Annotated in this window: 52 protein-coding genes and 5 tRNA genes (1 of these 57 only partly in view); 15 read left to right on the forward strand and 42 right to left on the reverse strand. The window is 72.8% G+C overall.

Annotated elements, in window-relative coordinates; translation table 11 throughout:
• Positions 1-91: 91 nt before the first annotated feature.
• The 3 genes from ACIPXC_RS28785 to ACIPXC_RS28795 are packed head-to-tail and all read right to left on the reverse strand — an operon-like array spanning position 92 to position 2,878.
• Complete coding sequence (locus tag ACIPXC_RS28785) at positions 92-934, reverse strand: GNAT family N-acetyltransferase (protein ID WP_401623930.1); 843 nt, start codon at positions 932-934, stop codon at positions 92-94.
• A 43-nt stretch (positions 935-977) separates the two neighbouring features.
• The gene (locus tag ACIPXC_RS28790) at positions 978-1,799 is read right to left on the reverse strand and encodes an aminotransferase class IV (protein ID WP_401623932.1); all 822 of its coding nucleotides are present in this window, start codon (positions 1,797-1,799) and stop codon (positions 978-980) included.
• Positions 1,796-2,878, reverse strand: a complete 1,083-nt coding sequence (locus ACIPXC_RS28795; protein WP_401623934.1) for a chorismate-binding protein — start codon at positions 2,876-2,878, stop codon at positions 1,796-1,798. Before ACIPXC_RS28795 ends, ACIPXC_RS28790 begins: the two co-directional genes overlap by 4 nt.
• A gap of 180 nt (positions 2,879-3,058) precedes the next feature.
• Here ACIPXC_RS28795 and ACIPXC_RS28800 point away from each other — a divergent pair.
• The 5 genes from ACIPXC_RS28800 (at position 3,059) to ACIPXC_RS28820 (ending at position 3,523) form a co-directional block, all read left to right on the forward strand.
• A tRNA-Gly gene (locus ACIPXC_RS28800) sits at positions 3,059-3,131 on the forward strand.
• A 39-nt stretch (positions 3,132-3,170) separates the two neighbouring features.
• Positions 3,171-3,244 (forward strand) — tRNA-Cys (locus ACIPXC_RS28805).
• 1 nt (position 3,245) lies between these two features.
• Positions 3,246-3,317, forward strand: a tRNA-Val gene (locus ACIPXC_RS28810).
• A gap of 19 nt (positions 3,318-3,336) precedes the next feature.
• A tRNA-Val gene (locus ACIPXC_RS28815) sits at positions 3,337-3,408 on the forward strand.
• Between the two features lie 40 nt (positions 3,409-3,448).
• Positions 3,449-3,523 (forward strand) — tRNA-Val (locus ACIPXC_RS28820).
• A 255-nt stretch (positions 3,524-3,778) separates the two neighbouring features.
• Here ACIPXC_RS28820 and ACIPXC_RS28825 read toward each other — a convergent pair.
• On the reverse strand, positions 3,779-3,964 hold the full coding sequence (locus ACIPXC_RS28825) for a hypothetical protein (protein WP_030032802.1): 186 nt from the start codon (positions 3,962-3,964) through the stop codon (positions 3,779-3,781).
• Between the two features lie 551 nt (positions 3,965-4,515).
• Between ACIPXC_RS28825 and ACIPXC_RS28830 the strand changes: the two genes are divergently transcribed.
• Positions 4,516-5,712 carry a protein kinase gene (locus tag ACIPXC_RS28830; protein ID WP_401623937.1) on the forward strand — a complete coding sequence of 399 codons (1,197 nt, stop codon included), beginning with the start codon at positions 4,516-4,518 and terminating at the stop codon, positions 5,710-5,712.
• 232 nt (positions 5,713-5,944) lie between these two features.
• Here the strand turns inward: ACIPXC_RS28830 and ACIPXC_RS28835 are convergent, their stop codons facing one another.
• The 8 genes from ACIPXC_RS28835 to ACIPXC_RS28870 form a co-directional block, all read right to left on the reverse strand.
• Positions 5,945-6,757, reverse strand: a complete 813-nt coding sequence (locus ACIPXC_RS28835; RefSeq protein ID WP_401623939.1) for a TrmH family RNA methyltransferase — start codon at positions 6,755-6,757, stop codon at positions 5,945-5,947.
• Between the two features lie 44 nt (positions 6,758-6,801).
• A complete protein-coding gene (gene cobA, locus ACIPXC_RS28840) occupies positions 6,802-8,037 on the reverse strand; it encodes a uroporphyrinogen-III C-methyltransferase (protein ID WP_401623941.1) in 1,236 nt (411 codons plus the stop codon).
• A gap of 522 nt (positions 8,038-8,559) precedes the next feature.
• Complete coding sequence (cobT, locus tag ACIPXC_RS28845; RefSeq protein WP_401623943.1) at positions 8,560-11,871, reverse strand: nicotinate-nucleotide--dimethylbenzimidazole phosphoribosyltransferase; 3,312 nt, start codon at positions 11,869-11,871, stop codon at positions 8,560-8,562.
• Positions 11,872-12,146: 275 nt separating this feature from the next.
• Positions 12,147-13,349: a precorrin-6y C5,15-methyltransferase (decarboxylating) subunit CbiE gene (gene cbiE, locus ACIPXC_RS28850; RefSeq protein WP_401623945.1), complete on the reverse strand. Its 1,203-nt coding sequence runs from the start codon at positions 13,347-13,349 to the stop codon at positions 12,147-12,149.
• A gap of 71 nt (positions 13,350-13,420) precedes the next feature.
• A complete protein-coding gene (locus tag ACIPXC_RS28855; RefSeq protein WP_401623947.1) occupies positions 13,421-14,176 on the reverse strand; it encodes a GNAT family N-acetyltransferase in 756 nt (251 codons plus the stop codon).
• 235 nt (positions 14,177-14,411) lie between these two features.
• The gene (locus tag ACIPXC_RS28860) at positions 14,412-15,275 is read right to left on the reverse strand and encodes a MetQ/NlpA family ABC transporter substrate-binding protein (protein ID WP_401623949.1); all 864 of its coding nucleotides are present in this window, start codon (positions 15,273-15,275) and stop codon (positions 14,412-14,414) included.
• Positions 15,276-15,391: 116 nt separating this feature from the next.
• Positions 15,392-16,060, reverse strand: a complete 669-nt coding sequence (locus ACIPXC_RS28865) for a methionine ABC transporter permease (protein ID WP_046780412.1) — start codon at positions 16,058-16,060, stop codon at positions 15,392-15,394.
• Complete coding sequence (locus tag ACIPXC_RS28870; RefSeq protein ID WP_401623952.1) at positions 16,057-17,130, reverse strand: methionine ABC transporter ATP-binding protein; 1,074 nt, start codon at positions 17,128-17,130, stop codon at positions 16,057-16,059. The genes ACIPXC_RS28865 and ACIPXC_RS28870 overlap by 4 nt, the downstream gene beginning before the upstream one ends.
• A 617-nt stretch (positions 17,131-17,747) precedes the next feature.
• On the opposite strand from ACIPXC_RS28870, the gene ACIPXC_RS28875 reads away from it, so the two are divergent.
• Positions 17,748-18,116 carry a hypothetical protein gene (locus tag ACIPXC_RS28875; protein ID WP_046780414.1) on the forward strand — a complete coding sequence of 123 codons (369 nt, stop codon included), beginning with the start codon at positions 17,748-17,750 and terminating at the stop codon, positions 18,114-18,116.
• Entirely contained in the window at positions 18,109-18,528 is a 420-nt protein-coding gene (locus tag ACIPXC_RS28880; protein WP_401623954.1) for a hypothetical protein, read from the forward strand. Before ACIPXC_RS28875 ends, ACIPXC_RS28880 begins: the two co-directional genes overlap by 8 nt.
• Positions 18,529-18,550: 22 nt before the next feature.
• On the opposite strand, the gene ACIPXC_RS28885 is transcribed toward ACIPXC_RS28880, so the two are convergent.
• The 3 genes from ACIPXC_RS28885 to ACIPXC_RS28895 all read right to left on the reverse strand — a co-directional run bounded on the left by ACIPXC_RS28885 (position 18,551) and on the right by ACIPXC_RS28895 (position 20,940).
• Complete coding sequence (locus tag ACIPXC_RS28885) at positions 18,551-19,057, reverse strand: GNAT family N-acetyltransferase (RefSeq protein ID WP_401623956.1); 507 nt, start codon at positions 19,055-19,057, stop codon at positions 18,551-18,553.
• Between the two features lie 37 nt (positions 19,058-19,094).
• On the reverse strand, positions 19,095-19,682 hold the full coding sequence (locus ACIPXC_RS28890; protein WP_401623958.1) for an RNA polymerase sigma factor: 588 nt from the start codon (positions 19,680-19,682) through the stop codon (positions 19,095-19,097).
• A 73-nt stretch (positions 19,683-19,755) separates the two neighbouring features.
• On the reverse strand, positions 19,756-20,940 hold the full coding sequence (locus ACIPXC_RS28895) for a glycerophosphodiester phosphodiesterase (RefSeq protein ID WP_401623960.1): 1,185 nt from the start codon (positions 20,938-20,940) through the stop codon (positions 19,756-19,758).
• Between the two features lie 261 nt (positions 20,941-21,201).
• Between ACIPXC_RS28895 and ACIPXC_RS28900 the strand changes: the two genes are divergently transcribed.
• Entirely contained in the window at positions 21,202-21,891 is a 690-nt protein-coding gene (locus tag ACIPXC_RS28900; RefSeq protein WP_030963287.1) for a 1-acyl-sn-glycerol-3-phosphate acyltransferase, read from the forward strand.
• 30 nt (positions 21,892-21,921) lie between these two features.
• Here the strand turns inward: ACIPXC_RS28900 and ACIPXC_RS28905 are convergent, their stop codons facing one another.
• From ACIPXC_RS28905 to argH, 4 genes are all read right to left on the reverse strand, one after another.
• The gene (locus ACIPXC_RS28905) at positions 21,922-23,397 is read right to left on the reverse strand and encodes a membrane-associated oxidoreductase (RefSeq protein WP_401623963.1); all 1,476 of its coding nucleotides are present in this window, start codon (positions 23,395-23,397) and stop codon (positions 21,922-21,924) included.
• Positions 23,398-23,475: 78 nt separating this feature from the next.
• Complete coding sequence (locus ACIPXC_RS28910) at positions 23,476-25,020, reverse strand: MFS transporter (protein WP_401623965.1); 1,545 nt, start codon at positions 25,018-25,020, stop codon at positions 23,476-23,478.
• Positions 25,017-25,568: a TetR/AcrR family transcriptional regulator gene (locus ACIPXC_RS28915; RefSeq protein WP_392575930.1), complete on the reverse strand. Its 552-nt coding sequence runs from the start codon at positions 25,566-25,568 to the stop codon at positions 25,017-25,019. Before ACIPXC_RS28915 ends, ACIPXC_RS28910 begins: the two co-directional genes overlap by 4 nt.
• A 314-nt stretch (positions 25,569-25,882) precedes the next feature.
• Positions 25,883-27,313: an argininosuccinate lyase gene (gene argH / locus ACIPXC_RS28920; protein WP_386461195.1), complete on the reverse strand. Its 1,431-nt coding sequence runs from the start codon at positions 27,311-27,313 to the stop codon at positions 25,883-25,885.
• A gap of 226 nt (positions 27,314-27,539) precedes the next feature.
• Between argH and ACIPXC_RS28925 the strand changes: the two genes are divergently transcribed.
• A complete protein-coding gene (locus ACIPXC_RS28925; RefSeq protein ID WP_401624031.1) occupies positions 27,540-28,238 on the forward strand; it encodes a L,D-transpeptidase in 699 nt (232 codons plus the stop codon).
• A 230-nt stretch (positions 28,239-28,468) separates the two neighbouring features.
• Here the strand turns inward: ACIPXC_RS28925 and ACIPXC_RS28930 are convergent, their stop codons facing one another.
• The 8 genes from ACIPXC_RS28930 to ACIPXC_RS28965 all read right to left on the reverse strand — a co-directional run bounded on the left by ACIPXC_RS28930 (position 28,469) and on the right by ACIPXC_RS28965 (position 35,324).
• A complete protein-coding gene (locus tag ACIPXC_RS28930) occupies positions 28,469-28,867 on the reverse strand; it encodes a hypothetical protein (protein ID WP_401623967.1) in 399 nt (132 codons plus the stop codon).
• Positions 28,867-29,133, reverse strand: a complete 267-nt coding sequence (locus tag ACIPXC_RS28935) for a hypothetical protein (RefSeq protein ID WP_362635008.1) — start codon at positions 29,131-29,133, stop codon at positions 28,867-28,869. The genes ACIPXC_RS28930 and ACIPXC_RS28935 overlap by 1 nt, the downstream gene beginning before the upstream one ends.
• 161 nt (positions 29,134-29,294) lie before the next feature.
• Complete coding sequence (locus ACIPXC_RS28940; RefSeq protein WP_037925941.1) at positions 29,295-29,831, reverse strand: arginine repressor; 537 nt, start codon at positions 29,829-29,831, stop codon at positions 29,295-29,297.
• Between the two features lie 7 nt (positions 29,832-29,838).
• On the reverse strand, positions 29,839-31,044 hold the full coding sequence (locus ACIPXC_RS28945) for an acetylornithine transaminase (RefSeq protein WP_401623970.1): 1,206 nt from the start codon (positions 31,042-31,044) through the stop codon (positions 29,839-29,841).
• A complete protein-coding gene (gene argB, locus ACIPXC_RS28950) occupies positions 31,041-31,985 on the reverse strand; it encodes an acetylglutamate kinase (protein WP_401623972.1) in 945 nt (314 codons plus the stop codon). Before argB ends, ACIPXC_RS28945 begins: the two co-directional genes overlap by 4 nt.
• On the reverse strand, positions 31,982-33,154 hold the full coding sequence (argJ, locus tag ACIPXC_RS28955) for a bifunctional glutamate N-acetyltransferase/amino-acid acetyltransferase ArgJ (protein WP_401623974.1): 1,173 nt from the start codon (positions 33,152-33,154) through the stop codon (positions 31,982-31,984). Before argJ ends, argB begins: the two co-directional genes overlap by 4 nt.
• On the reverse strand, positions 33,151-34,179 hold the full coding sequence (gene argC, locus ACIPXC_RS28960) for an N-acetyl-gamma-glutamyl-phosphate reductase (RefSeq protein ID WP_401623976.1): 1,029 nt from the start codon (positions 34,177-34,179) through the stop codon (positions 33,151-33,153). Before argC ends, argJ begins: the two co-directional genes overlap by 4 nt.
• A 152-nt stretch (positions 34,180-34,331) precedes the next feature.
• Complete coding sequence (locus ACIPXC_RS28965; protein ID WP_401623978.1) at positions 34,332-35,324, reverse strand: GlxA family transcriptional regulator; 993 nt, start codon at positions 35,322-35,324, stop codon at positions 34,332-34,334.
• Positions 35,325-35,398: 74 nt separating this feature from the next.
• On the opposite strand from ACIPXC_RS28965, the gene ACIPXC_RS28970 reads away from it, so the two are divergent.
• Entirely contained in the window at positions 35,399-35,986 is a 588-nt protein-coding gene (locus ACIPXC_RS28970; RefSeq protein WP_401623980.1) for a cysteine hydrolase family protein, read from the forward strand.
• A 364-nt stretch (positions 35,987-36,350) separates the two neighbouring features.
• On the opposite strand, the gene ACIPXC_RS28975 is transcribed toward ACIPXC_RS28970, so the two are convergent.
• On the reverse strand, positions 36,351-36,926 hold the full coding sequence (locus ACIPXC_RS28975; RefSeq protein WP_401623982.1) for a histidine phosphatase family protein: 576 nt from the start codon (positions 36,924-36,926) through the stop codon (positions 36,351-36,353).
• 32 nt (positions 36,927-36,958) lie between these two features.
• Positions 36,959-38,416: a PLP-dependent aminotransferase family protein gene (locus tag ACIPXC_RS28980; protein ID WP_401623984.1), complete on the reverse strand. Its 1,458-nt coding sequence runs from the start codon at positions 38,414-38,416 to the stop codon at positions 36,959-36,961.
• Between ACIPXC_RS28980 and ACIPXC_RS28985 the strand changes: the two genes are divergently transcribed.
• Entirely contained in the window at positions 38,415-39,344 is a 930-nt protein-coding gene (locus ACIPXC_RS28985; RefSeq protein ID WP_401623986.1) for a DMT family transporter, read from the forward strand. The genes ACIPXC_RS28980 and ACIPXC_RS28985 overlap by 2 nt on opposite strands.
• A 33-nt stretch (positions 39,345-39,377) precedes the next feature.
• Positions 39,378-39,575 (forward strand): DUF1918 domain-containing protein, encoded by a 198-nt coding sequence (locus ACIPXC_RS28990; RefSeq protein ID WP_030656039.1) that lies wholly within the window; start codon positions 39,378-39,380, stop codon positions 39,573-39,575.
• Positions 39,576-39,596: 21 nt separating this feature from the next.
• Here the strand turns inward: ACIPXC_RS28990 and ACIPXC_RS28995 are convergent, their stop codons facing one another.
• Positions 39,597-40,838: a glycoside hydrolase family 10 protein gene (locus tag ACIPXC_RS28995; protein ID WP_401623988.1), complete on the reverse strand. Its 1,242-nt coding sequence runs from the start codon at positions 40,836-40,838 to the stop codon at positions 39,597-39,599.
• A gap of 139 nt (positions 40,839-40,977) precedes the next feature.
• On the opposite strand from ACIPXC_RS28995, the gene ACIPXC_RS29000 reads away from it, so the two are divergent.
• On the forward strand, positions 40,978-41,871 hold the full coding sequence (locus ACIPXC_RS29000; RefSeq protein ID WP_401623990.1) for a 3-hydroxybutyryl-CoA dehydrogenase: 894 nt from the start codon (positions 40,978-40,980) through the stop codon (positions 41,869-41,871).
• A 19-nt stretch (positions 41,872-41,890) separates the two neighbouring features.
• On the opposite strand, the gene ACIPXC_RS29005 is transcribed toward ACIPXC_RS29000, so the two are convergent.
• The 10 genes from ACIPXC_RS29005 to infC form a co-directional block, all read right to left on the reverse strand.
• Complete coding sequence (locus tag ACIPXC_RS29005) at positions 41,891-42,424, reverse strand: NUDIX hydrolase (RefSeq protein WP_401623992.1); 534 nt, start codon at positions 42,422-42,424, stop codon at positions 41,891-41,893.
• A 53-nt stretch (positions 42,425-42,477) separates the two neighbouring features.
• Entirely contained in the window at positions 42,478-43,818 is a 1,341-nt protein-coding gene (locus ACIPXC_RS29010; protein ID WP_401623994.1) for a transcriptional regulator, read from the reverse strand.
• A 411-nt stretch (positions 43,819-44,229) separates the two neighbouring features.
• A complete protein-coding gene (locus ACIPXC_RS29015; protein ID WP_401623996.1) occupies positions 44,230-44,526 on the reverse strand; it encodes a hypothetical protein in 297 nt (98 codons plus the stop codon).
• A 152-nt stretch (positions 44,527-44,678) separates the two neighbouring features.
• Positions 44,679-47,207, reverse strand: a complete 2,529-nt coding sequence (gene pheT, locus ACIPXC_RS29020; protein WP_401623998.1) for a phenylalanine--tRNA ligase subunit beta — start codon at positions 47,205-47,207, stop codon at positions 44,679-44,681.
• On the reverse strand, positions 47,207-48,334 hold the full coding sequence (gene pheS / locus ACIPXC_RS29025) for a phenylalanine--tRNA ligase subunit alpha (protein WP_183067647.1): 1,128 nt from the start codon (positions 48,332-48,334) through the stop codon (positions 47,207-47,209). The genes pheT and pheS overlap by 1 nt, the downstream gene beginning before the upstream one ends.
• A 151-nt stretch (positions 48,335-48,485) precedes the next feature.
• Positions 48,486-49,745 carry an ATP-binding protein gene (locus ACIPXC_RS29030; RefSeq protein ID WP_401624000.1) on the reverse strand — a complete coding sequence of 420 codons (1,260 nt, stop codon included), beginning with the start codon at positions 49,743-49,745 and terminating at the stop codon, positions 48,486-48,488.
• Between the two features lie 57 nt (positions 49,746-49,802).
• Positions 49,803-50,663, reverse strand: a complete 861-nt coding sequence (locus ACIPXC_RS29035) for a TrmH family RNA methyltransferase (protein WP_401624002.1) — start codon at positions 50,661-50,663, stop codon at positions 49,803-49,805.
• 328 nt (positions 50,664-50,991) lie between these two features.
• On the reverse strand, positions 50,992-51,378 hold the full coding sequence (rplT, locus tag ACIPXC_RS29040) for a 50S ribosomal protein L20 (RefSeq protein WP_007263143.1): 387 nt from the start codon (positions 51,376-51,378) through the stop codon (positions 50,992-50,994).
• Between the two features lie 106 nt (positions 51,379-51,484).
• Positions 51,485-51,679, reverse strand: a complete 195-nt coding sequence (gene rpmI / locus ACIPXC_RS29045; protein WP_030012385.1) for a 50S ribosomal protein L35 — start codon at positions 51,677-51,679, stop codon at positions 51,485-51,487.
• 104 nt (positions 51,680-51,783) lie between these two features.
• The gene (gene infC, locus ACIPXC_RS29050) at positions 51,784-52,497 is read right to left on the reverse strand and encodes a translation initiation factor IF-3 (protein ID WP_401624004.1); all 714 of its coding nucleotides are present in this window, start codon (positions 52,495-52,497) and stop codon (positions 51,784-51,786) included.
• Positions 52,498-52,822: 325 nt separating this feature from the next.
• Here infC and ACIPXC_RS29055 point away from each other — a divergent pair, with 325 nt between their 5' ends.
• Positions 52,823-53,206, forward strand: a complete 384-nt coding sequence (locus ACIPXC_RS29055) for a DUF1844 domain-containing protein (RefSeq protein WP_030963249.1) — start codon at positions 52,823-52,825, stop codon at positions 53,204-53,206.
• A 77-nt stretch (positions 53,207-53,283) separates the two neighbouring features.
• Here the strand turns inward: ACIPXC_RS29055 and ACIPXC_RS29060 are convergent, their stop codons facing one another.
• Both ACIPXC_RS29060 and mycP read right to left on the reverse strand, forming a co-directional pair.
• On the reverse strand, positions 53,284-54,024 hold the full coding sequence (locus ACIPXC_RS29060; protein ID WP_401624007.1) for an SseB family protein: 741 nt from the start codon (positions 54,022-54,024) through the stop codon (positions 53,284-53,286).
• Between the two features lie 21 nt (positions 54,025-54,045).
• On the reverse strand, positions 54,046-54,867 hold the 3' portion of the coding sequence (gene mycP, locus ACIPXC_RS29065; protein ID WP_401624009.1) for a type VII secretion-associated serine protease mycosin. It continues 387 nt past the right edge of the window; 822 of the gene's 1,209 nt are visible here — the last part of the coding sequence; its start codon lies off the right edge, out of view; the stop codon is at positions 54,046-54,048.

A 54,867-nucleotide genomic window follows, 5' to 3' on the forward strand; every position in this document is an offset into this window, starting at 1 on the left:
GAGCTACAGACCCTCCTCGCGACATGGACCGGCGCCTGCCCCACGTGCCACCGCGGCACACCCACACCAGCCCCAACCTGACCAAGCCCTACTAGATCAGCTCCTTCGCGGCGTTCACGGCGATGTCCCGGTACCCGAGCGACTCGTAGAGCCGACGGGCCGGGGTGTTGCCCTCGACGACGTGCAGGCCCAGCCGGCTCCCTCCGGCGGCCAGGACGGTCCGCTCGGCGAGGAGCATGAGACTGCGCCCGTGGCCCCGGCCGCGGTGTTCGGGCGCGACCTTCACGTCGTACACGTACGGGACCGTGCCGAGGCCCGGCAGCTCGCACTCGCCCACCCACAGCGTGCCCAGGGCCTGCCCCGCCGGGGTCTCCAGCAGCAGGACGTGCGTCCCGGGGGTGTCCGGGCCGTCGGGCAGCATCCTGGCGTGCTCGGCGCGGGAGGCCGCCACGCCCTGCTCGTCGGTCACGCCCGGGGCGACGAGCCGGCGGCCGTACTCCACGATGCCCGGCTCCAGCCAGGCGTCGTACTCGGCGCGGGTCATCGGCCGCCCGACGCTGCCCGCGTCAAGGACCGGCGGCTGCGCCGGCAGGTCCTTGACCATGACCCGGCCGGTCTCCCGGTAGCCGAGGGCCGAGGCCATCCGCAGCGCCGGCCCGGCGTCGGCCGGCACCGACACGGCGACCACGGTGCAGCGCCAGGAGCGCAGCACCTCCTCGGCGGCGAGCGCGGCCACCGTGCCGCGTCCTCGCCGCCGGTCGCCCTCGTCGATCCACAGCCCCCGGATCACGCCGATGCCCGGTTGGGCCGCGGAGCGGGTGGCCAGTTCGAGCGTGCCGACCCGACGGCTGTTGACGCGGACCTCGTAGGTCCGCCGCCTGGTGCCGTCGCTGTTTCGCTGAAGCGGCTGCGCGGGCCGCAGGGTGGTGGTCATCACTTGGAGTTCTACCTGCCCCGCGGCTCCGCGTCACCGGTGCTCACGGATCGATGTCGGCTCCGGCCTTCATCCCGAAGATCCGCATGACCTCGGCCGTGACCGGTCCGGGCCCCGTCGCGATGTCCCGGCCGTCGAGGCGGACGACCGCCTGGGCGTCGCGCAGCGAGGACGTCAGGAAGACCTCCTCGGCCTGTTCGAGCGCTTCGAGGGGCAGGTCGGTCTCCTTGGCGCCGGCCCAGTCGACGACGAGGGCCCGGGTGATGCCGGGGAGGCAGCCGGATTCCAGGGGCGGGGTGTGCAGTTCCCCGTCGAGCACGACGAAGACGTTGGACCCGGTGCCCTCGCAGAGCCGTCCGACCGTGTTGGCCAGGAGCGCCTCGGAGGCGCCCGCCCGGTGGGCCGCGGCGAGCGCGACGACGTTCTCCGCGTACGAGGTGGTCTTCAGGCCGGCCACGGCGGAGCGCTCGTTGCGGACGAAGGGGACGGTGATCACGGCGGTGGTGTCCGGGCGGCGGGGGGATGCGGCGACGGCGGCGATCAGGGTGGTGCCGGCGTCGCCGCGGTCGGAGCCGAGCGGGGCGACGCCGCCGGTGTAGGTGATGCGCAGGCGGCCGTGTTCGACCGGTTCGGCCTCCAGGACGGCGGCGCAGGCCCGGCGCACCGCGTCGAGGTCGGGGTCCGGGAGGCCGAGGCCGCGGGCCGAGCGGGTCAGCCGCTCCAGGTGGCGGGTGAGTGCGAAGGCCCGGCCGCGTTCGGCCTTGAGCGTCTCGAAGACGCCGTCGCCCACGGTGAGCCCGTGGTCGAGGACGGACACCGTGGCGTCGTCGACGTCCCTGAGGGCTCCGTCGAGCCAGATTCTCATCGTGCGGTCCTTCCGGTGGTGTGGTTCGCCCCCTGGGGGCCGACGGGCTCCCGGCCCGCCGCGACCCGCAGCAGGCGGGCGGCCTTGAGTTCGGTCTCCGCCCATTCGCGGTCGGGGTCGGACCCCCAGGTGATGCCGGCTCCGGTGCCGAAGAGCAGCCGGGGGCCGCCGGGGGCCTCCCGGTCGATCCAGAAGGTACGGATCCCGACGGCGAGCTCCCCGGTGCCGCGGTCCGCGTCGACCCAGCCGATGCCTCCGCAGTAGGGGCCGCGCGGGGCGGTCTCCAGGGCCTCGATGATCCGCAGGGCGGAGGACTTGGGGGCGCCGGTGACCGATCCGGGCGGGAAGGTCGCGGCGAGGAGTTCGGGCCAGCCGGCGCCGTCGGCCAGTTCGCCGCTCACGGTGGAGACGAGGTGGACGAGGCCGGGGTGCTCCTCGACGGCGCACAGCTGGGGAACGGTCACGGAGCCCGTGGCGCAGACCCGGCCGAGGTCGTTGCGCACGAGGTCCACGATCATCACGTTCTCGGCGTGGTCCTTGGGCAGGAGGTCCTCGGCGGTGCGGCCCGTTCCCTTGATGGGTCCGGACTCGACCCGGCGGCCGTCGCGGCGCAGGAACAGCTCGGGCGAGGCGGTGGCGATCTCCACTCCGTGAGCGGCGAGCCGAATCGTTCCTGCGAAGGGCGCGGGGTTGCCGCGCGCGAGGAGCGCGGTGAGGGCGTCGACGTCGGCGAGGTCCGGGCGCGGCAGCGGCGCGGACATCACCCGGCAGAGGTTGGCCTGGTAGACCTCGCCGGCCGCGATGTGCTCGCGGATGCGGTGCACCCCGGCGACGTACGCGGCCCGGTCGAGGGAGGAGGTCCACTGGTCGGCGTCGGGACCGGTCCAGGCACCGGGGACAGGCGCGGGCACGGGGTCGGGCCGTACGTCCCCGAAGCGCGCGCAGACGAGGCGCCCTTCGAAGTCGGCGGCCACCGCCCAGAAGCCGGTGGAGTCGAGGGCGGCGGGATCACTGGTGACATCCCGCAGGTCGGTCGCGAGGAGGCCGCCGAAGCGGGCCATGGGTGGCAGGTCGTGCACGGCTGCGAGTCTAAGACCGGCGACGCGGGAGCGCCGGTGCGGTGACGGACGGGTGACCTGTGGTGATCGTGCGGCAGCACGCTGCGGAAACGCGTTTTTGAGCTGGCCCGGTAATCCGCTAGAGTTCAACACGTCGCCAGGGAGCGAAGGGGAAAAACCCCGGAGCGAACACGGTGACCTGCGGACGTAGCTCAGTTGGTAGAGCACCACCTTGCCAAGGTGGATGTCGCGAGTTCGAGTCTCGTCGTCCGCTCGAAGTGGGGGATCTTCCCGAGAACCCCTGCAGCTCCATGGTGGAGTGGCCGAGAGGCGAGGCAACGGCCTGCAAAGCCGTCTACACGGGTTCAAATCCCGTCTCCACCTCCAAGGACGATTAGCTCAGCGGGAGAGCGCTTCCCTGACACGGAAGAGGTCACTGGTTCAATCCCAGTATCGTCCACTGATCCGCAAGGATCCCCGCGCGATTAGCTCAGCGGGAGAGCGCTTCCCTGACACGGAAGAGGTCACTGGTTCAATCCCAGTATCGCGCACGCAGTACACGCACCACCTGCGGTTTCGTACCGCGGTCCCGCGCGATTAGCTCAGCGGGAGAGCGCTTCCCTGACACGGAAGAGGTCACTGGTTCAATCCCAGTATCGCGCACCACCGGAGAGCCCCGGCCGTTTCCACGGCCGGGGCTTTCGCGTTCCGCCACCCGGGTGCGGCGACTCCTGCCGGCTCCCGCGGCCCCCCGCCGACTCCTGCGGACTTCTGCGGGAACGTCAAAAAGGGTGCTGCCCGCGCGACTCCCCAGTCGCACGGGCAGCACCCTTCACCTGCCGTCCGTCGCGCCCCCGTCCCCACGGGGTACGACAGGCCGATGTCCCGGCCCGGGCCGCTCTCCCGGGCCCGGGGCGCCGCTCAGCGCCCCGGCATCATGCCCACGGACGACGCCTGCGCCGCCAGCTGATCGAATCCTCCGAAGAGGAAGAGCAGCAGGGCGGCCAGGGGGAGCACCATGGCCGCGGCCACCAGCGGGTGGCGGGTACCGGACTCATGGCTGTTGAACGCGAATGCCTTGCGTCCCTGCCGTGCGATCCCCGCCATGGCCCTCTCCCTGTCGTCTGGCAGCGGCGGGCTCTTGACCTCGGGGGACGAGTGCATCACCCGCCGCTTGACCTCAACACTAGGCGGGCGGGAGGCCGCAGGCCTCATGCCCTCGTACCCATTGCCGGGCCTCCGGGAGGATGAGGGCGGCCGTCCCGCGTACTCCCCTGGGTGGAGACCGTCCCCCTCGCGTCGGGGTCATCCCGGAGGGGATGACCGGAGGGTAGTGACTTCCCTCACTTCCGTCACTCCCTGTTCACGCGTGCCCGCCGATCGGGCATCGGCAAGATCGACTCGGGTCGCGGCGGCTCCGGCGCGCACTCCGGCGTGCTCCGGCCTGCCACGGGGCACCAATCCCCTTGCCCGAAAAGCCGTTTGGACCTGCCGTCGGCCCCGGTCGCGGCGGCCTGCCGGATCTCTGAAGCCCCCTCAGGTGTGCTGTGCCGCACTGACGATCGAATCTCCCGACGAGGGCGCGGCCTCTGAGCACGCATGCCGGATGGTCCGTAAGCTGTGGCACGTCAACAGGACGACCGGTCAGCGGGGTGGACATGGCGATGATGCGGCTCCGGCGCGAGGACCCGCGTGTCGTCGGCTCGTTCAGACTGCACCGCCGGCTCGGGGCCGGCGGCATGGGCGTGGTCTACCTGGGATCGGACCGGCGCGGGCAGCGCGTCGCGCTCAAGGTCATCCGGCCGGATCTGGCCGAGGACCAGGAGTTCCGCTCACGGTTCGCCCGCGAGGTGTCCGCGGCCCGGCGGATCCGGGGCGGGTGCACGGCACGCCTGGTCGCCGCGGACCTGGAGGCCGAGCGGCCCTGGTTCGCCACCCAGTACGTGCCCGGACCCTCGCTGCACGACAAGGTGGCCGAGGAGGGCCCCCTGACGGCCGCGCAGATCGCCGCCGTCGGCGCCGCGCTCTCCGAGGGACTGGTCGCCGTCCACGAGGCGGGAGTCGTCCACCGCGACCTCAAGCCCTCGAACATCCTCCTGTCCCCCAAGGGCCCGCGGATCATCGACTTCGGGATCGCGTGGGCGACCGGGGCGAGCACCCTCACCCATGTGGGTACGGCCGTCGGCTCCCCCGGCTTCCTCGCCCCCGAGCAGGTGCGCGGCGCCGCCGTCACCCCGGCCACGGACGTCTTCGCCCTCGGCGCCACCCTCGCCTACGCGGCCACCGCCGACTCACCCTTCGGGCACGGCAGTTCCGAGGTCATGCTGTACCGCGTGGTGCACGAGGAACCGCACCTGCAGGGCGTCCCCGACGCGCTGGCGCCCCTCGTACGGGCCTGCCTGGCCAAGGACCCCGAGGAGCGCCCCAGCACGCTCCAGTTGTCGATGCGGCTCAAGGAGATCGCGGCCCGCGAGGCACAGGGGCTGCCGGACGGCCGCCCGCCGGCGCAGCGGGCCCGAGTCGAGCGGCCGACGGGACGACTGCCCGAGGGATCCCAGGACCACGCGGAACTGCGCACGGAGCGCCGTACGGGCGGCGGCACGCCCAGGCCGCAGGGCGGCGCCCCCGGCGGCCCGCACTCGCGGCCCTCCTCCTCGCGCAACCCGCGCAGTCCCGGCGGCCCGTCCTCCCGGCCGACCGCGGGACGCACGGGCGGCCGCCCGGCGCCGAGGACGACGGGTGCGGGGCGGCGTCCCTCGCGGCCGGACCCGAAGCTGATGCGCCAGCGCCTGATCGTGTTCATCGTGGTCACGCTGATCGTGGCGCTGGGCATCGCGGCCGCGCAGAAGCTGTAGCGCCGCCCCGGAGGGGCGTCTCGCCGGTCAGGCCGGACGAGGGAGCGGCGCATGACGCCCTGGGGTCCCACCGGGGCCGAGGGGCCGAGGGGCCGAGGGGCCGAGGGGCCGAGGGGCCGAGGGGGAGGATCGCGAGGCGGACGAGAGGGCACGGCGGAGCGTCGTCGAGTGAGAGTGACGCGGCGAGGCGCGGTGGCAGGCGCCGCGCGCCCGGCCCGATCGGCAGGACCCGCTAGGTCCGGCCCTGGGCCACCGCGTAGAAGGCGACCGCGGCGGCGGCGCCCACGTTCAGCGAGTCCACGCCATGGGCCATGGGGATGCGCACCCACTCGTCGGCGGCGACCAGTGCCTGCGTGGACAGGCCGTCGCCCTCGGCGCCGAGCATCAGCGCGACCCGCTCCAGGGTCTGCGGGGCCGCCACGTCGATCGGTGTCGCCTTCTCGTCCGGGGTCAGCGCCAGCAGCTTGAAGCCGGCCTCGCGCACCGGGTCCAGGCTCTTGGGCCAGGCCTCCAGACGGGCGTAGGGCACGGAGAACACCGCGCCCATGGAGACCTTGACCGAACGCCGGTAGAGCGGGTCGGCGCAGTCCGGCGACAGCAGCACGGCGTCCATGCCGAGGGCGGCGGCGCTGCGGAAGATGGCCCCGATGTTGGTGTGGTCGTTGACCGCCTCCATGACGACCACGCGGCGGGTCGTGGCGAGGATCTCCTCGGCCGTGGGCAGCGGCTTGCGCTGCATGGAGGCGAGGGCGCCGCGGTGCACGTGGTAGCCGGTGACGCGTTCGGCGAGGTCGGGGCTGACGGCGTAGACCGGGGCCGGGATCTCGTCGATGACGTCGCGCATGACGTCGACCCACTTGGCGGAGAGCAGCATCGAGCGCATCTCGTACCCGGCGTCCTTGGCCCGTCTGATGACCTTCTCGCCCTCGGCGATGAAGAGGCCTTCCGCGGGTTCGCGCCTGCGCCGCAGTTCGACGTCGGTCAGGCCCGTGTAGTCGCGCAGGCGGGGGTCGTCGGGGTCGGTGATGGTGATGAGATCAGCCACAGGGTGATACTGCCTTTGTCCTGGGTGCGGTGCCAACGGCCTTGTCAGGCGCCGGCGGTGGGAACGTCCGGGGTTCCGACGCGGACGACCTCGCCGATGACGATGACCGCCGGCGGGCGGACCTCCTCGGCGCGGACCGTCTCGCCGACCGTGGCGAGGGTGGCGTCCACCCGGCGCTGGGTGGCGGTGGTGCCCTCCTGGACGATCGCGACGGGGGTGTCGGCGGAGCGGCCGTGCCGGACGAGCGCCTCGGCGATCAGGCCGATCTTGTCGACGCCCATGAGGATCACCAGGGTGCCGGTGAGCTTGGCGAGGGAGGCCCAGTCCACGAGGGAACGCGGGTCGTCGGGGCCGACGTGGCCACTGACCACGGTGAACTCGTGGGCGACCCCGCGGTGCGTGACCGGGATGCCGACGGCGCCGGGCACGGAGATGGAGCTGGAGATGCCGGGGACGACGGTGCAGGCGATACCGGCCTCGGCGAGGGCCTGGAGCTCCTCCATGCCGCGGCCGAAGACGTACGGGTCCCCGCCCTTGAGCCGGACCACGGCCTTGCCGGCCTGGGCGTGCTCGATCAGCGCGTTGTTGATGGCCTCCTGGGCCATGAACCTGCCGTACGGGATCTTCGCGGCGTCGATGACCTCGACGTGCGGGGGGAGTTCGTCGAGCAGGTCGCGGGGGCCGAGCCGGTCGGCGATGACCACGTCGGCCTCGGCGAGGAGGCGGCGGCCGCGCACGGTGATCAGGTCCGGGTCGCCGGGGCCGCCGCCGACCAGGGCGACGCCGGGCACGGACTTGTGGCGGTGGCCGGGGGCGGCGAGGCTGCCGTCGCGCAGGCCCTCGACCACGGCGTCACGGACGGCGGCGGACCGGCGCGGGTCGTTGCCGGTCAGCACGGCGACGGTGACGCCCTCGATACGGCCGGTGGCCGGGGTCCAGGCGGTGGCCGCGGCGGCGTCGTCGGCGCGCACGCACCAGACGCGCTCGCGCTCGGCCTCGGCGGAGGCCCGCTCGTTGACGTCGCGGTGCTGCGTGGCGATGAGGGCGTACCAGGCGCCGGAGAGGTCGCCGTCCTGGTAGCGGCGGCGCTCCCAGCGGATCTCGCCGGTCTCGGCCATGGCGTCCACGGAGGGGGTGGCGGAGGGCGAGACGAGGAGGACGTCGGCGCCGGCCGCGATGAGCGCGGGGAGGCGGCGCTGGGCGACCTGGCCACCGCCGATGACGACGACGCGGCGGCCGGCGAGGCGGAGTCCTACGGGGTAGGCGGGGGTGTCGGCCATGGCAGTGCGGCTCCTGATGCGGCAGTCGTTCTGTCGTGCCGCTGCGGCTCTGGAGCGGCGGGATTGCTGACGTGCGGTGATGCGGTGCGGGTCCACCATACGGCGCGCACCGTCCCGAGGTGCGGACGGGGGCCGCGCCCCGGCTTCCCCGGGGCTCCGCCCCCGCACCCGGGCGCCACCCGCCGGGCCGGTGCCGCCGTGCGGTGGCCTTACCGCCCGACGGGACCGGTCGGGCCGAGGAGTACAGGCGGCTGCGGGGTGTCGCCACGAGGAGATCCGGGGGCCCCGCCCGGCGTCCGGAGTGCGGGCACGTTCCCGTTCGGGCGGGGCTTCGTGGTGGGGCGGTGCCCCTCCGGCGGCTCTCCTCGGCCCGCGCACCCCGAGCGGGACCCGGACCGCCGCCGGCGGTGGGTCCGCCCGGCCTGCGGGGACCTCGCGGAGCCCCGCCCCACGGCAGCCCGTACCGCGGGGACGAGCCCCGCCGGCGTTCCGAGCGCGGGGCGCAGGCCCCGCCGGGGCGGGCTACTTCTCCGTGACGCCCGCCGAGTCGAAGGTGGCGACCTCGTGCATCGCGCGGGCCGCGCTCTGGACCAGCGGGAGGGCGAGCAGGGCGCCCGTGCCCTCGCCGAGGCGGAGGTCCAGGTCGACCAGGGGGCGCAGGCCGAGCTTGTTCAGGGCCGCCACGTGGCCCGGCTCCGCGCTGCGGTGGCCCGCGATGCAGGCCGACAGGGACTCCGGGGCGATGGCGCGGGCCACCAGCGCGGCGGCTCCCGCGCTGACGCCGTCCAGGATCACGGGCGTGCGCAGGGAGGCGCCGCCCAGGAGGAGGCCCACGATCGCCGCGTGCTCCAGGCCGCCGATCGCCGCGAGGACGCCGATCGGGTCGGCCGGGTCCGGCTGGTGCAGCTCCAGGGCGCGGCGGACGACGTCGACCTTGCGGGCGTGCGTCTCGTCGTTGATGCCCGTGCCGCGGCCGGTGACCTCGGACGGGTCGACGCCGGTGAAGACGGAGATGAGAGCGGCGGAGACGGTGGTGTTCGCGATGCCCATCTCGCCCGTGAGGAGCGCCTTGTTGCCCGCGGCGACCAGGTCGCGGGCCGTCTCGATGCCCACCTCGATGGCCGCGACGGCCTCCTCGCGGGTCATCGCCGGGCCCGTGGACAGGTCGGCGGTGCCCGGGCGGACCTTGCGCGGGAGCAGGCCGGGGGTGGCCGGGAGGTCGCCCGCGACGCCGACGTCGATCACGCAGACCTCGGCGCCGACCTGGTTGGCGAAGGCGTTGCAGACCGCGCCGCCGCCCAGGAAGTTGGCGACCATCTGCGTGGTGACCTCCTGGGGCCACGGGGTGACGCCCTGGGCGTGAACCCCGTGGTCGCCCGCGAAGATCGCGACCGCGGCCGGCTCCGGGATCGGCGGCGGGCAGACTCGGGACAGGCCGGCGAGCTGGGCGGAGATGATCTCCAGCATGCCCAGGGCCCCGGCGGGCTTGGTCATGCGCTTCTGGCGCTCCCAGGCCTCGCCGAGCGCCTTCGCGTCGAGCGGGCGGATACTGGCGACCGTCTCGGAGAGCAGGTCGTGCGGCTCCTCGCCGGGCAGCGCGCGACGGCCGTAGGTCTCCTCGTGGACCACCCAGGAGAGCGGTCGGCGCTGCGACCAGCCGGCCTGGGCGAGCTCGGGCTCCTCCGGGAACTCGTCGACGTAGCCGACGCACAGGTAGGCGACGACCTCCAGGTGCTCCGGCAGGCCGAGCTCGCGGACCATCTCGCGCTCGTCGAAGAAGCTGACCCAGCCGACGCCGAGGCCCTCGGCGCGCGCGGCGAGCCAGAGGTTCTCGACGGCGAGGGCCGAGGAGTACGGGGCCATCTGCGGCTGGGTGTGGCGGCCGAGGGTGTGGCGGCCGCCACGGGTGGGGTCGGCGGTGACCACGATGTTCACCGGGGTGTCGAGGATGGCCTCGATCTTGAGTTCCTTGAACTGCTTCGCCCGGCCCTTGGGCAGCGACTTCGCGTAGGCCTCACGCTGGCGCTGGGCGAGCTCGTGCATCGTCCGGCGGGTGTCGGCGGAACGGATGACGACGAAGTCCCAGGGCTGGGAGTGGCCGACGCTGGGGGCGGTGTGGGCCGCCTCCAGGACGCGGAGCAGCACCTCGTGCGGGATCGGGTCGGTGCGGAAGCCCTTGCGGATGTCGCGGCGCTCGCGCATGACGCGCAGGACAGCCTCGCGCTCGGCGTCCTCGTAGCCGGGGGCCGGGTCGCCCGCGGCGCGTTCGGGCTCGGCCTGCTCGGGCTCGGCCTGCTCGGGCTCGGCGGCGTCCTGTGCCTCGGCGGGCTCCGGCTGGACGGGCTCCACGGCGACGGCCTCGGCGACCGGCTCGGCGACCGGCTCGGCGGCCTCCTCGGGGGCGACCGCAACGGGCTGGGACGGGTCGGCCACCGGCTGGACCGGGACGGGAGCGACGGCCTCGGCGGGCTCCGGCTGGACGGGCTCCGGCTGGACGGGCTCCGGCTGGACGGGGTCCACGGCGGCGGCCCGGGCGACCGGCTCGGCGGCCTCCTCGGGGGCGACCGCAACGGGCTCCGGGTGGACCGCCTCGGGCACGACGGGCGCCGCGGGGTCGACCGGCTCGGCGGCCTCCTCGGGGGTGGCCGCGACGGGCTGCGGCGGGACGGCCACCGGCGGGGCCGCTTCGGGAGCGGCCTCGGCGGGCGCCGGCTGGACCGGCTGGACCGGCTCCACGACGACGGCCTCGACGGCCGGCTCAGCCGGCTCGGCGGGCTCGGCGGGTGCGGCCGCGCCGGGTGCGACGACGGGCGCCTCGACGGCCACCGGCTCGGGGGTCTCCGCCGTCGGGGCGGGCGCCTCGGCCGGTGCCGGCTCGGGCTGCTGCGGGGCCTGGGCCGCTGTCTCGGCGGGCGCCGTCGGCGCCTCCGGCTCCACCGCGGCCTGGACCGGCTCGGCGGCCTGGACCGGCTCGGCTGCCTGTACCGGCTCGGCTGCCTGTACCGGCTCGGGGGTCCCGGCCGGCTCGGGAACCTGGGCGGCCTCGGTCGGCAGCGGCTCCGGCGCGGCGGCCGGCTCCGGCGTCCACGGCGTCCCCTGCGGCGGGACCTCGCCGAGCTGCGGCGCGGGCTCCTGGGCGGCCTCCGCACGGGGAACGTCCAGGTACTCGGGCCCCATGGCCGGGGGGCCCGCCTGGTGGAGCGGGGTGGCCGCGGTGGCGGTGCTCAGGGCGGAGGCGAGCGGGGCGGCCTGCGCGGGCGGGGCGGCCGGGCCGCGGTCCGCGAGGGAGCGTACGACTCCGCCGGTGGCGTCGGGCACGGGCGGGCCCATGTGCAGCGGGCGCCGGACGGGAGCCGCGGGGGCCATCGGGGCGGCGGGGGCCGCGGGCGGCGGGACGACGAGCCCGCCGAGGTCGAGCGCGCCGGAGTCCCGGCCGCCCGTCTCGTGGGCGCCGGCGCTGTAGGAGCCGTCGGGGAAGGAGGGCTGGGGGAACTCGGTGTACGCGCCGGGCTCGGGGTACGCCGCCGGGGCGCCGGGGTAGGCGGCGTCGGTGCCGTAGGACGGGTCGGCATACAGCTGCGGCTCGGCCGCCTGGGACTCCACCGGGAAGGCCGGGACCGGGGGGACGACCTGCGGGTCGCTCCAGGAGCCCTGGGCGCTCGGCATCAGCAGGAGTTCCTCGTCCTCCGCCTCGGCCGGGTTGTCCATGAGGTCCTGGAAGGCGTAGCCGGGCATCGGCGGCGGGAACTGGACCGGGGCGGGGATGCCCTGCTGATCCACCATGCCCGTGCTGTCCGGGAGACCCTCGCCCGGGACCTGGCCGGTGTCAGTCATGCTTACCCCTCGCCCATCGGTGTTGCCTCTTCGATCACCCGGTCGCCCACGAGGCCTCCGAGCGGAGCTGCCGTGCGGTGTCGCGGGTGCGACGAGTCCGTCTCACGTGCGCCTGCGCGACAACCAGTAAGCATTGTCGCGCCCGTTGGCGATCGTGGCGGCCATAACCACCACGGTCCTCTGTGGACTGCGCCACGTCGCGCGTCCAGGCCGTGTCGCGATGCCCGAAACGTCCGCGCAGTACGACGATCGGCCAGCCTACCCCGGCCCTCGTCTCAGCGGGTCACAGGGCGCTGAGCTGCCAGGAGGAACACCACGGAACGGTCCTGTTCGGCCCAGGTGCGGGGGTCCAGGCCGACGGACTGGAGGAGCGCGCACTCGACGTCGTAACCGTGTTCGGTGAGGACCCTGCCGATGGCCTCCGCGTCGTCGCGGGTGGAGGCGTGGCTGACGATCCGTTCGGGGCGCCGGTCGGCGACGGCCGCGACGACCTCGGCGCCGCCGCCGCCGACGCGGACGACGTCGGGCTCGGGCAGGTTCTCCAGGACGTGCGGCGCGCGCCCCGCCACGAACTGCAGGTGCACTCCTCGTGCGCGGGCCGCGGCGGTCACCCGGTCGCGGGCCGCGGGGTCGGCGTCCACGGCGATGACGGCCGCGCCGAGGGCGGCCGCGTCCACGGCCACGCCGCCGGACCCGGTGCCGATGTCCCAGACCAGGTCGCCGGTGCGCGGGCCGAGCCGGGCGAGTTGGGCCGCGTGCAGCAGTGCCGACTCCCCCTCCCCCGCGCCGGGCCGGGTCCGGGCCCAGCCGCGTTCGGCGGAGTGCGCGGGGGTCTGGCCGAGCAGCCAGCCGGGCTCGGCCGCGGGCGCCTGTCCCGCGCCGCCGATGACGATGACCACGTTCGGGTCGCGCCAGCTGTGGTCGGCGGCCTTGTCCGAGGTGAGGACGCTGACCTGCTCGCGGTCCGTGCCGAGTTCCTCGCAGACCACGAAGGTGCGGTGGACCCCGTCGAGGAGCAGGGCGAGTTCGGCGGGGCCGGCGCCGGGCGAGGTGAGGACGGCGACCTTGGGGTGGGCGCGGCAGACGTTGACGGCGCGCCGCAGGGTGCGGGGGTGGGCGACGACGACCTGTGCGTCGTCCCAGGGCATGCCGGCGCGGGCGAAGGCGGCCGCGACGGAGGAGACGGCGGGTACGACCTCGACCTCCAGGCCGTGCTCCGGGGCGCGCAGGGTGCGTACGACGCCGAAGAAGCCGGGGTCGCCGTCGGCGAGGACCACCGCGGTGCCGCGGTGGCCCGCGATGCGGCGGGCGGCCAGCCCCAGACTGCCCAGGCGGACGCGTTCGGCGGTGGGCGGTACTTCGGGGAGCGCGAGGTGGTGGGCGGCTCCGGCCACGAGGGTGGCGGCGGAGAGCGCGGACCGGGCGGCCGAGGTCAGGGGCGAACCGTCCCAGCCGATCACCGTGACCCGGTCGGCCATCGTCGTCTGTCTCCTGATGTGGGGGGGGCGGGCGGGAGGGGCGGGCACGGTGAGACTACCCGGTCATCGGTTCATTTCCGGTCGGCGCCGACGGGGTGGCCGTTCGCGTCGGACCGCTGCCCGGGGACCAGGTGGCCCGGGTACCCGCCCCGGCCGTCCCCGTGGGTGTCGTGGGTGTCGTGGGTGTCGTGGGTGTCGTAGCTCTCGTAGCTCTCGTAGCCGTCGTACCCGTCGAGGCCGTCGCCCTCGTCGAGGTCCTCGGGCAGGAGGCTCCAGACGATGAGGTCGGTACGGGTGTCGGTCCAGCCGCCGTCGGCCGTCTGTGTGCGCACGGTCCACGCGTTGCGCAGGACGCCCTCGCTGATGCAGCCGATCTTCTGGGCGACCTGCTGGGAGGCGGTGTTGTCGGCGGCGGTGCGCAGCTCGACACGCTCGAACGCCTGCTCCCGGAAGAGCCATCGGGCGACGGCCAGGACGGACTCCCCGGCGTAGCCCTCGCCGCGGGCCCAGGGCGCGGTGACGTAGCCGACCTCGGTGGCGCGGGTGCGCCAGTCGGTGTTGCGGAGGTGGACGACGCCGACGAGGCGCTGAGTGAGGAACTCGGCGACGGCGAAGACGATTCCGCGGCCCTCGGCGCGTTCGGCGTGGGAGTCCCGGGTGGCCCACGCCCGCGCGTCGGCGTGGGTGTAGGGGTGCGGTACGGAGGTCCAGGCGGTGATGTTCTCGTCGTTCATCATCTCGGCGAGCGCGGTGACGTCCTCCTCCTCGAAGGGGCGCAGCACCAGCCGGTCCGTGCTGATGGTGACGTCCGGAAAGGTGGTAGTCATGCGCAGCTCCATGCCTGAGAACGTGGTGCGACCGTGGTGCGATGCGACCGTGGGCGGGGGCAGTTGGTGCGGGACCGGGTCCACGGGTCGTAGGCCACAGCATGCAGCATCGAAGGGGGGATGTGCAGGGCCGGGTTGCCCGGGAGCGGGCAGGACTCGGCCCCGCGCGCCGTCAGGGGCGTACGGGGCCGAGAGGCATGACCGTGCGAAGGCCCGACGGGGTCGGGCGGCGGGGTCAGGAGGCGGGGGTGCCGAAGGCCGGGACGACCGAGCCCTGGTACTTCTCCTCGATGAACTTCTTGACGTCGTCGGAGTTCAGGAGCTTGGCGAGCTTCTGGATCCGCGGGTCGTCCTGGTTGCCGTCCTTGACCGCGAGGAAGTTGGCGTAGGGGTTGCCCTCGGCCTTCTCCAGGGCGAGCGCGTCCTTGGCCGGCGCCAGGTTCGCTTCCAGGGCGTAGTTGCCGTTGATGACCGCGGCGTCCACGTCGTTCAGGGCGCGCGGGACCGTGGCGGCCTCCAGCTCCTTGAACTCCAGGCCCTTCTTGTCGGTGATGTCCGACAGCTTGGCGCCGGTGCCGACCCCCTCCTTGAGGGTGATCAGGTTGTTCGCGGCCAGCAGCTGGAGCGCGCGGCCCTCGTTGGTGGTGTCGTTGGGGACGGCGATGGTCTGGCCGGCCTTGATGTCGGAGAGCGCCTTGACCTTCTTGGAGTAGAGGCCGAGGGGCTCCAGGTGCACGTTGACGACGGGGACGACGTGCGTGTCGTTCTTCTTGTTGAAGTCGTCGAGGTACGGCTTGTGCTGGAAGTAGTTGCCATCGACCTGGCCCTGCTCGGTGGCGGTGTTGGGCAGGACGTAGTCGGTGAACTCCTTGACCTCCAGCTTGAGGCCCTCCTTGGCCGCGAGCTTGTCCTTGACGAAGTTCAGGACGTCGGCGTGGGGGCTCGGGGAGGCCGCGATGACGAGCGGCCTGCTCTCGTCGGCCTTGCCGCCGTCGGCCTTCGCGGAGGACGGGTCCGAGGAGCTGCCGCAGGCGGTGAGGCCGAGGGTCAGCGCGGTGGCGGTGGCGGCGAGGGCGGTGAGCTTGGTGTTCTTACGCACGAAGAGTGCCTTTCTTGCTGAACAAGTACCGAGGACTTGCTGGTGGTGGCCCAAGCACGACAAGTGCGGGCTCTGTGGGGAAATCGGTGGGGCGGCCGGCGGCTGCCCGGGTGCCGTCAGGCGGTGCGGCCGCGGCGGGCCAGCAGGCGTACGACGCCGTCGCCGATCAGCTGGACGACCGTGACGAGGACGATGAGGACCACGACGGTGGCCACCATGAAGCCGGTCTCGAAGCGCTGGAAGCCGTACGTGATGGCCTTGGAGCCGAGGCCTTCGCCGCCGACGGCGCCCGCCATGGCGGAGTAGCCGACGAGGGTGATGACGGTGGTGGTGACGCCGGCGACCAGGGAGGGCAGGGCCTGCGGCAGGAGCACCTTGCCGACCAGTGTCGGGATGCCTCCGCCCATGGATTCGACGGCCTCGATGAGACCGTGGTCCACCTCGCGGACGGCGGTCTCGACGAGCCGGGCGAAGAAGGGGATGGCACCGATCGCGAGCGGGACGATCATGGCGGTGGGGCCGATGAAGGTGCCGACGACCGCGGTGGTGACCGGGATCAGGAAGATCAGCAGGATGATGAACGGCAGCGAGCGGCCTATGTTCACGATCACGCCGAGGACCTTGTTGACCGGCTGGTTCTGCAGTAGGCCGCCCTTGTCGGTGAGGACCAGCAGGATGCCGATGGGCAGTCCGCCGAGCACGGTGACCAGGGTGGACCACAGCACCATGTAGAGGGTGTCGTAGGTGCCCTGGGTGAGCAGGGGCTGCATCTCGGACCAGGTCACTTGGCACCATCCTTGACCAGTGCGGCCAGTGCGGCCAGTTCGCTGTCGATCCCGTCGGCTCCGTCGGCTTCGTCGACGACGTCGACCTGGAGGCCCTGCTCGCGCAGGAAGCCCACGGGGACGACGTTGTCCTCGTAGCGGCCGGGGAGTTCGATGCGCATGCGGCCGATCAGCCGGCCGGCGACGGTGTCCATCGCGGCGCCGAGGATCGAGATGTCGATGTTGTAGGTGCGCGAGAGCTGCGAGATGACGGGCTGGGCGGTGGCCTCGCCGTGGAAGGTGACGTCGACGACCGTGCGGTCGGGGCCGGAGGCGGCGCCGGTGACCGGGAACAGCTCGCCCGCGAGCTCGGAGCCGGGGGTGGCGAGCAGTTCGGCGACGGTACCGGACTCCACGATCCGGCCCTTCTTCATGAGGGCGGCCGAGTCGCAGACCGTCTTGACGACGTCCATCTCGTGCGTGATGAGCAGCACGGTGAGGCCGAGCTGCTCGTTGAGGTCGCGCAGCAGCTTCAGGATCGAGCGGGTGGTCTCGGGGTCGAGGGCGCTGGTGGCCTCGTCGGAGAGCAGCACCTTGGGGTCGCCGGCCAGGGCGCGGGCGATGCCGACGCGCTGCTTCTGGCCGCCGGAGAGCTGCGTGGGGTAGGCCTTGGCCTTGTCGCCGAGGCCGACCAGGTCGAGCAGTTCGAGGGCCTTGCGGGAGCGCTCGCGGCCTGAGACGCCGAGGATCTCCAGGGGCAGCTCGATGTTGGCCTGGACGGTGCGCGAGGACAGCAGGTTGAAGTGCTGGAAGACCATGCCGATGCGGCTGCGGGCCTCGCGCAGCTCCTTGCCGGCGCGGCGGCCGCGGCCGGCGAGCGCCGTGAGGTCGACGCCGTCGACGTGCACGGTGCCGGTGGTGGGACGCTCCAGCAGGTTCACGCAGCGGATCAGGGAGGACTTGCCGGCGCCGCTCTGGCCGATGACTCCGTAGACCTCGCCCTCACGGACGTGGAGGTCGACGCCGTCCAGGGCGGTGACCTCGCGGCCACGGGACTGGTAGACCTTCGTGAGGCCCGATGTGGTGATCACAGGAATTCCGTCGCTGTCGAGTGCGCGGCGCAGCGGAGTGCCGGGCACGGGGCATGGATCTGGGACGCGATACGGGACGAACCGTTGGAAATCGATGGCTTCGACGCGTGCGCGGGGCATGAGTGGGCCGTGCTGTCCATCAGGTGGTGACGTGCTGGCGCGGCCGGTCTCGCTTCGGGGCGCGAGGCTCAGGAAGGGGCCCTCAGAAGGCGCACATTCGACACATACAGCGAGCACCGGGCGTCATCGTCGCCTCGGTCGCAAGGGTGCGGCTGCTCGTCGTGGTCATGGGCCCCAGTAAAGCAGACGCATCCCCTCACCGATCAAAGTTGTCCGGATAGCGGACGCGATTCGGTCGCATAACGGACAAGACCGGTCAGCGGCCGAGGCTCGTCCCACCCCGTCGACCTCCTCCCTGACCTGCGCCGACGCCACCCTGCGACCCCGCGTCCGAAGGTCACCGCGGGGGCCGCCCACGAGGTCCGCTGTGGTCAAGACCACTGCCCCGGGCGGCCCGGGAGCGGGCCGTGGCGCGGGCCGCGCGGACCGCGTCCCCCGGCCGCCGTACGGGAAGGGGCGCGCGCATCGGGTCTTTCGGCCCGTAATACCCTCGCTGCATGCTCGACGCCCTGACGGTCGCCATCGGCGTGGCCGCACTCGCCCTCGCCGCCTGGTGCGGATATGCCGCGCTGCGGGACCAGCCGACCAAGGACTGGCACTTCATCGGCATGGCCGTGGTGACCGTACTGGTCCTGGCCCAGCTGGTGATCGGCCTGGTCCAGCTGGCCAGGGGCGAGAAGCCCGACGAGGGCTCGGTGATCTTCGTGGCCTACCTGCTCGGCGCGTTCGCCGCGGTACCGGCCGCCGGACTGCTCTCGCTGACCGAGCGGACCAAGTGGGGATCCGTGACCGTGGCCGCCGGCGCGGTGGTCCTCGCCGTCCTCGAAGTACGGCTCTACGACATCTGGGGAACCACCGGTGCCTGACGCTGACACGACGACCGCCACTCCCGCCGGGCGCAAGCGGCTGGTCTCGGGGCCCGGGCTGCTGCTGGTGTGGCTGTACGGGGTGATGGTGGTGGGCGCGGTCTCGCGCTCGGCCTTCCAGATCTCGACCGAGTTCGACCGGGCGCCGCTGGCCTACTCGCTGTCCGCAGTGGCGGCGCTGGCCTACGCGTTCATCACGTACTCCCTGGTGCGCGGCGGCGAGACGGCGCGCAGGGCGGCGCTGGTGTGCTGCGCCGTGGAGCTCACGGGCGTACTGGCGGTGGGCACGTGGACCCTGCTGCGCCCGGAGTCCTTCCCCGACACGACCGTCTGGTCGCAGTTCGGGATGGGCTACCTGTTCATCCCGGTGATCCTGCCGATCACCGGGATGCTCTGGCTGCGCAGGCGCTGAGCCGGCTCGGGGGCCGAGCGGCTCAGGCGCTGACCGTGAAGTCGGTCGGGTCCTTGGCTTCCTTCTCCAGGACCACCAGCTGCACGCCGTCGGACGCCGTGCGCCCGCCGACCTTGACGTAACCGGCCTTGCGGTAGAGACGCAGGTTGGACTCGCTCTTGTGACCGGTGTGCAGACGGAAGCGGGTGGCGGTGCCCGGGCCCGCCAGGGCCTCCTCCACGGCGCGCAACAGGCGCGCCCCGAGCCCGTGGCCCTGCAGACGCGGGTGCACGCAGAGCTTGGCGATCTTGGCGGTGCCCTCCTCGTCCACGCTGCCGCGGACGGTGCCGACGATCTCGTCGCCGAGGCGGGCGACCAGGACGGTGTCCGTCGCCAGCTCGCCCTTCAGGGAGTCCAGGGACTGGGTGAGCGGCTGGATGAGGTAGTTGCCGTACAGCTCGGCCTCGCGCTGGAAGGCCAGGTACTGCAGTTTGAAGATCTGCTCGGCGTCCTCGGCGACCGCCGCCGAAATGGTCACGCTCATGCCCATGTGCGCATGCCTCCAGCTCACCTGGTAGCCCGTTGGTCTACCGCTCCCTTCCCCGAAGGCCAGGAGCCGCAACCTCTGCCGCGAGCATTCTGCGCAGACATCCCAGGCAACGGGAACGCACGGGCCCTAAACTTCCTTGTGAGATTCCCAACTCTCCTGCGATTTCACGGTATGTGAGGTCTCTGGGCGAAAGAAGTGCCCGCATCAGCTCGGGACAGCGCCCGGGCAACCGGGCGACGGCCGATCGGAGTGCGCGGTTCTCCTCCCCGTGCAGCAGGGCGTCTTCGGGCGCGGGCCCGGTGGCGACGCCGGTCCGCGGGCCGCCGTCGGTGAAGCGGCGGTGGCGGGCGTCCGCGGAGGTGCGGCGGTGGTCGTAGGGGACCTCGCGCCTCGCCCGGCGCCGGGCGAGCCGGGCCTCGGCCCGTACCGCACGGCGCAGCCAGCGGGCCGGCTCGGCCGGGTCGGCGGGATCGGGGGCGCGCCGGCCGCTCTCCAGCAGCCTGACCCAGACGGCCTGTTCGAGGTCGGCCGCGTCCATTCCGGCGGCCGGGGCCTCCGCCGCCGCCTCCGCGGAGAGCAGCGGGCCCAGTTCGTTCACGAGCTCGGGGTCCTTCAGCAGGTCCATGCCGAGCGTGACGAGTGGGCCGGGCCCGGCGGTTTCCCCGCCCGGCGCGGCCCACTCGTTCGGGAAGCGGCGCTCAGTGGTTGACGGGGCGTCGGCCCGGGCGGAAGGCCTCGGCCGCGAGCAGTCCGGTGTCCGGGTTGTCAGTGAAGATCCCGTCGATGCCCTGCTCGAAGTAGGTGCGGAAGGCGCCGAGGGCGTCCCCGTACGCGGCCGGATCGGTGCCCCTGCGGTACTCGGCGGGCAGGAAGCTGTTCTCGTTGCGCGCGGTGTAGGGGTGCAGCAGCAGGCCGCGGGCGTGGGCGTCCTTCACCAGGGTGGTGGGGGCGCCGAGCCGGCCGGCGGCGTCACGCGGGAGGATCAGGTCCATGGTGGGGCCGATGCCCTGGGCGAAGCCGGCGATCCACTTGAGGCCCTCGGGCTTGACCAGGTCGGCGACAGTGCGCGGGTCCCCCGCCTGTTCGAAGTCCCAGGGGCGGGTGCCCGCGGTGGAGAGCAGGACCACGCGGGGCGCGGAGACCAGCCGGGAGAGCCGCTGGATGCTGGAGGGCTCGAAGGACTGGAGGAAGACGGCGGCGTCCCGGCCGTCGCGGCGGTACCGGCGCAGCAGCCGGGCGAGGGGCTCCTCCAGGCCGAGGCCCAGGCTCCGGAAGTAGCTGGGGTGCTTGGTCTCGACGTGCAGCCAGACCCTCTCCCCGCGCCGCCTGCCCTCACGGTCGGCCCAGCGGAGCACCTCTTCGAAGGTGGGGACCGCCCACTGGCCGTCGTAGAGCGTGTTGCGCTGGCGGACGGCGGGGATACGTTCCTTCGCGCGCAGGGTCTTCAGCTCGGCGAGGGTGAAGTCCTCGGTGAACCAGCCGGTGACCTGGACCCCGTCGACGGACTTGGTGGTGCGCCGGGAGGCGAACTCGCGATGGTCGGCGACGTCGGTGGTCCCGCCGATCTCGTTCTCGTGGCGGCACACCAGGTGGCCGTCCCGGGTGGGCACCAGGTCCTGCTCGACGACGTCCGCGCCCAGGTCGAGGGCCAGCTGATAGGAGCCGAGCGTGTGCTCGGGCCGGTAGCCGCTGGCGCCGCGGTGGCCGATGACCGTGGGGTACGGCAGGCCCCGGAAGCCGCCGCCGTGCCCGCCGCCCGCCGAGGGCACCGAGGAGGTGCCCGCCGCGGACGCCGTTCCCGCCGCGAGACCGGTGATCCCCGTCCCCGCCGCCAGGACCGCCGCCCCCAGGACCGTGCGCCGCGCTGCCCCACCCTGCGTCATGACTGCCACTCCTCGTCGTGAAGGCCGTACGGCCGTAGCCGTGAAGGGCCGTAGCCGTGAAAGCCGTGATCGGCGTGCCGATGGTAGGCAGAGGGGGGTGGCCGCAGGGGGTGCCGCGGAGGCACAGCCGGGTAACTTGGCGAAAACGCGCGTCAACATTGCGTATCCGACACGTGAACCCGATGTGCGCTCGGAGCTGACCCGCGAGTATCGTCCTCACCTGCGCTACTGCCGAGTGGTGGGTGCGCGAGCCGCTTTTCGATGCCGGAGGGGCCCACGTTGTTCCGTACGAAGCTCATCAAAGCCACTGTCGGACCGGTCATGCGCACGATGTTCCGCACCCGCGTGGAGGGCGTCGAAAACATCCCCGGCTCCGGGCCGGTGATTCTGGCGGGCAACCACCTCACCTTCATCGACTCCATGATCCTGCCGCTGGTGTGCGACCGCACGGTCCACTTCATCGGCAAGGACGAGTACGTGACCGGCAAGGGGCTCAAGGGCCGGCTCATGGCGTGGTTCTTCACCGGCTCCGGCATGATCCCCGTCGACCGTGACGGCGCCAACGGCGGGGTCGCGGCCCTGATGACCGGCCGCAGGATCCTCGAAGAGGGCAAGATCTTCGGCATCTACCCCGAGGGTACCCGCTCCCCCGACGGCCGGCTCTACCGCGGCCGCACCGGCATCGCCCGCCTCACCCTGATGACCGGCGCCCCCGTGGTGCCGTTCGCGATGATCGGCACCGACAAGCTCCAGCCCGGCGGCGCCGGCATGCCGCGCCCGGGCCGGGTCACCGTCCGCTTCGGCGAGCCGATGGAGTTCTCCCGCTACGAGGGAATGGACCGCGACCGCTACGTGCTGCGCGCCGTCACGGACTCGGTGATGGCCGAGGTCATGCGACTCTCGGGCCAGGAGTACGTCGACATGTACGCGACCAAGGCGAAGGCCGCCTGACCCTCGCCGTTCCCGCGGTCCTCACCGTGCTCACTGTCGCCGCAGTGACCGGCTGACGCCCGCCGCCGTCGTGGTGGCGAGGATCCAGCCGGTCACGATCAGCAGGTACGACAGCCACTGGTGCCAGCCGCTCGGCGCGAAGGCCTGTTCCTGGCCGAAACCGATGATCGGCAGCATCAGGTCGATGGTGTAGAAGACGGCGTTGAAGTCCGGAGCCTCGCCCTGTTTGAGCGGGCGGGGCTGCTCCAGCGTGAACGCGATCGCTCCCGTGAGCAGGAGCGCCGTCAGCCAGCCCGCCGCACGCAGCGGCCGGAAGCCGTAGCCGACCGTCGCGTCCTGGAGGAGCCCCCACAGGCGGGTGTGCCGGGGCAGGGTGCGGCGGTGCCGGCGCAGTTTGGCGAGCATGACCGTACGGGCCGCCTCCTCGTCGCCCGCGGTGCGGTAGGCCGCGGCCAGCTGTTCGTACGGGTACGGGAGGTACCCGGGCTCGCCGGTCTCCAGCGCGGCCAGCCGCTCCTGGGCGGGCAGGTGGGGTCCCAGTGCGCGGTAGGTCAGGCCGTCCAGGCGCAGGGGGTCCCGCCAGGTGCCCGGTCGCATGTTCAGCAGGTCGAACTGTGAGCGCCGCAGGTTCACCGTGCCCCGTACGTCCTCGCAGGCGGGCAGCCACATCTCGCCGACCGTGCAGCTGGAGGCGCGCAGGGCGACACCGCCCGGGTTGTCCAGAACGGCGTGGGCGAGGTTGAGGCGGCCGGGTATCCGCGAGCCGGTGAGGTTCAGACGGCCCTGCGTCCGGGCCCGTGCGGCGTGGAGATCGGTGCCGACCATGAGGGTCTCGGCCTGGAGGGCGGTGCCGTCCGGGGCGAGCAGGCGGGCGTTGTCGAGGCTGATCCGGCCGCCGACGACGGCGCCGTTGAGGCGGAGCTGACCGTGGACGGTCAGGTCGTTGGCGATGATGTCGGTGCCGATCTCCGCGTGGTTGAGCTGGAGCGGCGGCTCGTCCGCCTCCTCGCCCGTCGCGGGCCCGACGGTCGCGCCCTGCAGGAAGAGGCCGCCGGATATCCGGGCGCCCTGGAGCCGTACGGGGCCGCTGATGCGGCAGCAGGAGAGCCGCAGGACGACGTCGACGCGCAGGGTGGCCGCCGTGAGGCCGGGCAGGGTGGAGTAGCCGAGGACGAGGGCCTTCAGCTGGGCGCCGTACAGGAGCGGTTTACGTTCGAACCAGCAGTCGCGCATCCGGACGGGATGGTCGACCACCGCGTAGCGGAGGTCGAGCTTGCCGACGATCCTCGCGCCCTTGATCTTGAGCCCGGCGACCCGGCCCTCCACGGCGGGCGCGGCGCCCAGCAGGAGGGCGCGCAGCACCTCGGCCCGCAGGGTGCGTTCGGGCCCCCAGCCGGCCCCGTCCACGGAGCTGTCCTCGGGGTGCTCCCGGAAGTCGACTCCGTCGCCGCGCGGGAAGGCCTCCCAGACGCGGCGCTCGGCCGGGGTCAGATCGTTGATCTCCATCGCCGGGATGGTGTCCGGAGTTCGACGGACTGTCAACTCGTACCGGGAGGCCGCCCCTTGTCCGGATGCGGCGGCGGATCAGTGCTCGACGCCCTCCTGGAGCCGCTGGCCCCGGAGCAGGAACCAGGCGGCCGCGGCGGTGGCCAGCAGTACGGCCGCGCCGACGCCGGAGGCGAGGCGCAGGCCGTCGACGAAGGCCTCCTGGGCGGCGCCGACCATGTGGGCGGCGGTCTGCGGGTCCAGTGTCCTGGCGGCCTCGACGGCTCCGCCGAGCGATTCGTGCGCGGCGTCGGCCACCGGTCCGCCGACGGAGGCCGGGGCCGTGAAGCCCTGGTAGACGCCGGTGACGATGGAACCGAGCAGCGCGATGCCGAGGGCGGCGCCGAGCTCGTACGCCGTCTCGGAGACGGCGGAGGCCGATCCGGCCTGCTCCTTGGGCACGCTGGAGAGGATCACGTCGGCGGTGACGGTGAAGGAGAAGCCGGCGCCGAGGCCGACGACGAGCAGGGCCGCGCCGAGCAGCGGGTAGCCGCTCTCCTTGTGGATCACGGTCAGGACGGCCAGGGCGGCGCCGATGGCGGCGAGGCCGCCGGTGACAACGGAGCGCACCGAGTACCTGCGGGCGTACCGGCCCGCGACCAGGCCGGTGACCACCGCGCCGATGGCGGCGGGCAGTTCGGCCAGGCCGGCCTCCAGCGGGCCGCGGCCCTGGACGAGTTGGAGGAACTGGGAGAGGAAGAAGACCAGCCCGGAGAGTCCGAAGACGGTGAGCAGGTCGGCGAGGACCGCGCCGGAGAAGCCGCGGTGCCGGAAGAGCCGCATGTCGAGCAGCGGGGACGGCAGGGTGAACTGGCGGCGGACGAAGCCGTACAGCGCGGCCGAGCCGAGGACCGCGGCGACCGTGACCTCCCAGGTCATGCCGTGCGTGGCGGCTTCCTTGACGGCGTAGACCACCCCGATGACGCCGACGAGGGAGAGGCCGACGCTGAGCAGGTCCCAGGGGCCGGCGACCGGGTTCTTGGACTCGGGAAGGAGCTTGATGCCGACGAGGACGAGGGCGATCATGACGGGAAGGTTGATCAGGAAGACCGAGCCCCACCAGAAGTGCTGGAGCAGGGCTCCGCCGACGACCGGGCCGACGGCCGCGCCGGCCGAGGCGGTGGCGCCCCAGATGCCGATGGCGAGGCTGCGTTCCCTCGGGTCGGTGAAGATGTTGCGGATCAGCGCGAGGGTCGAGGGCATCAGGGTGGCACCGGCCACGCCGAGCAGGGCGCGGGCGGCGATCATCATCTCGGGGCTGGTGGCGTAGGCGTTCAGGACCGAGACGGCACCGAAGGCGGTGGCTCCGGCGAGGAGCAGCTTCTTACGGCCGATCCGGTCGCCGAGGGAGCCCATGGACACCAGGAGTCCGGCGATGACGAAGGAGTAGATGTCGCCGATCCAGAGCAGCTGGGTGCCCGACGGCTTGAGGTCTTCGCTGAGCGAGGGCGTGGCGAGGCCGAGGACCGTGGCGTCGACCGCGACGAGCAGCACGGCCAGGACGAGCACGGAGAGCGCGAGCCAGCGGCCGCGGCTCTTCTCCTCCACCCCCGTCGGACGTATCAGCTGTTCGGTACGGCTCATTTCTCCACACTCCGTCGGACGCCACCGAGCAGCAGCTCGATGATCATGTACTGGAAGTCCTTGGCGGCGACCCGGCCGTCCATGACGGCCCAGGCGCAACTGCCGATGAGGCCGTAGAGGGCCTCGGTGAGCCAGGCGGGGCTCAGGTCGATCCGGATGTCGCCCTCTTCCTGGCCGCGCCGGAACAGGGCGATGACGCGGGCGTCGAGCCGGGCCCAGCCCTCGTTGACCTCGTCGCCCTCGAACAGCTGGTTCTCGGTGACGAGGAAGGCCAGCAGCTCGGCGTTGGGTTCGGCCTCGGCGACGAGGCGCCGGAGCGCCTCCACCGCGGTGCCCTCGTCGAGGCGGGCATTGTCGAACGCCACCTCGAACTCGCGGATGCCGAGGTCTTCGAGGGCGCGTACGAGGGCGTCGCGTCCGGCGAAGTGCCGGTGGAGGGTGGCGCGGCCGATTCCGGCGGCACGGGCGACCTCGTCCATCGTGGCGGTCGATTTGCGGGAGAGCAGGGCGGCCGCGTCGCGGAGCACCTGGTCACGATCCATGGCCATGAGACAAGCATACCCCGATTGAGACACCCACGTCTCACCCTAGGGAAAATGGCCTGCCCCCGGGCGGCCGGAACGGAATCCTGCCGAGATGAAGCCACTGCTGCTGATCGACGTCGACGGACCCCTGAACCCCTACGCATCACCACCCGCACGCTCCGGGCCGATGCCGACCACCCCCCGGACACACCGCGGGGGCGGCCGGAGCGCAGTGCTCCGGCCGCCCCCGTGGGCATTCCGCCGCGTGCGGACGTACAGGCCCGGACCCGGGTCGGCGGGCGTGCGGGCCGCAGGGCGGCGGTGGTGAAGGGGGACCGCTACTGCTTGTGTACGGCCCAGGCGTGCTGGATGACGAGATCGGCCTTCAGCTCGGTGAGCTGGACCGCGACCGCCGAGGGGGCGGTGCCGCCGCGGCCCTTGCGGGAGGCGAGCGCGCCCTTGACGTTGAGGACGGTGCGGACCTCGGGGGTCAGGTGCTCCGAGATCTTCGCGAACTGCTCGTCGGTGAGCTCGTCCAGCTCGATGCCGAGCCCCTCGCACTCCTTGACGCAACTGCCGGCCACCTCGTGCGCCACCCGGAACGGGACGCCCTGCTTGACCAGCCACTCCGCGATGTCGGTGGCGAGGGAGAAGCCGGCCGGGGCCAGCTCCTCCATCCGCTCCCGGTTGACGGTGAGCGTGGCCATCATGCCGGTGAAGGCCGGCAGCAGGACCTCAAGGGTGTCGCAGGAGTCGAAGACCGGCTCCTTGTCCTCCTGGAGGTCCCGGTTGTAGGCCAGGGGCAGCGCCTTGAGGGTGGCGAGCAGGCCCGTCAGGTTGCCGATCAGACGGCCGGACTTGCCGCGCGCCAGCTCCGCGATGTCCGGGTTCTTCTTCTGCGGCATGATCGACGAGCCGGTGGAGAAGGCGTCGTGCAGCGTCACGAAGGAGAACTCCTTCGTGTTCCAGATGATGATCTCCTCGGCGATCCGGGACAGGTTGATCCCGATCATCGCGGTGACGAAGGCGAACTCGGCGACGAAGTCGCGCGAGGCCGTACCGTCGATCGAGTTGCCCACCGAGCCCCGCTCGAAGCCCAGCTCCGCGGCGACCGCCTCCGGGTCCAGGCCCAGCGAGGAACCGGCCAGCGCACCGGAGCCGTACGGCGAGACCGCCGTCCGCGTGTCCCACTGCCGCAGCCGCTCCGCGTCCCGGGACAGGGACTGCACGTGGGCCAGTACATGGTGCGCGAAGAGCACAGGCTGCGCGTGCTGCAGGTGGGTGCGGCCCGGCATCGCCACGTCGGCGTGGCTCTCCGCGAGCCCGACCAGCGCGTCCTGCAGGTCCGCGATCAGACCGCCGATGATCCGGGCGTGGTCGCGCAGGTACATCCGGAAGAGGGTGGCCACCTGGTCGTTGCGGGACCGGCCGGCGCGCAGCTTGCCGCCGAGCTCGGCACCGAGCCGCTCCAGCAGGCCCCGCTCCAGCGCGGTGTGTACGTCCTCGTCGGCGATGGTGCCGGTGAAGGAGCCGTCGGCGACGTCGGCCTCCAGCCGGTCCAGGCCGTCGATCATGCGCTCCAGCTCGTCGGACGTGAGCAGCCCCGCCGTGTGCAGCACGCGGGCGTGGGCGCGCGAGCCGGCGATGTCGTACGGCGCGAGGCGCCAGTCGAAGTGGACCGACGCGGACAGCTTCGCGAGGGCCTCGGCGGGACCATCGGCGAACCGGCCGCCCCAGAGCCGGACGTCACCAGCGTTGTTGCTGCTCACAGCTACTGCTCCTCAAGACTGCATGGACGGATGTGCAACGGCCTCCCCGCCGCGGAGGTAACGGGGAGGCCGTCTTCGTGCGGGCCGGGTGCCGGGATCAGGCCAGGTCGCTCGTAGGCATAACTATGCACTGCTCCGCATGTTTCGTCAATCGATGCCGACTCGCCCCCCGCACGGCCTGCCTGCACCGCGCGCGCCCCCTGCTGCACGTACCGTCGGGGACGTGCTGCGTACCGCTCTCGTCACGGGCTGCCTGATCGTCACCACCCTGCTCCCGCAGGGCTCGGGGGCCGCACCCGGGCCCCTGCCCGCCCGTCTCGCCGACACCGGCGGCGGCAGTCAGCTGATCACCGCCGTGGCGCCCGCCCCCGGCTCCACGACCGGCCGTCTGACCTGGTGGGACCGGCGGGCCGGGCGCTGGTACGAGGCCGGGAGCGCGCCCGCCCGGTTCGGGGCGGGCGGCCTCACGGAGGGCTCGACCCGTACGCAGGGCACCAGCACCACCCCGACGGGCCTGTACGCACTGCCGTACGCCTTCGGGATCCGGCGGGCGCCGGCCGGGACGGAGTACGGCTACCGGCGGGTGACCCCGGACTCCTGGTGGTGCCAGGACAACGCCTCGGCCGCCTACAACCGCTGGGTGGAGCCGCTGCCCGCGGACTGCGCGCCCGGCGAGGCCGAGCACCTGGTCACCTACGAGATGCAGTACGCGCACGCGCTGCTGATCGCCTTCAACTACGACCGGCCGGTACGCGGCCGGGGCGCCGGGATCTTCCTGCACGTCAACGGCAAGGGCGCGACGGCCGGTTGTGTCTCGGTGCCCGGGCGGGACATGCGGGCGATCCTGCGCTGGGCGGACCCGGACCGGCGGCCTCACATCGCGATCGGCACGCAGGAGGGGCCGCTCGCCGTCACCCGCTACTAGCAGGTCCGGGAGGCGTGGCGCCGGGCTCTGGTTCGTCCTCGTCGGAGGCCGGTACTCGTACGCGTCCTCCCACCGGACCTTGTCGTCCTCCAACCGGTCCAAGAGCGACAAGGACCCGGAGGAGTGGCTGCCGTCGGACGGCTCCTACCACTGCACCTACGCCGCCACCTGGGTCGGAACCAAGCCCGATGGAGCCTTGCTGCGGACGACGCCGAGCGTCAAGCCGTTTCTCAATGATCTGGATGGACCGCTTGGACGCCGGTGCCGTCGTACAGCTCGGGTTCCAGGGTGAGCAGGTAGCGGCCGGCGGGGAAGTCTGCCGAGGGGCGAGCCGCGTGGATGGCGTGGACGACCGCCCAAGGGTGCCCGGCGTGCAGGAGCTCGGTGGCGGTCAGGGCGGCGGCCGTGTCGAAGGGCTCGATCTGGATGAACCGCAACCCGTTGATATATGCGAGCAGGCCGGGCCGCCCGGTGTCGCCGGCGGTCAGGGAGAGCACGGGCGCGTAGAGCGTGCCCAGACCGCCGGAGGCTTGCACGTAGAAGGCGGCGACGGCCTCGTTGTACGGGTCCTTCGGGTCGTGGAGGGCGGTAGCGGTCGTGTGGTCCAGGACGACGGCGATCGGCCCCACTACGCGGCCGCCGAGTCCTGCCTGGCGCCCAGGCGCTCCAGGAGGCCGCGGGCCTTCGCCTCGGCCTCCTCGCTCGGGACGGTCCCCAGGACGGAGGCGAGCTCGGCACGGGCCTGCTCGGCACGCTCCGCGTACTCGGCCTGAGTCGGCCGGCCCTCGGCGAGCTCCTCGACCAGCTGCCGGATCGTTGTGCCCTGCTCGGTCGCCAGCGCGGCCAGCCGGTCGCGGGTCGCCGCGCTCACCTTGATGCTCGTCTCATCTGCCATACCTCGACTCTACTCCCAGTAGAGGACCGGCGTGAGGGTCTCCCGACCCCGCTGGCCGCGGTTGATGAGACCGCCGCTGTCTCCGCTGGTGGTACTGGTACTGGTACGGGGTACCGGTATCGGGCCTGCGCCGGTCCGGGCCTCCCCGCCGGACCGCCCGCTCAGCCCTCCTTCTGCGCCAGCCGCAGCAGGTGGTCGGCGAGGGCCTGGCCGCCCACCGGGTCCCGGCTGATCAGCATCAGGGTGTCGTCGCCGGCGATCGTGCCGAGGATCTCGCGGAGCTCGGCCTGGTCGATGGCCGAGGCGAGGAACTGCGCGGCGCCCGGCGGGGTGCGCAGGACCACGAGGTTCGCGGAGGCCTCCGCCGAGATGAGCAGTTCACCGGAGAGGCGCCGCATGCGCTCCTCCTTCGCGGACTCGCCGAGCGGGGCCTGCGGGGTGCGGAAGCCGCCCTCGCTGGGTACCGCGTAGATCAGCTCGCCGCCGGTGTTGCGGATCTTCACCGCGCCCAGCTCGTCGAGATCGCGGGAGAGCGTCGCCTGGGTGACGCTGAGCCCGTCGTCGGCGAGCAGCTTCGCCAGCTGGCTCTGCGAACGGACCGGCTGCCGGTTGAGGATGTCCACGATCCGGCGGTGACGCGCCGTGCGGGTCTGCGGGACGGCCTGCCCGCCGTGCTCGTTGTCCTGCGCCTGGCTCATCGTCGTCTCATTCTCCGGATCCGTCCCCGCCTGCTGCATCGAGAATGCCGGGCAGTGCCCGGACGAACGCGTCCGCCTCGGCCTCGGTGAGTACGTACGGGGGCATGAGCCGTACGACGTCCGGGGCGGGCGCGTTGACCAGGAAGCCGGCATCCTGGGCCGCCTGCTGCACCTCGGGTGCGAGCGGCTGGGTCAGCACGATACCCAGGAGCAGTCCGGCGCCCCGGACGTGGGATACCAGTGGGTGCCCGGAGGACTCGATTCCGGAGCGCAGCCGCTCGCCCCGCGCCTTGACCCGGTCGAGCAGGTCGTCGGCGGCGATGGTGTCGATGACGGCGAGTCCGGCGGCACAGGCGACCGGGTTCCCGCCGAAGGTGGTGCCGTGCTGGCCGGGCCGCAGCAGGTCGGCGGTGGGGCCGAAGGCGACCACGGCACCGATCGGCAGGCCGCCGCCCAGCCCCTTCGCCAGGGTGACGATGTCGGGCTCGACGCCCTCGTGCGCCTGGTGCTCGAACCACTGGCCGCAGCGGCCGATACCGGTCTGGACCTCGTCGAGGACCAGCAGCGTGCCGGTGGCCCGGGTGATCTCGCGCGCGGCGGTGAGGTACCCGGCGGGGGGTACGACGACGCCGTTCTCGCCCTGGATCGGCTCGATGACGACGAGCGCGGTCTCTTCGGTGACGGCGGCCCGCAGGGCCTCGACGTCGCCGTACGGGACGTGGGTGACGTCGCCGGGCAGGGGCAGGAAGGGCTCCTGCTTCTTCGGCTGGCCGGTGAGCGCGAGGGCGCCCATGGTCCGGCCGTGGAATCCGCCGTCGGTGGCGACCATGTGGGTCCGCCCGGTCAGCCGGCCGATCTTGAAGGCGGCCTCGACTGACTCGGCACCGGAGTTGCAGAAGAAGACCTTGCCGGGGCGGCCGAAGAGCTGGAGCAGCCGCTCGCCGAGCGCGATGACCGGCTCGGAGGCGAAGAGGTTGGAGACGTGGCCGAGCGTGGAGACCTGCTCGGTCACGGCCGTGACGATCGCCGGGTGGGCGTGGCCGAGGGCGTTGACGGCGATGCCGCCGACGAAGTCGGTGTACTGCTTGCCGTCGGCGTCCCACACCTGGGCGCCCCGGCCGCGTACGAGGGCGACGGCGGGCGTGCCGTAGTTGTCGGTCAGCGCGCCCCGCCAGCGTGCGCCGTACTCCTGGTTGCCGGTGCCCTGCGTCATGCTGCTCCCCCTGGCTGCCGGTCGGGCACGACCATCGTGCCGATGCCGGAGTCCGTGAAGATCTCCAGCAGGATCGAGTGCGGGATCCGCCCGTCGAGGACGCGGGCGGTGCCGACGCCGCCGCGCACGGCGTGCAGGCAGCCCTCCATCTTGGGGACCATGCCGCTGGACAGCTCGGGCAGCAGCTTCTCCAGCTCGCTGACGGTGAGCCGGCTGATGACCTCGTCGCTGTGCGGCCAGTCGGCGTAGAGGCCCTCGACGTCGGTGAGGACCATCAGTGTCTCGGCGCCGAGGGAGGCCGCGAGGGCCGCGGCCGCGGTGTCGGCGTTGACGTTGTAGACGTGGTGGTCGTCGGCGCTGCGGGCGATGGAGGAGATGACCGGGATCCGGCCGTCGGCCAGCAGCGCCTCGATGGCGCCGGTGTCGACGTCGGTGATCTCGCCGACCCGGCCGATGTCGATCAGCTCGCCGTCGATCTCCGGGCTGTGCTTGGTCGCGGTGATGGTGCGGGCGTCCTCGCCGGTCATGCCGACGGCGAGCGGCCCGTGCTGGTTGAGCAGCCCGACCAGTTCGCGCTGGACCTGGCCCGCCAGGACCATCCGTACGACGTCCATGGCCTCCGGAGTCGTCACGCGCAGGCCGGCTTTGAACTCGCTGACCAGGCCCTGCTTGTCGAGCTGGGCGTTGATCTGCGGTCCGCCGCCGTGCACGACGACCGGCTTGAGCCCGGCCTGGTGCAGGAAGACCACGTCCTGGGCGAAGGCGGCCTTGAGGTCCTCGTCGACCATGGCGTTGCCGCCGAACTTGATGACGACGACCTTGCCGTTGTGGCGCCGGAGCCAGGGCAGGGCCTCGATGAGGATCTGCGCCTTGGGCAGGGCGGTGTGCTTGCGGGCGGTGCCGCCGGAGGTGCCGGGCTGGCCGGCCTTGTCGTCGCTCATGAGGAGTAGGCGCTGTTCTCGTGGACGTACTCGGCGGTCAGGTCGTTGGCCCAGATGACGGCCGACTCGCCGCCGGTGGCCAGGTCCGCGGTGATGCGGACCTCGCGGTCCTTCATGGAGACCAGGTCGCGGTCCTCGCCGACCGAGCCGTTCCTGCAGACCCACACGCCGTTGATGGCGACGTTCAGCCGGTCCGGGTCGAAGGCGGCCTTGGTGGTGCCGATCGCGGACAGCACGCGGCCCCAGTTGGGGTCCTCGCCGTGGATGGCGCACTTGAGCAGGTTGTTGCGGGCGATGGAGCGGCCGACCTCGACCGCGTCGTCCTCGCTGGCCGCGCCGATGACCTCGATGCGGATGTCCTTGCTGGCGCCCTCGGCGTCGCCGATCAGCTGGCGGGCCAGGTCGTCGCACACCTTGCGGACCGCGTCGGCGAAGTCCGCGTACGCGGGGACCTCGCCGGAGGCTCCGGAGGCGAGCAGCAGCACCGTGTCGTTGGTGGACATGCAGCCGTCGGAGTCGACCCGGTCGAAGGTGGTGCGGGTCGCGGAGCGCAGCGCCCGGTCGAGGACGGCCGCGTCCACGTCGGCGTCGGTGGTGAGGACGACGAGCATGGTGGCCAGGCCCGGGGCGAGCATGCCCGCGCCCTTGGCCATGCCGCCGACCGTCCAGCCGTCCTGGGAGACGGTGGCCGTCTTGTGCACGGTGTCGGTGGTCTTGATGGCGATGGCGGCGGCCTCGCCGCCGTTCTCGGACAGGGCCGCGGCGGCGGTCTCGATGCCGGGGAGCAGCTTGTCCATGGGGAGCAGGACGCCGATCAGGCCGGTGGAGGCGACGGCGATCTCGCCGGCGTTGTGCTCGCCGCCGGGGCCGATGCCGCTGAGCGCGGCCGCGGCCTTCTCGGCGGTGGCGTGGGTGTCCTGGAAGCCCTTGGGTCCGGTGCAGGCGTTGGCTCCGCCGGAGTTGAGGACGACGGCGCTGACGGTGCCGCCGCGCAGCACCTGCTCGGACCAGTGGACGGGCGCGGCCTTGACGCGGTTGGAGGTGAAGACGCCCGCGGCGGCGAGGCGCGGCCCGTTGTTGACCACGAGGGCCAGGTCCGGGTTGCCGTTGGCCTTGATTCCGGCGGCGATGCCCGCCGCCGTGAATCCCTGTGCAGCCGTAACCGTCACGGCGCGACTCCAATCGTGGAAAGCCCGAGCTGCTCGGGCAGCCCGAGGGCGATGTTCATGCTCTGCACCGCACCGCCGGCGGTGCCCTTGGTGAGGTTGTCGATGGCGCTGACGGCGATGATCCGCTGGGCGGCCTCGTCGTGGGCGACCTGGACGTGGACGGCGTTGGAGCCGTGGACGGACTTGGTGGACGGCATCCGGCCCTCGGGCAGCAGGTGGACGAAGGGCTCGTCGGCGTACGCCTTCTCGTAGGCGGCGCGCAGCGATTCCGCGGTGGTGCCGGGGCGTGCCTTGGCCGAGCAGGTGGCGAGGATGCCGCGGGCCATGGGCACGAGGGTCGGTGTGAAGGAGACGCGGACGCGCTCGCCCGCGAGCGGGCTGAGGTTCTGCACCATCTCGGGGGTGTGCCGGTGGCCGCCGCCGACGCCGTACGGGGTGACGGAGCCCATGACCTCGGCGCCGAGCAGGTGCGGCTTGAGCGCCTTGCCCGCGCCGGAGGTGCCGGTGGCGGCGACGATCACGGCCTCGGGTTCGGCGAGCTGCGCCTGGTAGGCCGGGAAGAGCGCGAGGGAGACGGCGGTGGGGAAGCAGCCGGGGACCGCGATCCGCTTGGCGCCCTCCAGACCGGCGCGGCCGCCGGGCAGTTCGGGGAGGCCGTAGGGCCACGTCCCGGCGTGCGGGGCGCCGTAGAACCGGTCCCAGTCCGCGGCGTCCTTGAGGCGGTGGTCGGCGCCCATGTCGACGACGAGGACGTCGTCGCCGAGCCGGGCGGCGACGGCCGCGGACTGGCCGTGCGGGAGGGCGAGGAAGACGACGTCGTGACCGGCGAGGGCCTCCGGGGTGGTCGCCTCCAGGGTGCGTCCGGCGAGCGGCACGAGATGCGGCTGCAGGGAACCGAGGAGTTGTCCGGCGTTGGAGTTGCCGGTCAGCGCGCCGATCTCCACCTCGGGGTGCGAGAGCAGCAGGCGCAGGACTTCTCCGCCCGCGTACCCGCTCGCTCCGGCCACCGCTGCACGTACCACCATGGACCCTCCTCATCGATGGCATGACTATACGCATGTCCGCACGTTTATGCAATGTCGTCGATCGCTGCGGGAGGGCCGCGCTGTGACTGAGCGCACTACCTGGCACTTGAGCGCGACAGTTGGCCCGGGTGAGCGTTGTCGTTGGCCCGGAATCAATGGCTCTGTGCAGAGGGCGGTTGTTCGGCGAACGAGGTGCGGTAGGCGCGTGGGCTGGTCGCCAGACGGGCTGTGAAGTGCTGGCGCATGGTGACTTCGCTGCCGAAACCGGATCGGCGGGCGACCTCGGGCATGGGCAGGTCGGTGCGCTCCAGGAGTTTCTGGGCCGTTGCGATGCGGTGGTCGACAAGCCAGCGCAGCGGGGTGGTTCCGGTGGCTGCGGCGAAGTGTCGGGCGAAGGAACGGGGCGACATCCTGGCGCGGGCGGCAAGCGCGGCAACGGTGAGTGGCTCGTCGAGATGGGCCAGGGCAAAGGCGCGCACCTCGGCCAGTGCGTCTGCGGCACGGTCGGCGTGCGGTGTCGGATGTTCGATGAATTGGGCCTGGGTGCCGGTCCGGAAGGGTGCGGTGACCATGGAGCGGGCGACTGTCGCAGCTGCTTCTGCGCCGTGTGTGGCGCGCACCAGATGCAGGCACAGGTCGATGCCGGCGGCGGTGCCGGCGGCTGTCCACAGATTGCCGTCCTCGACGAACAGGGCGTCCCGCTCGACCCGCACCTGTGGGTGTCGGGTCTTCAGTAGGTCGGTCAGTGCCCAGTGGGTCAGCGCCCGGCGGCCGTCCAGCAGTCCCGCCTGGGCGAGTGTGAACGCGCCGCCACACAGAGCGGCGATGGTGGTGCCTCGGGCATGGGCTCTGCGTAGCGCTGCGAGGACGGGCTCGGGTGCTGGGGTGATGTGGTCGTCCAAGCCCGGTACGAGGATCAGCTCGGCGCGGGGGAGCCAGGCGAGGGTGCGGTCCGGCGTGAGGGTGAGCCCGCCGCGCATCGGTACAGGTTCGGGGCCTGCGGCTACGCGGCGCAGCTCGAACCCGGGGGCCCCGCGGTCGGTGCGGTCCGTACCCCACACCTCGGTGATCACCGAGACATCGAAGGCCCGGATGCCAGGGAAGGTGATCAGTGCGATGCGGTGTGCCGGTGCGGGTCGGATCATCCTGGCAGTAAAACATCGATCGCTGTCTTTTCTCCTCCTGTGGCAGGGCCCACCAGGGCGGCAGGATCGTGGACATGGAGATCACACAGAACGCGGCGCTGGTAGTGGTGGACGTGCAGAAGGGCTTCGACGAGTCGGAGTTCTGGGGCCCGCGCAACAACCCGGCCTCCGACCAGAACATCGCCTCGTTGATCGCGGCCTGGCAGGACACGGACCGGCCGGTCGTCTTCGTACGACACGACTCGAACAAGCCCGGCTCGCCGCTGCGGACCGGGTACGAGGGAAACGATTTCAAGGACTACGTCGAGGAGCGGCGCGGCAAGGGCGGCGGGCCGGAGCTACTCGTCACCAAGTCCGTGAACTCGGCGTTCTACGGCACCCCCGACCTGGACGACTGGTTCAAGGAGGCCGGCATTACCCAGGTCGTACTGGCCGGTATCCAGACCAACATGTGCGTGGAGACCACCGCCCGCGTAGGCGGCAATCTCGGTTACGACGTGCTGGTCGCCCTCGACGCCACCCACACCTTCGACCTGACTGGACCGAACGGCTGGCATTTGACGGCCGACGAACTGGTCCGAGCGAGTGCCGTCTCGCTGCACGGCGGGGGCTTCGCCCGGGTGGTGACGACCGGCGAGCTGGTGGCCGCCGTCCGCCCCTGACACCCCGGACCAGGGGCGCGGGCCACCTTTGACGAACGCCCGAACCGCCGGCCATGACCGCACCTTGGCCGTGCCACCTCCAAACGTCGCGCGCCGCGAGCAGCTCAAGCGCTTAGGGGCCAACTCGGCCGCTCAGTCTCAGCGCGCACGGGGACGGGGGCGCGACGCGCGCCCTCCGGAAGATGGCTAGCAGGAAAAGGTCCGCGCCGGGCGGCGAATCCGCCGGTGGCGCCGGGAGCCGGTCGCGGAGTCGGACGGCACCGGACCGTCCGGTGCCGTACCGGGAGCGCCGCCGACGGGACGGCGGGGCGCGGCCCGCTCAGGCCCGGGCCGGACCGGGCGCGCCGGGCTGGGCGCCGGTCGTTCACGCCGGGGCCTGCAGGCAGAGGTGCCACTGGCCGGGGCAGCCGGTCAGGGTCATCGTCGACAACGGCCGGACGTCCACGTTCCAGTAGGTCAGCGGGGGCGCCTGCAGGGCGTAGACGAGAGCGGCGCGGACCACCGAGGGCTCCGCCACCGCCACGATCGCGCCGCCGTCCTCGGCCGGCCGGGTGTCGAGCCAGCCGCCGATCCGCGCGATGAAGGCGAGCAGCGACTCTCCTCCGTGCGGGGCGGCCAGCGGGTCGCTGAGCCACTGGTCGATCGCGTCGGGCTCCTGCGCGGCCACCTCGCCGAGGGTCAGCCCGCGCCAGCGGCCCATGTCGCACTCGCGCAGCGCCGGCTGGGCCAGGGGCGCGTACCCGAGGGCCTCGCCGGTGGCCCGGCTGCGCGGGGTGGGCGAGCAGTAGCGCAACTCGGCGGCCGCCAGGGGTACGAGGCCCTGCGCGGCGGACTCCACCGACCGCCAGCCGGCTCCGTCCAGCGGGCGGTCGTCGTCGAAGCGCTCGGCGAGCAGCGAGGAACTGCGGGCTGCGGCGACGAGCGAGACCCGAACATGCATCTGGTGATGGTGGGCCGCGCGGTGGCGGCGGGTCAAGCGTCCAGGCTCAGGCCGCTGCCCGGCTCCTCGCCCAGGCCCGCCCTCAGCCGCTGCACGGCCTCGACCAGTTCGCCCGGTCCGGAGACCCCGGCGAAGCTCAGCCGGACGTGCGGAGCGGGCGGTTCGGCGCAGAAGTAGGGGCGGCCGGGAGCCACCGCGACACCGGCGCGCAGGGCCGCGGCCGCGAAGGACGCGTCGTCGCCGCCCCCGGCCATCCTGGCCCACAACTGGTAGCCGCCGGAGGGGGGATGGGGCACGGTCAGGCCGGGCAGCTCCCGCCGCAGCGCGCCGGCGAGCACGTCGCGGCGGTGGCGCAGTTCGGCGGCCACCGTGCGCAGGTGGCGCGGCCAGGCGGGCGCGCCGACCAGTTCCAGGGCCGCCTCCTGCAGCGGCCGGGGCACGAAGAAGCTGTCCACGACCTGGACGGCGCGCAGCCGCTCCACCACGGGGCCGCGGCCGGCCAGCGCACCGACCCGCAGGCTGGGCGAGGTGGCCTTGGTCAGGGACCTGACGTGCACGACGACACCGTCGTGGTCCTCTGCGGCCAGGGTCGCGGGCAGCGGCCCGGAGTCGTCGTGGCCCAGTGCGCGGGCGTAGTCGTCCTCGACCACGAAGGCCCCGGCGGCCCGCGCGATCCGCAGCACCTCCGAGCGCCGCCCGGGCGCCAGGACGGCGCCGGTGGGGTTCTGGAAGAGCGGCTGGCACACGAACACCCGCGCCCCGGTCGCCTCGAAGGCGGCGGCCAGCAGTTCCGGCCGGACCCCGTCGGCGTCCACCGGCACGGGCACCGGCCGGCAGCCGGAGGCGCGGGCGATGGCCAGCAGCCCGGGGTAGGTCGGGGACTCCACGAGGATCGGCGCCCCGGGCGGGGCCAGCGCCCGCAGGGCGGTGGTCAGCGCGCTCTGCCCGCCCGCGGTCACCAGGACGTCGGCGGCCGCGACCGCGCCGCCGATCTCGCGGGCGAACCAGTCGCGCAGCTCGGGCAGCCCCTCCATGGGCGGCCGGTCCCAGGCCCCGGGGCGCCGCCCGGCCCGGGCGAGCGCGGCGGCCATGGCCCGCTCGGGCTGGATGGAGGCGTGCAGGTACCCGCTGTTGAGGGCGATCACCGACGGCGGTGGCGCGGCCAGGCAGGCCAGCACCCCGGAGGCGTCCACCGAGCGCGGGACGATGTCACCGGCCCCCTCGGCACTGAGGGCGACCTCCTGCCAGGAGGTGTCCCCGGCCGCCGGCAGCGGCGTACGGGGCGCGGCGCGGAAGACGCCGGCTCCGGGCCTGGTGACGACGAGACCCTCGGCGGCGAGCTGGGCCAGGGCCCGGGAGACGGTGACGGGACTGACCCGATAGCGCTCGACCAGGGCCCGACTCGGCGGCAGCTTTCCACCTACCGAGTAGCGGTTCAGTTCGGACCTCAGCGAATCTACCAGTTCCGCGACACTGCTACGCTCATACATGACAGGACAGAATAGCGCTACTCTCCCGGATGCGATAGCGGTGAAGAATCCGCTGCCGCGGGGTACGGCTCTCGCCTCGCTCGGCGTCGTCGCCTTCTCGCTGACCTTCCCCGCCACCGCCTGGGGCCTGGAGAGCTTCGGCCCGTGGTCGCTCGTGGCCCTGCGCAGCGTCCTGGCGGCAGCGATCGCGTGCGCCTTCCTGCTGGCCCGCAGGGTCGCTCCGCCGGCCCGCGAGCACTGGGCGGGGCTCGCCGTCGTCGCCGGCGGAGTGGTCGTCGGCTTCCCGCTGCTGACGACCCTGGCCCTGCGGACGTCCACCACCTCGCACGCCGCCGTCGTCGTCGGCCTGCTGCCGCTGACCACGGCCGCGCTGTCCACACTGCGCACCGGCGCCCGGCCCCCGCGGGCGTTCTGGGCCGCCGCCGTGGCCGGGGCCGCGGTGGTGCTCGGCTTCACCCTGACGCAGAGCGGCGGCTCCCTCTCCGCCGGTGACGCCTACCTGTTCGCCGCGCTGCTGGTGTGCGCGGCCGGGTACACCGAGGGCGGGCGGCTCGCCCGCGTCCTGCCGGGCTGGCAGGTGATCGGCTGGGCCCTGGTGCTGTGCCTGCCGCTCAGCGTGGCCGGCTCGGTGCTCGGGCTCGCGTACGAACCGGTGCACCTCACCGGCCACGGCCTGGCCGGGCTGGTCTGGGCGGCGGCCGGCTCGACCTTCCTCGGCCTGTACGTCTGGTACCGCGGCATGGCCGAGATCGGGGCGCCCCGGGCCAGCCAGCTCCAGCTCGCGCAGCCGCTGCTGACCCTGGTCTGGTCCGTGGCGCTGCTCGGGGAGCACCTCGCCCCCGCGGCACCGGCTGCGGCCTGCGCGGTTCTCGTCTGCATCGTGGTGACCCAACGGGTCAAACATCCCCGGAACGACCTAAACTGCTAGCACCGGATCGGAGCGCCACCGAGGAGGTCAGACATGCGAGCTACCGAGGGCGACCAGCTGGTGCAGCACGGCAGGATCGTCGGACAACCCGACAAGGTGGGCGAGATCACCCAGGTGCTCGGCGAGAACGGGACGCCCCCGTACCGGGTCCGCTTCCAGGACGGACACGAAGCGCTGATGGCTCCCGGACCCGACTGCGTGGTCCGCCACCCCGCAGAGCCCAGGCACTGACGGGCATCGACAGGTACTGAGTCACCGCGGCGGCACGACGGAGCCGTAGTGGTCGGCGACCACGCGTGCCATCGCCCCGTTGGGGTCCGCGGCCACCTGCTTCGCCGAGAAGTAGACGTGGCCGCGGACCTCCGGGTATCCGCGGGCGAACCGCACGTGCCGGGACAGTTCCGCCGGATCCCGCCAGGCCGCGGTGGGACTGTCCGCGTCGCAGCGGTACAGACCCTCCCCCACGTACAGGTCCACACCGGTGCCGGCGACGGTCCCGGCCCACCAGGGGACGAGCGCCGCGTAGTCGGCCGTCGGATGTCCGATGTGCCAGTAGGCCTGCGGCACGACGTAGTCGATCCAGCCCTGGCGGACCCACTTGCGGGTGTCCGCGTACAGGTCGTCGTACGCCGACAGGCCCCGGGTCTTCGAGCCGGCCGGGTCCCGGTCGGAGTTGCGCCAGATCCCGAAGGGGCTGATGCCGAACCTGATCGCGGGCCGCAGGGCGCGCAGCCGCTGGGACATCTCGCGCACCAGGGTGTCGGTGTTGCCGCGGCGCCAGGCCGCCCGCGACGAGAAGCCGCCGCCGTACTCCTCGTAGGCGTCGTCGTCGTCGAAGTACTCGCCCGCGACCGGATAGGGGTAGAAGTAGTCGTCCCAGTGGACCGCGTCCAGCGGGTAGCGGGTCACCGCGTCGAGCATGGCCTCCTGCACGAACCGGCGCACCTCGGGCAGCCCGGGGTTGTAGTAGAGCTTCCCGCCGTACTCGACCGTCCAGCCGTCCTGCCGCGCCGGGTGCTCGGGCACCAGCCGGTCGAAGTCCGTGTGGTTGGCCACCCGGTACGGGTTGAACCACGCGTGCAGCTCCAGACCCCGGGCGTGCGCCTCGGCGACGGCCGTACCGAGGGGGTCCCAGCCCGGATCGGCCCCCTGCTGTCCGGTCAGCCACTGCGACCAGGGCTCGAACGGGGACGGCCACAGCGCGTCGGCGGCTGGCCGGACCTGGAGGATCACGGCGTTGAGCCGTCGGCGGACGGCGGTGTCGAGCAGGGCGAGGAGCTCCCTGCGCTGGGTCGCGGCGGACAGCCCGCTGCGCGAGGGCCAGTCCACGTTCGAGACGGTCGCGATCCACATCCCCCGGAACTCGGGGGTGCCGGCGCCCCCCGCGGGGAGCGGGCCGGACCCGCGCGGCCCGGCGAACGCCGGCCCCCCCGTCGCGGCGGCGATCACCCCCGCCGCTCCTGCCAGCAGTGCCCGTCGGCCGATGTGCGCCATGTGACGCCTCCGTTTCGCTGAGTGACGATGTGCGGTGCCCGCCCAGCATGCCCGCCCCGGCCCGCCGTGCCCCGCAAGGTCGGGAGTAACGTCGGGGGGCGTGGCGGGCGCCGGAATCGTACGGGGGACCCGCCGACGGATGAGCTGCGAAAGGCACGAAGTGACTGACCTCCCTTCCGACATCACACGCGTCGGCGTAGTGGGCTGTGGCCAGATGGGCGCGGGTATCGCCGAGGTGTGTGCCCGAAGCGGCCTTGAGGTCAAGGTCGCCGAGACCACCGGCGAAGCCCTGGAGATCGGCCGTACCCGGCTTCAGAACTCCCTGACCAAGGCCGCCGAGCGCGGCAAGATCACTGAGGAGGAGCGGGACGCCACCCTGGCCCGCCTCACCTTCACCACCGACCTCGGCGAGTTCGCCGACCGCGACCTCGTCATCGAGGCGGTCGTCGAGAACGAGCAGGTCAAGACGGAGATCTTCCAGGTCCTCGACCAGGTGATCACCCGTCCGGACGCGATCCTCGCCTCCAACACCTCCTCGATCCCGCTGGTCAAGCTGGCCGTCGCGACCTCGCGGCCCGACCAGGTCATCGGCATCCACTTCTTCAACCCGGCCCCGGTGCAGAAGCTCGTCGAGCTGATCCCGGCGCTGACCACGGGCGAGGAGACGATCAAGCGGGCGGAGGCCCTGGTGCGGAACGTGCTCGGCAAGCACGCGGTCCGCGCCCAGGACCGCTCCGGCTTCGTCGTCAACGCCCTCCTCGTCCCGTACCTGCTGTCCGCGATCCGGATGTTCGAGTCGGGCATCGCGAGCCGGGAGGACATCGACAACGGCATGGAGCTGGGCTGCGCCCACCCGATGGGCCCGCTGAAGCTGTCCGACCTCATCGGTCTGGACACCATCGCCTCGATCGCCGACTCGATGTACGCCGAGTACAAGGAGCCGCTGTACGCCGCTCCCCCGCTGCTCCAGCGGATGGTCGACGCCGGCCGGCTGGGCCGCAAGACGGGCGCGGGCTTCTACCCGTACGGCTGACCCCCCGGGTGGGCCGCACCTACCTGCCGAGCCGCAGGTGGTGCAGCAGGAGCAGCCCGGCCGCCATGTTGGCGGCCGGGATCTCCCCGTCCGCGATCATGTCCGGCACGAGCCCCAGGGGGACCCACTCCCGGCGCGAGGACTCGAAGTCGTCCTCGGGGTGGCCGGTGTAGGTGGCCCCGTCCGCCCAGTACAGGTGGTGCCGGGCGTCGGTCAGACCGTTGGAGGGCTCGACGGTCATCAGGTGGTGGAGGGGGCCGGGCCGCCAGCCCGACTCCTCCTCCATCTCGCGGGCCGCGGCGGCGGCGACGTCCTCACCGTCCTCGACCACCCCCGCGGGCAGTTCCCAGCCCCAGCTGTCGGTGATGAAGCGGTGCCGCCAGAGCAGCAGCACCTCGTTGGCCTCGTTGACGGCCGTGGCCACCGCCACCGGACGCAGCCGGATCACGAAGTGGTCCAGGTGCCGGCCGTCGGGAAGTTCCACATCGGCGAGATTCACATCGAACCAGCGGTTCTTGTACACAGTCTGCTCACTCAGGTTCGTCCACTGCACGGCTGTGCCACCTTCCGTTCGAGTAGGTGGCACACATCGCAGCAGCCGGCCTGTCACAGCGGAACGCGCAATGCCCCGTCGATGAGCCGCACCGTCTCCTGCGCGTCCGAACAACCGCTGGTCAGAAGCTGTTCACGGACCGCCCACAGGCGGTCGCGCAGCCGCAGCGACTCCATCCCCCGGGCCCGCTCGGCCATCTCGGCCGCGCCCGCCGCGGCCCGGTCCGCCTCCCCCTGCCGGAGCTGGATCTCGCAGAGCATCGCCAGCCGGTGCACCCGGCCGCGGTCGTGCGCGGGGGTGCCGACGGCGGCGGCCGCCTGGACCCGAGCGGCTTCCAGATCCCCCAGACTGAGCAGGGCCTCGGCGACCTGCACGTTGACCAGGCCGGGCTGCACATAGCCGGTCTCGTCCGGTTCGCTGCCCGGGCGGATCCGCGCGGCGGCCGCCTCGGCACCCCGGATGCACGCCAGCGCGGCCTGCGCGTCGCCGAGTTGGGCGTACGCCTTGGCCTGCATGGCGTACAGGTCGGCGGCGAGCGCCGGGGTGGTGTGCCTGCCCGCTGCGCGCAGCGCGGCCTCGGCGAAGGCGACCGCCTGGCGGTACTCCCTCAGGTGCAGGGACTGGTTGACGATCAGGGCGATCACATACGCCCCGAGCCCCCGGTCCCCGCTCGCCTTGGCCAGCCGCAGCGCCTGATGGAAGTAGCGCTGGGCCAGCCCGTGCGCGTCCGAGTCGTAGGCGCAGATCCCCGCCACCGCCACCAGGGAGCCGGTGGCCCGGTGCAGCCGTCGGCCGAGGTCGTCGGGGTAACTCCCGCGCAGCAGCGGCGCGGTCTCGGTACCGAGGAAGCGGACGATCCGGTCACGGGTGGCCATGCCGCCGGCCCGGCGGTACATCAGCTCGTAGTGGACGCGAGCGGCCTTCAGCATCTCGACGTGCTCGGGACCGATGCGCACGGGCCCCTCACGGGAGACGTCGACGTCCTCGGGCGGGTTCTCCCATTCCCAGACCGGGATGACGGCCGGGGTGCCGGTGACCGCCTCGGCGGTGAGCAGTTGGGGCCGGGCCTGGCCGTCGGAGCGCCACAGGGCGGCGGCCCGGTCCACGAACCCGCTGAGCGGGGAGGCGTGCGGGGAGACCGGCCCGTCCGGCACCCCGAGGCCGATGTCGTCCAGCCCGACGGGCCGCCGCAGCCGGCCGCCCAGCACCTCGCAGATCAGGTCGGGGACCTGGCCGCGCGGCCGCTGCCCCTTCAACCACCTGGTCACGGCGGTGTGTTCGTAGCGAAGGGCCAGCCCGCGCGTGCGCCCCGCCTGGTTCACGTGGGCGGCGAGCCCGGCGTGGGACATGCCCGCCTCGGCGAGGAGGGCGTCGAGCAGGACATTGGGCTGCATGGGCCGCTCCCGGAGCTCTTCGGTATCAGGCTAGTGGGTGCGCGGTTCACCCGGGGTGTACCGCATCCGATTCACACAGGCTGTGCTGCACTCGATTCACACAGGGTGTACTGCACTCGATTCACACAGGGTGTGAAGTGAGTACGCGCATAAATGCGTTCCGCACTCTGCCGCACGGACCCCTGGAGGCGCTTGACTGAAGACCCTCGCCAAGAGGAGCTCGGGTCGTCGGCTCCCCCTCGTACAGTGCGACGACCCGTCACCGCGCCGCCCGTCCTGCTGTCTGCCCGACACTCCATGGCAGGCGGGCGGCGCCTTCCGGTTCCGCCGGCGCCCGGTTGGTCGCCGGGCCCCGGCGGCGGACCGGACCGGACGCGCGCCGGGCCCATCCACCGGGCCCGGCGTGCGTGGTCAGTGCCGGTCGTTGCGGAGCACCAGCAGGGCGACATCGTCGGTGAGTCTCCCGCCGGTGTGCCGCAGCAGGGCCCGCTGCACGGCGCCCGCGATCTCCTGCGACCGGCGCAGCTCGGCCGGCAGCCCGCGCCGGATGTGCAACGCACACCCGGTGGCCGGCAGCAGGAACGCGGCGCACGTGGCCAGGCTCGGCACCAGCAGCCCCGGAGTGGCCGGCTCCCAGGACACCGCGGCACCGCCCCAGGCGGCGACGCACACCCGGCGGACCCGGGTCCTCTCCCTGCGCGTGATCATCCGCAGGACTCCCCTCCGGCCGGGTCGATTGTGTCGACCGGACGGCGGCCCCCGACATGGGCCGCGGAGCTTCTCACCCGAACGAGTGAGGGGCCTGTCCGCCGGCGGACAGGCCCCTCACCAGGCCTCGAACGGGTCCGAGGACCGTACGGCTACGCGCCCCGGAGCACCGCCCCGGTCCGCTCGCCGGCGAGCGCCACCGCCGCGTCGCGCGCGGCCGTGGACTCCTCGGCGGTCAGCGTCCGGTCGGCCGCGCGGAAGCGCAGCGCGTACGCCAGGGACTTCTTGCCCTCGCCGACCTGCTCACCGGTGAAGACGTCGAACAGGCGCAGCGACTCCAGGAGTTCACCCGCGCCCTTGCGCAGCGCGGCCTCCACCGAGGACGCCGGGACGGACGCGTCCACGATCAGCGCGACGTCCTGGGTCGCCACCGGGAAGGAGGAGATCCGGGGCGCCTGGACGGCATCGCCGCCGGCCGCCGCGAGGCGGTCCAGATCGAGCTCCATCGCGCTGGTGCGGGCCGGCAGGCCCATGGCCTTGACCACGCGCGGGTGCAGCTCACCGGCGTGGCCGATGACCTGCTCCACACCGCCGACGGTGACGACCAGCTCGGCGCAGCGGCCCGGGTGCCACGGGCCGTACTGGCCCTGGCGGACGACGAGCTCGGTGCCGGCCTCGACGGCCAGCGCGCGGGCGGCCTGGACGGCGTCCGCCCAGTCGGCCGGGCGGCCCCTGCCCCACCAGCCGGCCTGCTCGCGGGCACCGGCCAGCACGACCGCGGCGTACCGCGGCTGCGCGGGCAGCGCCGCGTCCAGGGTGGCGATCTCCTCGTCGGTGGGACGCCGGTCGACGGGCAGCCGTACGGCGACACCCGGCTGGGCGGCGGCCCGGAAGACCGAACCGGTCTCGAAGAGCGCGAGGTCGTGACTGCCCCGGCTGTCGTTGCGGCGCAGTGCGCCGAGCAGACCCGGCAGCAGCGTGGTGCGCAGCGCCGGCTCCTCGTCGGAGAGCGGGTTGACCAGCTTGACGACCTGGCGGGTGGCGTCGTGCGCGGGCAGCTGGAGCTGGTCGAAGACGTCCTCGCCGAGGAACGGGTAGCTGAGCGCCTCGACGTAGCCGGCGCCGGCCAGCGCGCGTCCGACCCGGCGGTGCAGCTGCTGGCGTGCGGTCAGGCCGCGGCCGGAGGGCACCTGCGGAAGGGTCGACGGGAGGTTGCCGTAACCCTCCAGCCGGATGACCTCTTCGGCGAGGTCGTTGGGCGCGGCGAGGTCGGGCCGCCACGAGGGCAGCGTCACGACGAGCTCGTCCTGGCCGTAGACGTCGCAGCCGATCTCCTGGAGGCGGCGCACGACGGTCTCGCGGCCGTAGTCCATGCCCGCGACCCGGTCCGGGTGGTCCGCGGCCATCGCGATGGTGCGCGGCGCGCCCGGGGCGATGACCTCGGTGACGCCGGCCTCGGCGGTACCGCCCGCGAGGAGCACGAGCAGGTCGACGGTGCGCTGCGCGGCCGCGGCGGCGGCCAGCGGGTCGACGCCCCGCTCGAAGCGCTTGGAGGCCTCGGAGGAGAGCTTCATGCGGCGGGCGGTGCGCGAGATCGACACGGAGTCGAAGTGCGCGGCCTCGATGACCACGTCGGTGGTGCCGGTGACCGCGCCGGTCTCCGGGTCGGTGACGGAGTCGGCGATCTCGGTGTTGGCGCCGCCCATGACACCGGCGAGACCGATCGGCCCGCTGTTGTCGGTGATCACCAGGTCCTCGGCGTCGAGCGTGCGCTTGACGCCGTCGAGGGTGGTGAACTTCTCGCCCTGCTCGGCGCGGCGGACGCCGATGGTGCCGTCGATCCGCGAGCGGTCGTAGGCGTGCAGCGGCTGGCCCAGTTCGAGCATCACGTAGTTGGTGATGTCGACGGCGAGCGAGATCGGGCGCATGCCCGCCTTCTGCAGGCGGCGCTGGAGCCAGATCGGGGAGCGGGCCTCGGGGTCGAGACCGGTGACGGTGCGGGCGGTGAAGCGGTCGCAGCCGGCCGGGTCGTCGATCTTGACCGGGTAGCCGTACGAGTTCGGTCCGGGCACGTCGAGCAGTGCCGGGTCGCGCAGCGGCAGGCCGTAGGCGGTGGCCACCTCGCGGGCGATGCCGCGCAGGGACATGCAGTAGCCGCGGTCCGGGGTGACGTCGATGTGCAGCACCTCGTCGACGAGCTGGAGCAGCTCGACCGCGTCGGTGCCGGTCTCGTGCTCCGGCGGCAGCACGATGATGCCGTGCGTGCCGTCGTCGCCCATGCCGAGCTCCTCGCCGGAGCAGATCATGCCGTGCGAGGTCTTGCCGTACGTCTTGCGCGCGGCGATCGCGAAGTCACCGGGCAGGACGGCGCCGGGCAGGACCACGACGACCTTGTCGCCGACGGAGAAGTTCCGGGCGCCGCAGACGATCTCCTGCGGCTCCCCGGTGCCGTTGGCGGTGCCGACGTCGACGGTGCAGAACCGGATCGGCTTGCGGAAGCCCTCCAGCTCCTCGATGGTCAGCACCTGGCCGACGACGAGGGGGCCCTTGAGCCCGGCGCCGAGCTGCTCGACCGTCTCGACCTCCAGGCCGGCGTCGACGAGCTTGGCCGCGACGTCGCGACCGGATTCACCGGCGGGGAGGTCGACGTACTCCCGCAGCCACGAAAGCGGGACCCGCATCAGATCTCCATCCCGAAGGGCCGGGTGAAACGAACGTCACCCTCGACCATGTCTCGCATGTCTTCAACGTTGTGACGGAACATCAGCATCCGCTCGATGCCGAAGCCGAAGGCGAACCCGCTGTACTTCTCCGGGTCCACACCGCAGGCGGTCAGCACCTTGGGGTTGACCATGCCGCAGCCACCGAGCTCGATCCAGCCCTCGCTGGAGCAGGTGCGGCACGGCCGGTCGGGGTTGCCCACCGACTCGCCGCGGCACACGTAGCACTGCATGTCCATCTCGGCGGACGGCTCGGTGAACGGGAAGAAGTGCGGGCGCAGCCGGGTGGTGGTCTCCTCGCCGAACAGCTCCTTGACCATGTGGTCGATGGTGCCGCGCAGGTCCGCCATGGTCAGGCCCTCGTCCACGGCGAGCAGCTCGACCTGGTGGAAGACCGGGGTGTGCGTCGCGTCGAGCTCGTCGGTGCGGTACACGCGGCCCGGGCAGACAATGTAGACGGGGGGCTTGCGCTCCAGCAGCGAGCGCGCCTGCACCGGGGAGGTGTGGGTGCGCAGTACGACGCCGGACTCGTCGCCCTCGGTGCCCTCGGGCCCCTTGACGAAGAAGGTGTCCTGCATCTGGCGCGCCGGGTGGTCGGGCGTGAAGTTGAGGGCGTCGAAGTTGAACCACTCCGCCTCGACCTCGGGACCCTCCGCGACCTCGTAGCCCATGGCGACGAAGATGTCCGCGACGCGGTCCATCAGCGTGGTCAGGGGGTGGCGGGCGCCGGCGGGCGTCCGGTCGTACGGCAGCGTGACATCCACCGCCTCCTCGACCAGCACCCGCTCGTCCCGCTCGGCCTCAAGCTCCACGGTGCGGGCCCCGAAGGCCTTGTTCACGGCGCCGCGGGCCTGGCCCACACGCTTGCCCGCGTCGGCCTTGGCCTGCGGGGGCAGGGCGCCGATCTCGCGGTTGGCGAGCGCCAGGGGCGAGCGGTCGCCCATGTGCGCGGTCTTCGCCTCGCGCAGCGCGTCGAGGTCGCCGGCGGACGCGAAGGCGGCGAGCGCCTCGTCCCGCATGCGCTCGATCTCTTCCGGTTTCAGTGCCTCGACCTCGACAGGGTCGTACGACTTGTTCGGTGCCGACATCTCTTCCCGTACTTCCGATGGCTGGCTGGTGGGTCCCCGTACGACACGATCAGACCGATCGAAGCAGAGACACAAGGGTGCCAAAGGACGATTCTAAAGGTCGCTGGGGGTGAAAGGAGCCCGTGGGCCGCCCCGCGGGACCTCCGCAGGACTACTGCGTGAGATAGGCCGGGGCGCTCACGGGCAGGATGAACCGGAACTCGGCGCCGCCGCCGGGTCCGCGGCCGACCGTGATGGTGCCGCCGTGCGCCTCCACGATGCCCTTGACGATGTACAGGCCCAGGCCGGTGCCGCCGCGCTTGCTCCCCCGCCAGAAGCGGGTGAAGACGCGGGCCATCGACTCCTCGGGAATTCCGGGGCCTTCGTCGGACACAGTGACTGCGGTTCCCTTCTCATGCGGCGATACCCCGATGGTGACCGTTCCTTCGCCGTGGCGCACCGCATTTTCGAGGAGGTTGCCGAGGATCTGGTCGATCTTGTCCGGGTCGGCCCACAGGTCGGGCAGCGGCCGGCTGACGCTGACGAGGAAGCGCTCGGGTTCCTGGCCGTTCGCGGTGAGCGCCTGTACGTGCCGGCCTACCGCGGTGGCGATGTCGACCGGCTGGCGGCGCACCTCCAGCCGGCCGGAGTCGATGCGCGAGATGTCGAGGAGCTCCGCGATGAGGCGGGTGACCCGGTTGGCGTCGGCGTCGACGGTCTCCAGCATCAGCCGCTTCTGGTCGTCCGTGAACCGTTCCCACTTGGCGAGCAGGGTCGCGGTGAACCCCTTGACGGAGGTCAGCGGGGAGCGCAGCTCGTGGGCGACGGTGGCGATCAGCTCGGCGTGGCTGCGCTCGGTGCGGCGGCGGGCCTCGGTGCCGCGCAGGGTGACCACGAGTCGGCGCACGGGGCCGGTGGGGTGGGTACGGATGTAGCTCGCGGAGACGAGCACCTCGCGGCCGCCGGGGAGCAGCAGGTTCCGCTCGGGCTGCCCGCGGCGGGTGGCGAGCCCCCCGTACGGGTCCGTCAGCGCCCACCAGCGACGGCCTTCGAGGTCCTCCAGCGGAAGTGCCCGGTCGATGGGGGCGCCGAGCGCCCGCTCCGGTGCGAGCCGGGTGATCCGGGCGGCGGCCGCGTTGAAGCAGATCACCCGGCCCCTGTCGTCGGCTACGACGAGCCCGTCGGGCAGGCTGTCGGGGTCCACCGCGAAGCCGAGGCCGCCGCCCGGGGCCTCGCCGGCCGCCCGGTCCGCCCGGTCCGCCCGGTCGGTCCGGACCGGCGGCCGGGCGCCGCGCGCACGGCCCGAGTCCACCGCCTGCGGCGGTACGCCGCACAGCCCGTCGACGGCCGCGGCCGGGGGTTCGGGGGCGTCCCGGAACCGCTCCTCGGCCGCGTCAGCGGCTCCGGGTGAGCTGTTCGTACCGACGATCATGTCCCCGTACCCCACATTTCCGAGTAGCGCAGTGGGCCCCTCCGGGCCGCCACACTACTAGCTGGGGGTCACGGAGCGGCACCCTCCGGGCGCCCGCTGTGCACGCGCGGATGCGTAGAGGCACACGGCGGCGGCCGTCGCAAGGTTCAGACTCTCCGCCTTCCCGTGGATCGGGACCCGCACGACGGCGTCCGCGAGGGCCCTGGTCTCCTCCGGCAGGCCCCAGGCCTCGTTGCCGAAGACCCAGGCGGAGGGGCCGCCCATGGTGCCCGCGTCCAGCTCGGCGTCGAGGTCGTCCTCGCCGGCTCCGTCGGCCGCCAGGATCCGTACGCCGGCCGCGCGCAGCCCCTCGACGGCCTGCTCCACCGGGACGCCGACGGCGACCGGGAGGTGGAAGAGGGAGCCCACGGAGGCCCGTACGGACTTGGGGTTGTACAGGTCCACGGAGGCGTCGGTCAGCACCACCGCGTCGGCGCCGGCGGCGTCCGCGCAACGCAGCACCGTACCCGCGTTGCCGGGGTCGCGGACGTGCGCGAGGACCGCGACGAGCTTGGGCCCGGCCGCGAGGATCTCCTCGAAGGGCGAGTCGAGGAACTGGCAGACGCCGACGAGGCCCTGCGGGGTGACGGTCTGGGAGACCTCGGCGAGCACCTCGTCACCGGCGTAGTGGACGCGGGCGCCCGCGGCCAGGGCCGCGCCGATGATCTCGGAGTAGCGCTCGGCGGCCTCGACCGTGGCGAACAGCTCGATCAGGGTGGAGGCACCCGTGGGGCCGCGGTGCTCGACGGCCTCGCGGACCGCCTGGGGGCCCTCGGCGATGAACCGCCGCTCCTTGGTGCGGAAGTTGCGCCGCGCCAGTCGCCTGGCGGCGGCCACCCGCGGGGATCGGGGGGAGATCAGCTCGGCGGGGGTACCCATGGTCTCTGCGGTTCTCTCTCGGGGTGCCGGAGCGCGCGCGGACGGGGCCGGCGCGGGAACGGACGTGGTGCGGGGCGAAAGCACACGGACCCGCAGGCGAATGCCTGCGGGTCCGTGGGGGCCGGCTGCGTGATCGCGGGCCGGCCAGGGCGTGTTTCGAAAGTAGCGCCGTCCGCCCGGAGGGCGGGCCCCGCGGCGTCTGGTGCGTGCGATCGCAAGGCGGAGGGTCGTCCTCGTACTGGGCGTACTTGGACGATCCCGACAACGCGGCGAGCGTGCGTACCAGGCGTCGTGGGGCAGGCGGGACTTTCGAAACACGCCCTAGCCCTTAGGCAGCGGCCTTGGGGGCGTTGACGTCGGCCGGAAGCGCCTTCTGCGCGACCTCGACGAGCGCGGCGAACGCGTTGGCGTCGTTGACGGCCAGCTCCGCGAGGATCTTGCGGTCCACCTCGATGTTGGCGGCCTTCAGACCCTGGATGAGGCGGTTGTACGTCATGCCGTTCTGGCGGGCAGCGGCGTTGATGCGCTGGATCCACAGCTGACGGAAGTCGCCCTTGCGCTTCTTGCGGTCGTTGAAGTTGTAGACCAGCGAGTGGGTGACCTGCTCCTTGGCCTTGCGGTACAGGCGCGAACGCTGACCGCGGTAGCCGGAGGCCGCCTCGAGGATCGCCCGGCGCTTCTTGTGGGCGTTTACTGCCCGCTTGACGCGTGCCACTTTTTACTCCTTGTAGCGGGGCCGTGGGTGTCTTCACACGACCCGGAAATTCGATGGGGTCCCGGTCTCGACATGCATCCGCTCCCGGCAGGGGGAGCGGTGGATGTCAGATGCCGAGAAGCTTCTTGATCTTCGCGGCGTCGCCGGGAGCCATCTCCGCGTTGCCGGTGAGGCGGCGGGTGACACGGGACGACTTGTGCTCGAGCAGGTGGCGCTTGCCGGCGCGCTCGCGGAGCACCTTGCCGGAGCCGGTGACCTTGAAGCGCTTCTTGGTACCGCTGTGCGTCTTGTTCTTCGGCATGGCGCCGTTATCTCCTCGTCGGTGGCGCTCCCGCGCCGGTCCGGACCGGACCGGCTGGTGGGAGCGTCATGGTGTGTAGGTGATTCGAGACAGGTGCCTCGGAATCAGGCCTCGGCGTTCGCCTCGCCGGCGTCGGCCTCGGTGACCTTGGCATCCGTGGCGTCCGTCGCCTCGACCGGGGCGGCCTCCTTGGAAGGAGTCGCCTCGTCGGCAGCGGCGGCACCCTGGCGCTCGGCCTTGCGGGCGGCCTGCGCCTCGCGGGCTTCGGCCATCGCCTCGGTCTTCTTCTTGTGCGGACCGAGGACCATGATCATGTTTCGGCCGTCCTGCTTCGGGTTCGACTCGATGAAGCCGAGCTCCTCGACGTCCGAAGCGAGACGCTGCAGCAGTCGGTAGCCCAGTTCCGGCCGGGACTGCTCGCGACCACGGAACATGATCGTGATCTTGACCTTGTCGCCCTGCTTGAGGAACCGAACGACGTGACCCTTCTTGGTGTCATAGTCGTGCGGGTCGATCTTCGGCCGGAGCTTCATTTCCTTGATGACCGTGTGCGCCTGGTTCTTGCGCGCCTCACGGGCCTTCATGGCCGACTCGTACTTGAACTTGCCGTAGTCCATGAGCTTGCAGACCGGCGGGCGTGCGGACGCCGCGACCTCGACCAGGTCGAGGTCGTACTCCTGCGCGAGCTCAAGCGCCTTGGCAAGCGGCACGATGCCGACCTGCTCGCCGCTGGGACCGACGAGTCGTACCTCGGGAACGCGAATCCGGTCGTTGATGCGGGGCTCGGTGCTGATGGATCCTCCTCGGTAGCACCACACGACTGCCTGGCAGACAGCCGCTGACGTGTATTTCCGTCAGACCGACCACAGCGGGAGAATGAAAAAAGCCCCGCCGGGCACAGGCAGGGGCTCCAAAACGACCGGAGCACCGCCGCATGCGAGACGCGGGGCGCAAACTCGGGCGGCTTTCCATCGTCCGTACGGAACGATGGATGCCGCCTGACCGGTGACCCGCCGCCCCGGAAGGCGGTCAGGTGGGAGAACGGAGCCTCCACTTGTGGGCCGGACACCACAGCATCCGGCCGGTCGATGTACATACTAGCACCCGCGTTGCAAGCCCGCCGCACGGCATATCGTGGGGCGCATGACTGACGCGACACCCTCCACCCCCACCGATTCCGCTGCCGACGGCGCGCCCGACTACGACGCCATGACCCGCGACATCGCGGACGTGCCCGCCGTCGAGGTGATCACCACGGTGGCCGTGCACCTGCTGAGCGCCGCGGCGGTCAACCTGGGTCTGGACAAGCCGGACTCCGAGCACAAGGACCTCGACGAGGCCCGCAAGCTGATCACGGCCCTCGCCGGTCTGGTCACCGCGAGCGCCACCGAGATCAGCTCCTTCCACGCCGCCCCGCTGCGCGACGGCCTGAAGTCGCTGCAGCTGGCCTTCCGTGAGGCCTCGATCGTCCCGGACGAGCCGGGCCAGGGCCCGGGCGAGAAGTTCACCGGCCCGGTCTTCGGCTGATCCCCGGCCGGTCTCGTACCGCGCACGACGTAAGGAGGGGCGGGCCGTGATCCACGGCCCGCCCCTCCTTACGTCGTTCAGCGGGTGAAGAGCGGCTCGCCGGGCGGGACCGGGGCGTCCGCCGGCAGCAGCGCCAGGTTCAGGCCGCGCACCAGGCGGGCCCGCAGGGTGGTGTCCGCCGCCAGGGCCTCCGCGACGCGGCGGGCCGCGGCCGGCGTCCGCGCGTCGGCGGCCAGCACGATCGCGAGGATGCCGTCGGCGTCCGCCCCGCCCGGGCCCAGGTGGGCGCGCAGTACGGCCGGCTCGCCGGACACGACGGCCCGTACGGCCTCCCGCACGGCGGGGTCGGCCAGCGGGTCGGTGTCCGTGCGGCCCTCGGCGAGTGCGAGCAGCGCGGGACCGGTCAGCTGGTAGGCGACCGGGCCGGCCAGGTCCAGCACCACGGTGTCGGCCTTCTCGTGCGCGGCGGCCGCCAGGGCCTGGTGCAGCGGGACGGCCACCGGCCGGGCGGCCGGGTCCCAGAGCGCGAGCGAGGCGATCGAGGTGAAGGCGGGCAGGGCCCGGCGGTCGCCCGCCCGCAGGGTCGGGACGGCCATGTCGCTGGTCTTCTCCCGCTGGAGGCCGGTCTCCGGGTCGGTCTCCACCTCGCCGAGCATCGCGACCACCGGGACCAGCAGCCGGGCGCCCTTGAGCGCGGCCAGGACCCGCGGCTCCTGGGTGCGGTCCTCGGCCCACGCGGCCAGGGCCGCGGTCAGCTCGGGATCGGCGGAGCCGTCGTCGTCGGAGAAGCCCGGGTCGGGAATGTTCTTGTTCGCCATGTTCGCCACAGTTACCCGACCCTACTGTGCCGGGTGCGCGTCGCCGCCCCGGGTACCCCGTCGCGGCCGCCGGGCCAGTACGGCGGCCAGGCCGAGCAGCGCCGCTCCCGCGACCGCGGCGGCCGGGGCGCCGAGCCGGGCGGACCGCTCGGGCGGGCGGACCGGCTCGGGACCCGGGCCGAAGTACGTGCTCCCGGCCGCGGCCGGGACGGGCACCGCGGCCTCCGGCCGCATGGCCTGCGCGACCTGCAGGGCGGCGGCGGGATCCACCATGCCGTGGCCGCGGGCGTCGTCACGGCCGCCCGCCGGGGAGTCCGAGGCGGTGTCCTCCAGCAGCTTCTTGACCTGCGCCGGGGACAGGTCGGGGTGCGCGGCCTTGACGAGGGCCACCGCTCCGGAGACGAAGGCCGCCGCGGCGCTGGTGCCCCAGCCCTCGTAGTAGGAGCGGTCGGGGTCGGCGATGACGACGTCGACGCCGGGGGCGCTCACGGTGGCGTACCAGTTGCGCGTGGAGAACCTGGCCTTCCGGCCGCGACGGTCGACGGCCGTCACGGCGATGACCCCCGGATAGGCGGCCGGGTAGGAGACACGGTCGCCCGACTCGCCGCCGTTGCCCGCCGAGGCGACGACGACCACGCCCTTGGCGAGGGCGTACTGCACCGCCTCGTCCTCGCCCGCCTCGTGGTGGGCGGAGTCGCTGTCGTCGCCGAGGGACAGGTTGATGACGTCGGCTCCGTGGTCCACGGCCCATCGGATGCCTTCGGCCAGCGCGCCGCCCTTGCTCTCGCGGGCCTTCGCGCGGCCCGGGTCCGCTTCTTCGAGGATCACCCGCACCGGCAGGAT

Origin of the sequence: Streptomyces sp. NPDC090021 (genome assembly GCF_044748225.1) — a bacterium.
Lineage (GTDB): Bacteria > Actinomycetota > Actinomycetes > Streptomycetales > Streptomycetaceae > Streptomyces.

Bases quoted from the DNA above. Each gene is read 5' to 3' on its own strand.
- ACIPXC_RS28790 (WP_401623932.1), bottom strand. From the start codon at position 1,799: ATGAGAATCTGGCTCGACGGAGCCCTCAGGGACGTCGACGACGCCACG.
- ACIPXC_RS28980 (WP_401623984.1), bottom strand. From the start codon at position 38,416: ATGTATGAGCGTAGCAGTGTCGCGGAACTGGTAGATTCGCTGAGGTCC.
- ACIPXC_RS28940 (WP_037925941.1), bottom strand. From the start codon at position 29,831: ATGAGCCAGGCGCAGGACAACGAGCACGGCGGGCAGGCCGTCCCGCAG.
- ACIPXC_RS28855 (WP_401623947.1), bottom strand. From the start codon at position 14,176: ATGACTACCACCTTTCCGGACGTCACCATCAGCACGGACCGGCTGGTG.
- ACIPXC_RS28900 (WP_030963287.1), top strand. From the start codon at position 21,202: ATGCCGGAGGGGCCCACGTTGTTCCGTACGAAGCTCATCAAAGCCACT.
- ACIPXC_RS28935 (WP_362635008.1), bottom strand. From the start codon at position 29,133: ATGGCAGATGAGACGAGCATCAAGGTGAGCGCGGCGACCCGCGACCGG.
- cobT (WP_401623943.1), bottom strand. From the start codon at position 11,871: ATGACTGACACCGGCCAGGTCCCGGGCGAGGGTCTCCCGGACAGCACG.
- cobA (WP_401623941.1), bottom strand. From the start codon at position 8,037: ATGGCCGACACCCCCGCCTACCCCGTAGGACTCCGCCTCGCCGGCCGC.
- ACIPXC_RS28785 (WP_401623930.1), bottom strand. From the start codon at position 934: ATGACCACCACCCTGCGGCCCGCGCAGCCGCTTCAGCGAAACAGCGAC.
- ACIPXC_RS28985 (WP_401623986.1), top strand. From the start codon at position 38,415: ATGACAGGACAGAATAGCGCTACTCTCCCGGATGCGATAGCGGTGAAG.
- ACIPXC_RS29015 (WP_401623996.1), bottom strand. From the start codon at position 44,526: ATGATCACGCGCAGGGAGAGGACCCGGGTCCGCCGGGTGTGCGTCGCC.
- ACIPXC_RS28945 (WP_401623970.1), bottom strand. From the start codon at position 31,044: ATGACGCAGGGCACCGGCAACCAGGAGTACGGCGCACGCTGGCGGGGC.
- argC (WP_401623976.1), bottom strand. From the start codon at position 34,179: ATGGTGGTACGTGCAGCGGTGGCCGGAGCGAGCGGGTACGCGGGCGGA.
- ACIPXC_RS28970 (WP_401623980.1), top strand. From the start codon at position 35,399: ATGGAGATCACACAGAACGCGGCGCTGGTAGTGGTGGACGTGCAGAAG.
- ACIPXC_RS29055 (WP_030963249.1), top strand. From the start codon at position 52,823: ATGACTGACGCGACACCCTCCACCCCCACCGATTCCGCTGCCGACGGC.
- argB (WP_401623972.1), bottom strand. From the start codon at position 31,985: ATGAGCGACGACAAGGCCGGCCAGCCCGGCACCTCCGGCGGCACCGCC.
- ACIPXC_RS29000 (WP_401623990.1), top strand. From the start codon at position 40,978: ATGAGCTGCGAAAGGCACGAAGTGACTGACCTCCCTTCCGACATCACA.
- pheT (WP_401623998.1), bottom strand. From the start codon at position 47,207: ATGCGGGTCCCGCTTTCGTGGCTGCGGGAGTACGTCGACCTCCCCGCC.
- pheS (WP_183067647.1), bottom strand. From the start codon at position 48,334: ATGTCGGCACCGAACAAGTCGTACGACCCTGTCGAGGTCGAGGCACTG.
- ACIPXC_RS28975 (WP_401623982.1), bottom strand. From the start codon at position 36,926: ATGCATGTTCGGGTCTCGCTCGTCGCCGCAGCCCGCAGTTCCTCGCTG.
- ACIPXC_RS28890 (WP_401623958.1), bottom strand. From the start codon at position 19,682: ATGGACCTGCTGAAGGACCCCGAGCTCGTGAACGAACTGGGCCCGCTG.
- rpmI (WP_030012385.1), bottom strand. From the start codon at position 51,679: ATGCCGAAGAACAAGACGCACAGCGGTACCAAGAAGCGCTTCAAGGTC.
- ACIPXC_RS28910 (WP_401623965.1), bottom strand. From the start codon at position 25,020: ATGAGCCGTACCGAACAGCTGATACGTCCGACGGGGGTGGAGGAGAAG.
- ACIPXC_RS28895 (WP_401623960.1), bottom strand. From the start codon at position 20,940: ATGACGCAGGGTGGGGCAGCGCGGCGCACGGTCCTGGGGGCGGCGGTC.
- ACIPXC_RS28875 (WP_046780414.1), top strand. From the start codon at position 17,748: ATGCTCGACGCCCTGACGGTCGCCATCGGCGTGGCCGCACTCGCCCTC.
- ACIPXC_RS28915 (WP_392575930.1), bottom strand. From the start codon at position 25,568: ATGGCCATGGATCGTGACCAGGTGCTCCGCGACGCGGCCGCCCTGCTC.
- ACIPXC_RS28965 (WP_401623978.1), bottom strand. From the start codon at position 35,324: ATGATCCGACCCGCACCGGCACACCGCATCGCACTGATCACCTTCCCT.
- ACIPXC_RS28885 (WP_401623956.1), bottom strand. From the start codon at position 19,057: ATGGGCATGAGCGTGACCATTTCGGCGGCGGTCGCCGAGGACGCCGAG.
- ACIPXC_RS28825 (WP_030032802.1), bottom strand. From the start codon at position 3,964: ATGGCGGGGATCGCACGGCAGGGACGCAAGGCATTCGCGTTCAACAGC.
- ACIPXC_RS28990 (WP_030656039.1), top strand. From the start codon at position 39,378: ATGCGAGCTACCGAGGGCGACCAGCTGGTGCAGCACGGCAGGATCGTC.
- ACIPXC_RS29010 (WP_401623994.1), bottom strand. From the start codon at position 43,818: ATGCAGCCCAATGTCCTGCTCGACGCCCTCCTCGCCGAGGCGGGCATG.
- ACIPXC_RS29030 (WP_401624000.1), bottom strand. From the start codon at position 49,745: ATGATCGTCGGTACGAACAGCTCACCCGGAGCCGCTGACGCGGCCGAG.
- ACIPXC_RS28830 (WP_401623937.1), top strand. From the start codon at position 4,516: ATGGCGATGATGCGGCTCCGGCGCGAGGACCCGCGTGTCGTCGGCTCG.
- ACIPXC_RS29060 (WP_401624007.1), bottom strand. From the start codon at position 54,024: ATGGCGAACAAGAACATTCCCGACCCGGGCTTCTCCGACGACGACGGC.
- ACIPXC_RS28995 (WP_401623988.1), bottom strand. From the start codon at position 40,838: ATGGCGCACATCGGCCGACGGGCACTGCTGGCAGGAGCGGCGGGGGTG.
- ACIPXC_RS29035 (WP_401624002.1), bottom strand. From the start codon at position 50,663: ATGGGTACCCCCGCCGAGCTGATCTCCCCCCGATCCCCGCGGGTGGCC.
- ACIPXC_RS28905 (WP_401623963.1), bottom strand. From the start codon at position 23,397: ATGGAGATCAACGATCTGACCCCGGCCGAGCGCCGCGTCTGGGAGGCC.
- cbiE (WP_401623945.1), bottom strand. From the start codon at position 13,349: ATGGCCGACCGGGTCACGGTGATCGGCTGGGACGGTTCGCCCCTGACC.